Source organism: Kitasatospora sp. NPDC050543, assembly GCF_044457565.1.
In the GTDB taxonomy this organism is placed as follows: domain Bacteria; phylum Actinomycetota; class Actinomycetes; order Streptomycetales; family Streptomycetaceae; genus Kitasatospora.
The window spans coordinates 161,238-218,053 of sequence record NZ_JBITGZ010000010.1 but is presented as its reverse complement, the minus strand read 5'-3'; the positions used below and the strand labels follow the sequence as shown (position 1 = coordinate 218,053).

General features: G+C 72.6%; 48 protein-coding genes and 1 pseudogene (1 of these 49 only partly in view). 25 read left to right on the top strand and 24 right to left on the bottom strand.

Annotated features, from left to right (window positions below):
• Positions 1–1,782, bottom strand: partial view of an excinuclease ABC subunit UvrA gene (locus ACIBH3_RS15705; RefSeq protein WP_396312504.1) — the 5' portion only. 696 nt of this gene lie to the left of the window's left edge; only the first 1,782 of its 2,478 coding nucleotides appear in the window; the start codon lies at positions 1,780–1,782; its stop codon lies off the left edge, out of view.
• A gap of 82 nt (positions 1,783–1,864) precedes the next feature.
• On the opposite strand from ACIBH3_RS15705, the gene ACIBH3_RS15700 reads away from it, so the two are divergent.
• Genes ACIBH3_RS15700 through ACIBH3_RS15690 form a run of 3 tightly spaced genes read left to right on the top strand, consistent with a single transcriptional unit; the run spans position 1,865 to position 4,260 of the window.
• Positions 1,865–2,470, top strand: coding sequence for a PadR family transcriptional regulator (locus tag ACIBH3_RS15700; RefSeq protein WP_396312503.1), 606 nt, complete (start codon positions 1,865–1,867; stop codon positions 2,468–2,470).
• Positions 2,471–2,517: 47 nt separating this feature from the next.
• Positions 2,518–3,492, top strand: a complete 975-nt coding sequence (locus ACIBH3_RS15695; protein WP_396312502.1) for an ATP-binding cassette domain-containing protein — start codon at positions 2,518–2,520, stop codon at positions 3,490–3,492.
• Positions 3,493–3,504: 12 nt separating this feature from the next.
• Positions 3,505–4,260, top strand: a complete 756-nt coding sequence (locus ACIBH3_RS15690; RefSeq protein WP_396312501.1) for an ABC transporter permease — start codon at positions 3,505–3,507, stop codon at positions 4,258–4,260.
• Positions 4,261–4,395: 135 nt separating this feature from the next.
• Here the strand turns inward: ACIBH3_RS15690 and ACIBH3_RS15685 are convergent, their stop codons facing one another.
• Together ACIBH3_RS15685 and ACIBH3_RS15680 are read right to left on the bottom strand one after the other, a co-directional pair.
• Positions 4,396–5,745 carry a serine hydrolase domain-containing protein gene (locus ACIBH3_RS15685; RefSeq protein WP_396312500.1) on the bottom strand — a complete coding sequence of 450 codons (1,350 nt, stop codon included), beginning with the start codon at positions 5,743–5,745 and terminating at the stop codon, positions 4,396–4,398.
• 316 nt (positions 5,746–6,061) lie between these two features.
• A complete protein-coding gene (locus ACIBH3_RS15680) occupies positions 6,062–7,678 on the bottom strand; it encodes an ADP-ribosyltransferase domain-containing protein (protein ID WP_396312499.1) in 1,617 nt (538 codons plus the stop codon).
• A 303-nt stretch (positions 7,679–7,981) separates the two neighbouring features.
• On the opposite strand from ACIBH3_RS15680, the gene ACIBH3_RS15675 reads away from it, so the two are divergent.
• The 5 genes from ACIBH3_RS15675 (at position 7,982) to ACIBH3_RS15655 (ending at position 13,116) form a co-directional block, all read left to right on the top strand.
• Complete coding sequence (locus tag ACIBH3_RS15675; RefSeq protein WP_396312498.1) at positions 7,982–8,674, top strand: macro domain-containing protein; 693 nt, start codon at positions 7,982–7,984, stop codon at positions 8,672–8,674.
• 274 nt (positions 8,675–8,948) lie between these two features.
• The gene (locus ACIBH3_RS15670; RefSeq protein WP_396312497.1) at positions 8,949–9,977 is read left to right on the top strand and encodes a DUF3048 domain-containing protein; all 1,029 of its coding nucleotides are present in this window, start codon (positions 8,949–8,951) and stop codon (positions 9,975–9,977) included.
• Between the two features lie 151 nt (positions 9,978–10,128).
• On the top strand, positions 10,129–10,368 hold the full coding sequence (locus tag ACIBH3_RS15665) for a ferredoxin (RefSeq protein WP_396312496.1): 240 nt from the start codon (positions 10,129–10,131) through the stop codon (positions 10,366–10,368).
• The gene (locus ACIBH3_RS15660) at positions 10,346–11,752 is read left to right on the top strand and encodes an NAD(P)/FAD-dependent oxidoreductase (protein ID WP_396312495.1); all 1,407 of its coding nucleotides are present in this window, start codon (positions 10,346–10,348) and stop codon (positions 11,750–11,752) included. The genes ACIBH3_RS15665 and ACIBH3_RS15660 overlap by 23 nt, the downstream gene beginning before the upstream one ends.
• A 131-nt stretch (positions 11,753–11,883) precedes the next feature.
• Positions 11,884–13,116: a cytochrome P450 gene (locus ACIBH3_RS15655; RefSeq protein WP_396312494.1), complete on the top strand. Its 1,233-nt coding sequence runs from the start codon at positions 11,884–11,886 to the stop codon at positions 13,114–13,116.
• A 292-nt stretch (positions 13,117–13,408) separates the two neighbouring features.
• Here ACIBH3_RS15655 and ACIBH3_RS15650 read toward each other — a convergent pair whose 3' ends face one another.
• Genes ACIBH3_RS15650 through ACIBH3_RS15620 form a run of 7 tightly spaced genes read right to left on the bottom strand, consistent with a single transcriptional unit; the run spans position 13,409 to position 21,246 of the window.
• Positions 13,409–14,587: a M6 family metalloprotease domain-containing protein gene (locus ACIBH3_RS15650; protein WP_396312493.1), complete on the bottom strand. Its 1,179-nt coding sequence runs from the start codon at positions 14,585–14,587 to the stop codon at positions 13,409–13,411.
• Between the two features lie 22 nt (positions 14,588–14,609).
• Entirely contained in the window at positions 14,610–15,884 is a 1,275-nt protein-coding gene (locus tag ACIBH3_RS15645) for an alpha/beta fold hydrolase (RefSeq protein ID WP_396312537.1), read from the bottom strand.
• A gap of 2 nt (positions 15,885–15,886) precedes the next feature.
• Positions 15,887–16,885 carry an ABC transporter ATP-binding protein gene (locus ACIBH3_RS15640; RefSeq protein WP_396312492.1) on the bottom strand — a complete coding sequence of 333 codons (999 nt, stop codon included), beginning with the start codon at positions 16,883–16,885 and terminating at the stop codon, positions 15,887–15,889.
• Positions 16,882–17,697 carry an ABC transporter ATP-binding protein gene (locus ACIBH3_RS15635; protein WP_396312491.1) on the bottom strand — a complete coding sequence of 272 codons (816 nt, stop codon included), beginning with the start codon at positions 17,695–17,697 and terminating at the stop codon, positions 16,882–16,884. The genes ACIBH3_RS15640 and ACIBH3_RS15635 overlap by 4 nt, the downstream gene beginning before the upstream one ends.
• Positions 17,694–18,686, bottom strand: a complete 993-nt coding sequence (locus ACIBH3_RS15630) for an ABC transporter permease (protein ID WP_396312490.1) — start codon at positions 18,684–18,686, stop codon at positions 17,694–17,696. Before ACIBH3_RS15630 ends, ACIBH3_RS15635 begins: the two co-directional genes overlap by 4 nt.
• Positions 18,683–19,564, bottom strand: a complete 882-nt coding sequence (locus tag ACIBH3_RS15625; RefSeq protein WP_396312489.1) for an ABC transporter permease — start codon at positions 19,562–19,564, stop codon at positions 18,683–18,685. The genes ACIBH3_RS15630 and ACIBH3_RS15625 overlap by 4 nt, the downstream gene beginning before the upstream one ends.
• Positions 19,561–21,246: an ABC transporter substrate-binding protein gene (locus tag ACIBH3_RS15620; protein ID WP_396312488.1), complete on the bottom strand. Its 1,686-nt coding sequence runs from the start codon at positions 21,244–21,246 to the stop codon at positions 19,561–19,563. Before ACIBH3_RS15620 ends, ACIBH3_RS15625 begins: the two co-directional genes overlap by 4 nt.
• Positions 21,247–21,343: 97 nt before the next feature.
• Between ACIBH3_RS15620 and ACIBH3_RS15615 the strand changes: the two genes are divergently transcribed.
• Positions 21,344–22,315, top strand: coding sequence for a LysR substrate-binding domain-containing protein (locus tag ACIBH3_RS15615; protein WP_396312487.1), 972 nt, complete (start codon positions 21,344–21,346; stop codon positions 22,313–22,315).
• Here ACIBH3_RS15615 and ACIBH3_RS15610 read toward each other — a convergent pair.
• From ACIBH3_RS15610 to ACIBH3_RS15600, 3 genes and pseudogenes are all read right to left on the bottom strand, one after another.
• Positions 22,297–22,542 (bottom strand): annotated as a pseudogene (locus ACIBH3_RS15610) (DUF2252 family protein); the annotation flags it as partial. The gene ACIBH3_RS15615 and the pseudogene ACIBH3_RS15610 sit on opposite strands and share 19 nt — an antisense overlap.
• The gene (locus ACIBH3_RS15605) at positions 22,488–23,855 is read right to left on the bottom strand and encodes a diacylglycerol/lipid kinase family protein (RefSeq protein WP_396312486.1); all 1,368 of its coding nucleotides are present in this window, start codon (positions 23,853–23,855) and stop codon (positions 22,488–22,490) included. The gene ACIBH3_RS15605 and the pseudogene ACIBH3_RS15610, both read right to left, overlap by 55 nt.
• A gap of 31 nt (positions 23,856–23,886) precedes the next feature.
• Complete coding sequence (locus ACIBH3_RS15600; protein WP_396312485.1) at positions 23,887–24,387, bottom strand: hypothetical protein; 501 nt, start codon at positions 24,385–24,387, stop codon at positions 23,887–23,889.
• A 1,177-nt stretch (positions 24,388–25,564) separates the two neighbouring features.
• On the opposite strand from ACIBH3_RS15600, the gene ACIBH3_RS15595 reads away from it, so the two are divergent.
• The 3 genes from ACIBH3_RS15595 to ACIBH3_RS15585 all read left to right on the top strand — a co-directional run bounded on the left by ACIBH3_RS15595 (position 25,565) and on the right by ACIBH3_RS15585 (position 27,258).
• Positions 25,565–25,903: a carboxymuconolactone decarboxylase gene (locus tag ACIBH3_RS15595; RefSeq protein ID WP_396312536.1), complete on the top strand. Its 339-nt coding sequence runs from the start codon at positions 25,565–25,567 to the stop codon at positions 25,901–25,903.
• A gap of 169 nt (positions 25,904–26,072) precedes the next feature.
• Complete coding sequence (locus tag ACIBH3_RS15590) at positions 26,073–26,354, top strand: hypothetical protein (protein ID WP_396312484.1); 282 nt, start codon at positions 26,073–26,075, stop codon at positions 26,352–26,354.
• Positions 26,355–26,556: 202 nt separating this feature from the next.
• The gene (locus ACIBH3_RS15585; RefSeq protein ID WP_396312483.1) at positions 26,557–27,258 is read left to right on the top strand and encodes a hypothetical protein; all 702 of its coding nucleotides are present in this window, start codon (positions 26,557–26,559) and stop codon (positions 27,256–27,258) included.
• Here the strand turns inward: ACIBH3_RS15585 and ACIBH3_RS15580 are convergent.
• Together ACIBH3_RS15580 and ACIBH3_RS15575 are read right to left on the bottom strand one after the other, a co-directional pair.
• Positions 27,156–27,734, bottom strand: coding sequence for a potassium channel family protein (locus tag ACIBH3_RS15580; RefSeq protein ID WP_396312535.1), 579 nt, complete (start codon positions 27,732–27,734; stop codon positions 27,156–27,158). The genes ACIBH3_RS15585 and ACIBH3_RS15580 overlap by 103 nt on opposite strands.
• A gap of 755 nt (positions 27,735–28,489) precedes the next feature.
• Positions 28,490–29,290 (bottom strand): exodeoxyribonuclease III, encoded by an 801-nt coding sequence (locus ACIBH3_RS15575; protein ID WP_396312482.1) that lies wholly within the window; start codon positions 29,288–29,290, stop codon positions 28,490–28,492.
• A 222-nt stretch (positions 29,291–29,512) separates the two neighbouring features.
• Between ACIBH3_RS15575 and ACIBH3_RS15570 the strand changes: the two genes are divergently transcribed.
• Positions 29,513–30,286, top strand: coding sequence for a GntR family transcriptional regulator (locus tag ACIBH3_RS15570; protein WP_396312534.1), 774 nt, complete (start codon positions 29,513–29,515; stop codon positions 30,284–30,286).
• 66 nt (positions 30,287–30,352) lie between these two features.
• Here ACIBH3_RS15570 and ACIBH3_RS15565 read toward each other — a convergent pair whose 3' ends face one another.
• A complete protein-coding gene (locus ACIBH3_RS15565; protein WP_396312481.1) occupies positions 30,353–31,564 on the bottom strand; it encodes an ROK family protein in 1,212 nt (403 codons plus the stop codon).
• 376 nt (positions 31,565–31,940) lie between these two features.
• Between ACIBH3_RS15565 and ACIBH3_RS15560 the strand changes: the two genes are divergently transcribed.
• Positions 31,941–32,615, top strand: a complete 675-nt coding sequence (locus ACIBH3_RS15560) for a class I SAM-dependent methyltransferase (RefSeq protein ID WP_396312480.1) — start codon at positions 31,941–31,943, stop codon at positions 32,613–32,615.
• Positions 32,616–32,673: 58 nt separating this feature from the next.
• Here ACIBH3_RS15560 and bioD read toward each other — a convergent pair whose 3' ends face one another.
• The 3 genes from bioD to bioB all read right to left on the bottom strand — a co-directional run bounded on the left by bioD (position 32,674) and on the right by bioB (position 36,182).
• A complete protein-coding gene (gene bioD, locus ACIBH3_RS15555) occupies positions 32,674–33,504 on the bottom strand; it encodes a dethiobiotin synthase (protein ID WP_396312479.1) in 831 nt (276 codons plus the stop codon).
• A 35-nt stretch (positions 33,505–33,539) separates the two neighbouring features.
• Positions 33,540–34,841, bottom strand: a complete 1,302-nt coding sequence (locus ACIBH3_RS15550; RefSeq protein ID WP_396312478.1) for an adenosylmethionine--8-amino-7-oxononanoate transaminase — start codon at positions 34,839–34,841, stop codon at positions 33,540–33,542.
• A 69-nt stretch (positions 34,842–34,910) separates the two neighbouring features.
• Positions 34,911–36,182: a biotin synthase BioB gene (bioB, locus tag ACIBH3_RS15545; RefSeq protein WP_396312477.1), complete on the bottom strand. Its 1,272-nt coding sequence runs from the start codon at positions 36,180–36,182 to the stop codon at positions 34,911–34,913.
• 178 nt (positions 36,183–36,360) lie between these two features.
• Here bioB and ACIBH3_RS15540 point away from each other — a divergent pair, with 178 nt between their 5' ends.
• Positions 36,361–37,134 (top strand): hypothetical protein, encoded by a 774-nt coding sequence (locus ACIBH3_RS15540; RefSeq protein WP_396312476.1) that lies wholly within the window; start codon positions 36,361–36,363, stop codon positions 37,132–37,134.
• A 135-nt stretch (positions 37,135–37,269) separates the two neighbouring features.
• Here the strand turns inward: ACIBH3_RS15540 and ACIBH3_RS15535 are convergent, their stop codons facing one another.
• Positions 37,270–39,762 carry a DEAD/DEAH box helicase gene (locus ACIBH3_RS15535; RefSeq protein ID WP_396312533.1) on the bottom strand — a complete coding sequence of 831 codons (2,493 nt, stop codon included), beginning with the start codon at positions 39,760–39,762 and terminating at the stop codon, positions 37,270–37,272.
• Positions 39,763–40,055: 293 nt separating this feature from the next.
• On the opposite strand from ACIBH3_RS15535, the gene ACIBH3_RS15530 reads away from it, so the two are divergent.
• On the top strand, positions 40,056–41,249 hold the full coding sequence (locus ACIBH3_RS15530; RefSeq protein ID WP_396312475.1) for an 8-amino-7-oxononanoate synthase: 1,194 nt from the start codon (positions 40,056–40,058) through the stop codon (positions 41,247–41,249).
• A gap of 93 nt (positions 41,250–41,342) precedes the next feature.
• Here ACIBH3_RS15530 and ACIBH3_RS15525 read toward each other — a convergent pair whose 3' ends face one another.
• The 3 genes from ACIBH3_RS15525 to ligD all read right to left on the bottom strand — a co-directional run bounded on the left by ACIBH3_RS15525 (position 41,343) and on the right by ligD (position 44,095).
• Positions 41,343–42,275, bottom strand: coding sequence for an aminoglycoside phosphotransferase family protein (locus ACIBH3_RS15525; protein WP_396312474.1), 933 nt, complete (start codon positions 42,273–42,275; stop codon positions 41,343–41,345).
• On the bottom strand, positions 42,272–42,922 hold the full coding sequence (locus tag ACIBH3_RS15520; RefSeq protein WP_396312473.1) for a GNAT family N-acetyltransferase: 651 nt from the start codon (positions 42,920–42,922) through the stop codon (positions 42,272–42,274). The genes ACIBH3_RS15525 and ACIBH3_RS15520 overlap by 4 nt, the downstream gene beginning before the upstream one ends.
• A gap of 165 nt (positions 42,923–43,087) precedes the next feature.
• A complete protein-coding gene (gene ligD / locus ACIBH3_RS15515) occupies positions 43,088–44,095 on the bottom strand; it encodes a non-homologous end-joining DNA ligase (RefSeq protein ID WP_396312472.1) in 1,008 nt (335 codons plus the stop codon).
• 65 nt (positions 44,096–44,160) lie between these two features.
• Here ligD and ACIBH3_RS15510 point away from each other — a divergent pair, with 65 nt between their 5' ends.
• The 8 genes from ACIBH3_RS15510 (at position 44,161) to ACIBH3_RS15475 (ending at position 53,485) form a co-directional block, all read left to right on the top strand.
• Positions 44,161–45,225, top strand: a complete 1,065-nt coding sequence (locus ACIBH3_RS15510) for an ATP-dependent DNA ligase (RefSeq protein WP_396312471.1) — start codon at positions 44,161–44,163, stop codon at positions 45,223–45,225.
• A 206-nt stretch (positions 45,226–45,431) separates the two neighbouring features.
• Positions 45,432–46,550 (top strand): sugar ABC transporter substrate-binding protein, encoded by a 1,119-nt coding sequence (locus tag ACIBH3_RS15505; protein ID WP_396312470.1) that lies wholly within the window; start codon positions 45,432–45,434, stop codon positions 46,548–46,550.
• Between the two features lie 84 nt (positions 46,551–46,634).
• Positions 46,635–47,414 (top strand): ATP-binding cassette domain-containing protein, encoded by a 780-nt coding sequence (locus ACIBH3_RS15500; protein ID WP_396312469.1) that lies wholly within the window; start codon positions 46,635–46,637, stop codon positions 47,412–47,414.
• Positions 47,415–47,488: 74 nt separating this feature from the next.
• Complete coding sequence (locus tag ACIBH3_RS15495) at positions 47,489–48,757, top strand: sugar ABC transporter permease (RefSeq protein WP_396312532.1); 1,269 nt, start codon at positions 47,489–47,491, stop codon at positions 48,755–48,757.
• A 265-nt stretch (positions 48,758–49,022) separates the two neighbouring features.
• Positions 49,023–50,051 (top strand): L-threonine 3-dehydrogenase, encoded by a 1,029-nt coding sequence (gene tdh, locus ACIBH3_RS15490; protein WP_396312468.1) that lies wholly within the window; start codon positions 49,023–49,025, stop codon positions 50,049–50,051.
• A gap of 89 nt (positions 50,052–50,140) precedes the next feature.
• A complete protein-coding gene (locus tag ACIBH3_RS15485; RefSeq protein ID WP_396312467.1) occupies positions 50,141–51,334 on the top strand; it encodes a glycine C-acetyltransferase in 1,194 nt (397 codons plus the stop codon).
• A gap of 190 nt (positions 51,335–51,524) precedes the next feature.
• The gene (locus ACIBH3_RS15480; RefSeq protein ID WP_396312466.1) at positions 51,525–52,442 is read left to right on the top strand and encodes a LysR family transcriptional regulator; all 918 of its coding nucleotides are present in this window, start codon (positions 51,525–51,527) and stop codon (positions 52,440–52,442) included.
• A 113-nt stretch (positions 52,443–52,555) separates the two neighbouring features.
• A complete protein-coding gene (locus ACIBH3_RS15475; RefSeq protein WP_396312465.1) occupies positions 52,556–53,485 on the top strand; it encodes a Gfo/Idh/MocA family protein in 930 nt (309 codons plus the stop codon).
• 227 nt (positions 53,486–53,712) lie between these two features.
• Here the strand turns inward: ACIBH3_RS15475 and ACIBH3_RS15470 are convergent, their stop codons facing one another.
• Positions 53,713–54,981 carry a pyroglutamyl peptidase gene (locus tag ACIBH3_RS15470; protein ID WP_396312464.1) on the bottom strand — a complete coding sequence of 423 codons (1,269 nt, stop codon included), beginning with the start codon at positions 54,979–54,981 and terminating at the stop codon, positions 53,713–53,715.
• A gap of 276 nt (positions 54,982–55,257) precedes the next feature.
• On the opposite strand from ACIBH3_RS15470, the gene ACIBH3_RS15465 reads away from it, so the two are divergent.
• Positions 55,258–55,710 (top strand): iron chaperone, encoded by a 453-nt coding sequence (locus tag ACIBH3_RS15465; protein ID WP_396312531.1) that lies wholly within the window; start codon positions 55,258–55,260, stop codon positions 55,708–55,710.
• Positions 55,711–56,816 lie beyond the last annotated feature (1,106 nt).

The window sequence follows — 56,816 nt, the reverse complement described above, 5'->3', positions numbered from 1 at the left end:
CTTGCGGATGGTGTCGAAGGCCTTGGTGTACGTGGCGGGGTTGGAGCGGGGGGTGCGGCCGATCGGGTCCTGGTCGACGACGGTCACCCAGCCGAGCCGTCCGGCGCCCTCCACGCCGGCCATGGCGGCCGGGCGCTCGCCGCGCAGCACCGAGTTCAGGCCGGTGCCCAGCGCCTGGTGCAGCAGGCTGCTCTTGCCACTGCCGCTCACACCGGTGATGCAGGTCAGGGTGTTCAGCGGGATGTCCACGCGGTCGAGCCGGACGTTGTGCACGTCGACGCCGAGCAGGCTCAGGCGGGCGGCGGCGGCCGGGTCGAACCGCTTGGGGCGGTGCACCCGCGGGCCGCGCCCGGCGAGGTAGGCACCGGTGACCGAGTGCGAGTGGCCGCTCAGCTCGGCCGTCGGCACCGAGGCGACCAGGGTGCCGCCCCGGCGGCCGCCGCCGGGGCCGAGGTCCACCACCCAGTCGGCGAGCGCGATGAGCTCGGGATCGTGCTCGACCAGCAGCACCGTGTTGCCGGCGTCGCGCAGGTCGGTCAGGATCTCGCGCAGCGGGTGCTTGTCCGCGGGGTGCAGGCCGGCGCTCGGCTCGTCCAGGACGAAGATGATGCCGCTGAGGTCCATGTTCAGCTGCGCGGTGACCCGGGCCCGCTGGAGCTCGCCGCCGGACAGCGACGGGGCCGTCCGGGTCACCTGGAGGTGACCGAGGCCGAGTTCGACCATGAGCCGGACCCGGCGCGCGAAGTCCGGCAGCACGTTGACGGCGACCTCCCGCTGCATCGGGGTGAGGGTGGCGTCGATGCCGTCCACCCAGGTGCGCAGCTCCTCCACCGGCAGGTTGATCACCTCCGGGTAGGTGAGGCCGCCCAGTTCGAGGGTCCGGGCGGTCTCGCCGAAGCCGGTGCCGTGGCAGGCGGGGCACGCCACCCGGACCATGAAGCGGGCATAGGCCTCGCGCGCGGTGTCGGTGCCGGAGGCCTCGTGCAGCCGGGTGACCTCGCGGACGGCGCCGACCAGGGGGACGCTGCGCTCGATCACGGTCTCGGTGCCGGACTTCTTGTGCCGGCTGGTGATCTTGAAGGTGACCGGCTCGCCGTCCGTGCCGTGCAGCACGGCGTTCCGGAAGGACTCGGGGAGCTCGCGCCAGGGCCGGTCGAGGTCGGCGCCGTGCAGCGCGGCCAGGGTCGGGAGCGCGAGGTGCTCACCGGAGTTGGTGCGCCCGAACCACTCGCCCGCGCCGCCGAACAGCGGCAGCTCGGGCCGGGTGATGATCCGGTCCGGTTCGGCGCTTTCGGTGTGGCCCATCCCGGCGCACCGCTTGCAGCGGCCCTCCATGCTGTACCGGTCGAAGTACGCGCTGGTCAGGTTGCGCAGCTCGGGGTGCTCGACGGCGAGCGGGCCGAGGGCGGGCATCCGGGCGAAGAGCAGCCCGAGGTAGTCGTTCAGCCCGCTGATGCTGCCGAGGGTCGAGCGGGGGCTGCGGTTGAGCCGCCGCTGGTCGACCGCGAGGGTGACCCCGAGCCCGCTGATCCGGTCCACCTGGGGCCGGTCCTTGGGCGAGATGAACTGCCGGAAGAACGGCGAGATGCCGTTCAGGTACCGCAGTTGGGCCTCCGCGTGGACGGTGTCGATGGCCAGGGAGGTCTTGCCGCTGCCGCTCACGCCGGTGAAGGCGACGATCTTGTTCTTCGGAAAGGTGACGTTGACGTCCTTCAGGTTGTGCGTCCTGGCGCCGACGATCTCGATGACATCCCCGCCCGGGACGTGATCCGTGTGGCTCACCACTGCTCCTCCGATGCCGTCAGATGAACTTGACTCGCGATACTACTCTCACGATACTAAAGCCGTGAATCTAACTCGACTCATGGTTCTCGGGACGCTGCAGAGCAGCGGTCCGCTGCACGGCCACGAGATCCGCCGCATCGCAGAGGTGACGAGCGTCAGCAGCTGGGGCGGCGTCAGTGTCGGCGCCCTCTACCGTGAGCTCCGGACGATGGACGAGACCGGTCAGGTCGAGCCCGTCCGCACCGAGCAGGTGGGCAGGCGGCCGGCAAGAACCGTCTACCGCATCACCGCCCAGGGCGAGATGGAGCTTCGCGGCCTCCGGGAGGAGGCCGTCACCGAGATCCATCACGGCACCGACCCGTTCGGTGTCGCGCTGCTGTTCGCCCGGACCGACGATCCGCCGACCCTGCTCGGCCTGCTCAAACGCCGCCGCGAGGCGATCCGCGGGATGCGCGACGGCATCGCGGCGGAGGGCGAGGCCCTGTACGAATCCGGCGCGATCGGCCCGCTCGACGCGGCGATGTTCCGGCGCCGGGTGATCCAGCTGGACGCCGAACTCGCCTGGCAGGACGACCTCGACCGGGTCATCGAGCAGGCCGTCGCGGACGCCTCCGGCGGGCGCGACGGCGCCCCGGGCGCGGCCGACCCGGCCGGCGAGACCTGCGAGGCCGACGAGACCACCTGAACCGACGTGACCAGCGTGACCGACGATCCGACTGCGGAGGTCCACACATGAACATGATCGAAGTCCACGGGCTCGCCCGGACGTTCCAGGCGCCGCACGGGGAGGTGAACGCGGTGCGGGGCGTCGACTTCACGGTCGCCGCCGGCGAGATCGTCGGCTTCCTCGGCCCGAACGGCGCCGGGAAGACCACCACCCTGCGCATGCTGACCACGCTGCTGCGGCCCACCGCCGGCACCGCCACCGTGGCCGGCGCCGACCTGCTCGCCGACCCGGGGGGCGTGCGCCGCCGGATCGGCTACGTCGCCCAGGGCGGTGGCGCCAACCCGGCCGAACTGGTCGCCAACGAGCTGATGCTCCAGGCCCGGCTGTACGGCATGTCCAAGACCGAGGCACAGGACCAGATCGGTTCCCTCGCCGCCCGGTTAGGCCTGGAGAACCTGACGACGCGGCTCGTCGGCAGCCTCTCCGGCGGCCAGCGGCGCCGGCTCGACATCGCCCTCGGGCTGGTCCACCGCCCGCCGCTGATCTTCCTGGACGAGCCCAGCACCGGCCTCGACCCGACCAGCCGCAGCAACCTGTGGGAGCACATCCGCCGTCTGCGCGACGAGCTCGGCGCCACCGTCTTCCTCAGCACCCACTACCTGGACGAGGCCGACGCGCTCTGCGACCGGATCCTCATCATGGACAGCGGCACCGTCCTGGTCGAGGACAGCCCCGAGGAGCTCAAGCGGCGCGTCGCGGGCGACGCCGTCACCATCGAGGTCGAGCCCGGCGGCGTGCAGGAGGCCGTGTCCGTGGTCGAGGGGCTGGCCGGCACCCACGGGCTGACCGCCACCGGCGACACCCTCAGGTTCCGTACCGAGCACAGCAGCCGGACCATGATCGACCTGCTCCGCGCCCTGGAGGCACGCCAGGTCGAGCCGGTGTCCGTGCAGGTCGACCGTCCGACCCTGGACGACGTCTTCCTCACCCTCACCGGCCGCTCCGAGGAACCCGCCGCTGCCGCCGCCGGCGCCGTCTGAACCGAGGCCGACATGCAGACACTCCGCGACACCCTGCTCGTCTTCGACAACCAGGTCCGCTTCACCTTCCGCAACAAGATCACGATCATCCTCGGCCTGGTCCAACCCGTCCTCTACCTCCTGCTGTTCGGCCCGCTGCTGACCAAGGTCGGCGGCCTGAGCGGCGACGGCGACACCTGGCAGACCTTCGTCCCCGGCGTCCTGGTCTACCTGGCACTCTTCGGCGCCGGATTCTGCGGCTTCGGCATCATCTCGGACGTCCGCTCCGGCGTGATCGAGCGGCTGCGGGTCACCCCGGTGAGCCGCTTCGCCCTGCTGATGGGGCGGGTGGGGCGCGAGGTCGCGATCCTGCTCACCCAGTCGGTGATCATCGTCGCGGTCGGCGTGCTGCTCGGCCTGCGGGCCGGCATCCTCGGCGTCCTCGCCGCCGTCCTCCTCGTCGTACTGCTGGGCATCGCGCTGGCCTCGCTCTCGCTCGCCCTGGGCGTGGCCCTCAAGTCCGAAGACCAGTTCGCCCCGCTGCTCACCTCGGCCGCCCTGCCGATCATGCTGCTGGCCGGCATCCTGCTGCCGATGAGCCTCGCCCCGACCTGGCTGGACGTCCTCTCCCGGCTGAACCCGCTGCGGTACGTGGTGGAGGCCATCCGCGACCTGTTCGCCGGCCACTACGCCACCGCGGCCGTGCTGGAGGGCACGCTCGTCTCGGTCGTCCTGGCCGCCGTCTGCGTCGCCGTCGGCACCCGGACCTTCGCCCGCGAGAACGCCTGACATCCGCCCCACGGAGGAGCCCGAGGCCCCTGGCGCCACCGCGTGACGACCGGTCACCGACCGGGCGGCCCGCACCCCCGAACGGATCGTGACCGGTCAGGAGCTCCGGTCACGATCCTCGGCGAAGGCGACGGTCTACTTCACCGCGGGGATGAAGTAGACGTTGTTCGGCGTCACGATCTTGGTGATGGCCTGGCCGAAGAGGGTGCTCGGCTCGATGCCCTGGGTGAGGATGTCGGTGTTGAGGACCACCACGAGGGTCGCGTCCAGCTCGGGCAGGTAGATGGTGAGGCTCTCGTACCCGGGCAGTGAGCCGTTGTGGCCGATCCACCCCTGGACGTCGAACAGGCCGAGCCCGTAGCCCGCGCCGGGGAGACCGGCGGGCAGGAACTTGGTGCGCTGCGCCTGTGTCGCGGAGGAGAGCAGCGTGCCGGTCGCGACGTCCTTGGCCCAGTGCTTCAGATCCCACAGGGTGGAGACCATCGCGCCGGCGGCCCAGCCCCAGCTCGGGTTCCAGTCCGTGGCGTCCACCGTCGCGCCGTTGAGGGTCTGGTTGGTGTAGCCGTGCGCGTGCGGCGACGGGAACTCGGCGCCTGCGGGGAACACGGTGTGCTCAAGATCGCTCGGCTGTGTCACCCGGTCGTGGATGAAGTCGGCCAGCGGGCGGCCGCTCACCTTCTCGACGACCAGGCCGAGCAGGATGTAGTTGCTGTTGTTGTACAGGAACTGCGTCCCCGGCGCGGCGACGTTGGGGTGCTTGTACCCGTACGCGAGCAGCTCGTGGGGAGTGAAGGGCCTGGTGGGGTCCGACTCCAGCGCGGTGACGAAGCCCGGGTCCGAGGAGTACGGGAACAGGCCGCTGCGCATCTCGGCAAGGTCGCGAATGGTGATCTTGTCGCCGTCCGGGACGCCGCTCACGTACTTCGAGATGGGGTCGTCGAGCCCGACCAGTCCGTCGTCGACCAGCTCCAGCACCGCGGTGGCGGTGAAGGTCTTGGTCTCGCTGCCGATCCGCATGTAGAGGTCGTCGGTCATGGGGGCGCCGGTCTTCTTGTCGGCGACGCCGAACGAGCGGACGTACTGGCCCTTCCCCGGCAGCCACAGCCCGACGGAGACACCGGGAACACCCGTCTGGCTCATCGTCTGCCGGATGGCCGCGTCGAGCTTGGCCACGAGTTCGGGGCTGAGCTCCTCCGGCGCACAGTCCTCGTCGGTGCTGACGTCGGTGCTGACGTCGCCGGACCGGCGGTGATCCTCACGGTGATCCGTCCGGTGGCTCTCGCTGCGGGCGTGGCCATGGGCGTGTCCGCGCCAGTGACCGTCCCCGCGGTCGTGACGATGGTCGTGTCCGTGCGCCGTCACCAGGTCGGGTGCAGCCGCGTTCGCGGGTGCTGCCAGCGGGAGCAGCCCCGCGACGGCTATGGCCGCCACCGCCAGGCCACGGTAGGCCGTCGTCTTGCGTCGGCGGGGAAACGATCGGGTCATCTTGGTGTCCTCGTTCCGGGTGCGTCCAGCTCTTGATGAGATCGTCAACGGCAAACGCCCACCACGACGAGCCTGACGAGCTGTACGGGTGACAAGGCATCGGATCCCGGCGCATCGACGGCCCCCTGCCCGGGCACTCCCGGGCGCCCGGGCAGGGGGTGCAGGGGCTGATCGTCGGGGCTTGGTGCCGGTACCGGCGAAGGGGCCCGCCCCACGCCGATCCGCCCGCGAAGGCGGGGCAGGCCTGAGGGCGGGTGCAGGGCCGGCCCCGGAGCCGTCCCGGAGCGTCGTACGTCTCCGGGGACGGAACGGCTGGTCAGGACACCAGGGTCTGCTCCGGCAGTTCCGTCAGCCTCACGGTGCACAGGCCGCCGCGCTCGGTCCTGACGTCCGTCACCTTGAGCTGCGTGCCCGGCACGAGGATGAACTCCTCCTCGCCGGTGAACGCGGAGAAGCGGCGGATGCCCACCGCCCGGGCGGGGTGCACCTCGAAGAGCGTCCGCTTGCCGCGGCTGCCGAGGAATCCCCGGGCCACGCCGGGCTCGGACGTGCACGAGGAGACGCCCCACCAGGTCACGGTCCGGCCGAGCGGGTACTGGGCCCGCAGGTCCAGCGGCACCCCGCGCCACAGCGGCTCCGTGCGGGCGGGCAGCTGCGACACCGCCGAGAAGAGCAGCCGCAGATACGGGAGGTACGGGACGAGCCGGGACCGGTCCGGGGAACGGAGGGTGGCGTTGATCTCCCGGTAGAACGCGGATTCGCAGGTGTAGAGATAGAGGGCGGCGACCGCGTCGGCGGACAGCCCGTCGACCGCTTCGTCCGCCCGCCGCTTGCCGAATTCGTGCGACCTTTCGACGTGCCGCTCCAGGCCGGACAGCAGCTCGGCGACCGGGCCGACGGCGTCGCGGAAGCCCATCGGCGGGGTGTCGAACACGCCGGTGATCGCGGGGAGTTCCAGCCCCTCGTCCTTGACGCCGGCGAGCCGATCGAGGTAGAGCTGGTGCAGCTCCATGGTGGACGCGATGAACGCGCCCATGCGTTCGGCGACGTCGCCGCCCGTCCCGCCGGTTTCCGCCGCGAGCTCGTTCCACCCCTTGCTCGGCAGCCAGTCGATCTCATCGGCGTCGAGCGACGCGAGGGCCGCGTTCACCATGGCGAAGTGCTCTCCGTCGCAGAAGATGTCGCCCTGCGCTGCGGGATTGGCGTGGTCGATGTGCCGGACCTCGACCTCGGGGTACTTCTTCTGCAGTTGGAGGACGACCTTCTTCAGGTTGCGCGCGTGCGCACCCCACCAGGCGAAGACCACCCCGCGGTCCTCCTCGTCCGCGTTCTGCTTGGCCTTGAGGATCTCCTCGACGATCCGCTCGGTGACCGGACGCCAGAACGCGGTGTGCCGGTCGGTCCCCGTCGCCCCGTCGCTGCCGGCGGTGAGTGCCGCGTTCAGTAGCAGCACACCCTGTGTGAGCATCGCCTGGAACCATTCCGGCGGCTGGACGGTGTCCTGCTTCTTCAACAGCGCACGTATGTCTGCGATCGGGGTCTTCTTGGGAATGCCGTACTTCCACATGGCCGCTGCCTTGATGATGCAGCGGATGCTGACGACCCGGCCGAACTGGCTGTCCTTCCAGTCGTGGAAGGTGTTGTCGAACATGGCGATGCCGGTGGCGCTCTCCGGCCGCGGGTACGGGTTCTGACCGAAGATGACCACCTTCCACTTGTGCGGTGCGTGGGGCTTGAGCGCCTGGAAGGTGAGCTCACGGACGGGGACGACCTCCGGGGCACGGCCCGAGCCGATGAACGCGGCCGCACCCGGCTGCGCCTCGATGACCGGCTTGAGCAGCGGGAGCCACGGTTCGCCACCGCCCTTGAACAGTTCCGCGAGGGCCAGCGGGTCATTCGGGTCGGGTGTGGTGGGGGCGTTGGAATCGTTCATGGTGAAGGGCTCCGAACAGTCGAACCGTGAGTAACGGCGGGAGATGATCGGCGAGGTGGTCGATTCCTTGTGACAGCCCTGGAGCGGCGACGACGAACTCGGGACGCCAGGCAGGTGACCGGTGGACCCTCGTGTGCCGACCTCGATCGATCATGAGAGTACGTCAGCCCACTGACAGGCCCTCATGGTGCAGGGAGGCGCCGTAGCCGCCGGTCCGTGGCGGCTGCGGACAGCGACTGCTCTGTCAGAGGGCCGCGGTAGCTTCGTGACCAGTAGAGGGACCTGTCTCGAACGGAGTGAACCATGACTGTGAACCGCGTACAGCCGCCGCTCAGAGTGGTGTTGACCGACCTCAACGCGGCCGTGGTGGAGTCGTGGCGAGCGGCGTTCGCCGACACCCCCGAGATCGAGATCCACGAGGGCTCGATTCTGGACGAGAAGGTCGACGCCTGGGTCAGCCCCACCAACTCCCGGGGCCGGATGGACGGTGGGGTCGACGCGGTCATCAAGCGGCACCTCGGAGCCGGGATCCAGCTGCGTGTGCAGCGGGCGATCCGCGACCGGTTCGCGGGCGGGCTCCCGGTGGGCAGCGCGGTCTGCGTTCCGTCCGGGGCGGTCGACCCGAAGTTCCTGATCTCGACGCCCACGATGGAGTCGTCCTCGGAGAACGTCAGCGAGACCCTGAACGTAGCCCTGGCGTGCGCCGCCGCGTTCCAGGCGATCCACCGGAAGAACGACGAGGCGCCGGGCAGCATCACGTCGGTGGCGCTGGTCGGGATGGGCGCCCGGACCGGCCGGGTGCCGGCACGGGTGTGCGCCAACCTGATGTGGACGGGCTACACCCTGTTCAACGACCACTCCTTCGAGGATTACGACGACCTGCGCGGCACGATCGTCGCGCAGCTCGACGACATCGAGAAGGCGCCCGCCGAGCAGCGGGTCCGCATCGTGCCGCCCGCCCGCCGCCGAGCGAGGCGAGGCGCAACGTCGGTGTGACCAGCGCACCGGAACCGGCTAGGGCCGACTGATCGTCCTCAGTAGTGTCAACACGTTGCTTCCCAGTCCCGGGGTGGCCGAGCAGGCCCACGGCCTCATCAACCACGCCGTTGCGATCTGGTGCCGCGTTCCGCCTCCTTCCGGCCAGCCGCCGCCGATGCCGCGCCGCGCATCCCGCAGGTCCCGCGCCGGGTACCGGGTTGGGCCCGCCGCCGATCACGACCGGATCCGCACCTGGGAACGCGACCTCTTCCGCGCAGGGAAGGGAGCTTCAGTGAACATCCGCGGCACGGCCCGCGCACCGGCAGCCCGGTGGGCGGGCCTGCGTACCCACGTGAAGATCGGACTGCCGCTCGTGGCGGCCGGGGCCGCGATCGGGCTCGCCGCCGTCCAGGGATGCGGTAGCGCCGCACCCCAACGACCCACAGGGTCGGTGCCCGTGGCACCGGTGCCGAGCCGGCCCGCGCCACCGGCCGCGCAGCTGCCGAACCCGCTCGACAACATCGGAACGGCGGGCAACACCCTCGCCGTGAAGATCGACAATGTCGGCGCGCACGTCCAGGCGATCCACCAGGGACTCGCGCAGGCCGACATCGTGTACTGGATCCAGGTCGAGGGCGGCCAGTCCCGGTTCCTCGCGGTGTACGACGCCAACCACCTGCCCGCCTCGGTCGGCCCCGTGCGCTCCGCCCGGGAGACCGACATCCCGCTCCTCCAGCAGTACGGGCACCTCGACTTCGCCTACAGCGGTGCCATCAGCGGGCTCATTCCGCTCCTCGACAAGGCCGACCTGCAGAACGTCACCCCGTCGACCGACCCGGGGGCCTTCACCCACCGCGCCATGGACCCCACCTTCATCGACCCGCACCAGATCCTCGCCCGGTTCCCGTCCGTGCCCGCCCGCTCTCCCGGCTTCGTGTTCGGCGCCGCGCCGGGCGGCGGCAGCGCGCTCGGCACCATGACCTGGCACCTGCCCGCCGCGTCCATCGGCGTCCGCTTCAACGGCAGTACGTACGACATCGTCGTGGACGGCCGCCCGGCCTGGTCCGGTACAGCGACCGTCGTCGTCCAGCACGTCAGCATCGTCCCCGGCATGTTCACCGACCACAATGCCGGGCACCCCGACAATGAGGTGTTCACGCGGAGCACCGGCTCCGGACAGGCGCAGGTACTGCGCGACGGCAAGGTGTGGAGCGTCGGCTGGAGCCGACCCGACCCCGCCGCGGGCACATCGTTCACCCTGCCCGACGGCAGCACGATGACGTTCGCCACCGGGCCCGTGCTGATCGTGATGGTGCCGTGAGCGCTCCCGTCCGTGGTCGCGCTGCGGCCTGCCGCAAGGTCCGCGCGCCGCCTCGCCATGGCCCGTCACTCCTCCGGAGGCTCCGGCGCGCACGACCGTCGGCCCTCCCGGAGGCTGGCATGGAACGTGCCCCCTCGAAAGGCGGAGCCCGATGAGGCTGTTGGTCGACCTCAACCGCTGCCAGGGATACGCGCAGTGCGCATTCCTCGCCCCGGATGTCTTCACCATGCACGGTGACGAAGCCCTGCTCTACACCCCACACGCCGACCCGGACCAGCGGGAGAAGGTGGAACGCGCCGTTGCGGCGTGCCCCGTCCAGGCGATCGTCCTGGACGACCGGGACGACGCGGCTCCCGCAGGGGCTGGGGATGGAGGATCCGGTGCGCGGTGACGGCTACATCGACTGGCTCAGGCGCGAGGGACGCATCGTGGTCGTCGGCGCGTCCCTCGCCGGACTGCGCGGGGCCGAGGCCCTGCGGGAGACGGGCTTCACCGGCTCCCTCACCCTGATCGGCGACGAGCCCCACGAGCCGTACGACCGGCCGCCGCTGTCCAAACAGGTTCTGCTCGGCAACGCGGCCGCCGAGGAGACCGCACTGCCCCGCCGCCGGGATCTGGACGCCGACTGGCGGCTCGGCTGCGCGGCCACCGGCCTGGACATGGCTGCCCGGCGGGTGAAGCTCGCCGACGGCGACGAGGTCGAGTACGACCGGCTGCTGATCGCGACCGGGGTGCGGGCCCGTCCGTGGCCGCACGAGGCCGAAGCCGCGCTCGACGGCGTGTTCGTCCTGCGCACCCGCGATGACGCGGCACGCCTGAACCGCCGGCTGGAGGCGGGCCCCCGCCGGGTGCTCGTGATCGGCGCGGGTTTCACGGGCTCGGAGATCGCCTCCGCCTGCCGGGAGCGGAACATCCCCGTGACCGTCGCCGAACGCGGCACCGCCCCCCTGGTGGGCGCTCTCGGCGGGGTGATCGGCGAGGTGGCCGGGCAGATGCACCGCGACCACGGGGTCGACCTGCGCTGCGGCGTCATGGTGACGGCTCTGGAGGGCGACGCGGCGGGGCGGGTGCGGGCCGCCCGCCTGTCCGACGGCGCCGAGATCGAGGCGGACGTGGTGGTCGTCTCGCTCGGCGCCACCCGCAACACCGAGTGGCTGGCCGGCTCGGGCCTGGGCGCCGGCCCCCGCGGCATCGCCTGCGACGCCGGGTGCCGGGCGTTCGACATCCGCGGCATCGTCACCGACGACGTGTTCGTGGCCGGCGACGTGGCACGGTCCCCGCACCCGCTGTTCGGCTACCAGTTCCTGTCCCTGGAGCACTGGGGCAACGCCGTCACCCAGGCCGAGGTCGCCGCGCACAACATGATCAGTACCGGCCCGGACCGCATCCCCCATCTGTGGGTTCCCGCCTTCTGGTCCTCCCAGTTCGGAGTGAACATCAAATCCGTGGGCGTGCCGTCCATGGGCACGGAGATCCTCGTCGCCCAGGGGTCGCTCGCCGAACGCCGGTTCACCGCCGTCTACGGTTACCAGGGGCGGGTCATCGGCGCGGTCACCTTCGACCACGCCCGCTGGCTGGAGTTCTACCAGCGGCTGATCGAGTCGACCGCGCCGTTCCCGCCGGAGTTCCCCACCATGGACCGGCGCCCCGAGGGACGCAGCCCCGTTCCGGCCGACTTCCCCGACCCGTCGGTGCCCACGCACGGCCCGACGGTCACCGTCAGCGGGTACTCCCCGGCCGACCAGCGGCTCACGTTCACCGCCGCCCGGCGGTGACGCATCCGTCGGCCGTGACACATCCGCCGGGCCGGAGCCCGGACCATCGCCGGGGCCCGGTCCGTCCGCCGCCCGAACCCGGCCCGAGCCCCATGCCCCCGGGCCGGCGCCCACGCACCCAAGGACCCGTCATGACACACGCCTCGCTGATGCAGCAGATCACCGACTACGCCAACCGCGCCGACCCGTACCCCCTCTACGCGGAACTGCGCAGGAATCCGGTCCACCGGGACGAGACGGGCAGCTACGTGGTCAGCACGCACTACGACATCATCAGCCTCCTCCACGACCCGCGGATCAGCTCCGACATCCACAACCGGGCGGCACCCGCTGACGCCGGACTCTCGCAGGAGGAGGCCGACGGGGTCCTGCCGCCGACCTTTCTGAAGCTCGACCCGCCCGAGCACGATCGGCTCCGGGCGATGACCAACCGCCCCTTCGGCCCTCCGCACAGCCCCCGGCGCATCGACGGCATGCAGGGCGAGCTGCGGACCATTGTCACGGACCTCATCAACGGGCTGGACGGCGACACCATCGATCTGGTCGACCGGTTCTCCTACCCCTTCCCGGTCACCGTGATCTGCCGGCTCCTCGGAATCCCCCGCGACGACGAGGCCAAGTTCCACGGCTGGGCCGACACCGTCGTCAGCAGCCTCGACCCGCAGCACGGCCAGGACACCACCGAGCGGGACCGCGCCGCCCAGGAGGCCCGGGTGCAGCTCGGCATGTACCTGAACGGCTTGATCGAGGACCGCCGCAAGTCGCCCGGCGACGACCTGCTCTCCCAACTCATCGCCGGCCACGGTCCCGAGGGCGCCATGACCAGCATGGAGGTGCTCAGCACCGCCGCACTGCTGCTCGTCGCCGGCCACGAGACGACGGTCAACCTCATCAGCAACGGCATGCTCACCCTGCTGCGCCACCCGGACGTCCTCGACCGGCTCCGCGACGACCCGCGCCTGGCGGTGCCGATCGTCGAGGAGCTGCTGCGGTACGAGCCGCCCGTGCAGATGCTGCCCAACCGCACCCCGATCACCGCCATCGAGGTCCACGGCGTTGCCATTCCCAAGGGTGCCCCGCTGTGCCTGGTCGTGGCGGCCGGCAACCGCGACCCCCAGCGCTTCGAGGACCCGGACCGCTTCGATCCCGACCGCAAGGACATCCAGCACCTCGGGCTCGGCAGCGGAATCCACAGCTGCTTCGGCGCGCCGCTCGCCCGGCTGGAGGCCCAGATCGCCCTCGTTGAACTCGCCCGCCGACTGGAGCGGCCACGGCTCGTGGAGGACCCCCCGCCCTACCGCCAGAACGCCGTACTGCGCGGGCCCCGCCAGTTGGCCATCGCGATCGACGGCGTGCGGCCGTAATCCATCACGGAGTCCCGGACGGCGGCGAACTCAGTCTCCTGACAGCCACTCAGGTGCCGACGACGGCGAGCAGGCGGCCGCCGGGCGGAGCGCTCTGGTGGAGGTTCGCAAGGGGGATGTCGAGAGGGCTCGCACAGTGGTGTTCCTCCTGGGGCGAGGACGGTGAGGAAGGCCCGGCCGGGGGCGGAGAGCCCCCGGCCGGGCCCCGGCGCGCCGTGCGGACGCGGGTGGTGGGGCACCCGAACGGCCGCCCGCGCGGCGCGGGCTCAGGGGGTGTCCGAGGAGCGGGCGGTCAGCCGGTCCGGGTGACCGTCACGGTGTCGGAGAGCGGGCCCTGGTGGCCGACCTCGATCCGGACGCCGGTGGCGGGGTCGGTGAAGGACTCGCCGGCCCGGTAGGCCGCCAGGTCGAGCGGCCGGCAGCCCGAGGGCGGTGTGGCCTCAGGGTGGCCGTTGATCACCCGGACCGGGCCGTTGCCGGTCCGGACGGAGGTGTCGACGTGGTAGATCAGCACACCGGACGAGCACGCGGACGCGTCGCCGCCGACGGTGCGGCGGGACTCGGCGACGTACGCGGTGGTCTCGCCGGTGCGGACCACCGCGATCTTGGTGCCGCCGGGGCGTTCGATCGCCCGCAGGTGGACCGCACGGCTGCCGGTGGTGGGCAGGCAGGCGACCTGGCGGTCGTCGATCCACCCCAGCTTCCAGCGCTCCCAGCCGAGATGCTGCGGTGCCGGTCCCGAGATGAGGCCCATCACGTCCCAGCCGCCGACGAAGCGGTGGGCGTCGGTGCCGTCGAAGGCGTACAGGTCGGGCAGGCCGAAGGTGTGCGAGGTCTCGTGGGCGGCGACCTTGGGGCCCCAGCGGTACATGTCCTGGCCGAAGGTGACCGCCCATTTGATCCGCGTGCCGCCCGCCACGATGCCGGGGGCGGCCGGGTCGTACAGGTAGGTGGGCGAGAAGGTGATGGCGGAGGCCGATCTGGTCGGGACGATGTAGAGCAGGTCGTACCGGGAGAAGTCGACGCCCGGGCCGGCGGCCTCGACGGCCTGGCGCACGTACGCTTCGTGCTGTTCGAAGCTGATGCCGCGCTGGAAGCCGTAGGAGCCGGAATCCTGCGGCAGGTGGAGCCAGCGGTTGAGCGGGGTGATGGCGAGGCGGGTGCGGCCGTAGGATTCCTGCCTCATCCAGTCGGCGGCCGGGGCGAGTTGGTGGTAGTAGTCGCCGAGTTCGCCGGTGGCCGGGGCGTCGGGGAAGTCGACGAAGAGCATCAGCACGTGCTTGGTGCCGATCGGCCGCTGGAACTGCGTGCGGTCGGTGTCGTGGCCCTCGTCGGTCCAGCCGGTTCGGCCGGGCAGGGCGCAGGCGGCGGCGGAGGCGGTGGGGGAGGACGCGCTGGGGGAGGGGGACGCGGCGGCGACCAGCGGGAGGGCCAGCGCCAGGGCACCGGCGAGGAGGCGGGGGTTCAACACGGTTCTCCCATCGGGGGTTTGCTCAGGCCCGGCCGGAGGCCAGGTCCATCAGACGCGCGAGGACCCGCCCACCGGAGGCGGTCACACCGTCGTGCTCCCACTCGTTGGTGACCCAGGCGCGCAGGCCGCCGACCGCGCGGGCGGTGCGCAGGGACAGGCCGGCGTCCACGTACATGTCGTCGTGGTAGACGGCGGCGGCCACCGGGACCTGGTTGGCGGCGAGCCGGGCCGGGTCGTACAGCTCGGGCCAGTCGGTGCGTGCGGCGAGCAGGTCGGCGGCCTCGGCGAACGGGCGCAGGCCGGCGACCTCCCGGAACATCCAGGGGTAGATCATCTCGCCGGTGAGCATGAGCGGGTCGGCATCCTCGGCGAACGCGGGGTGGGCGGCTAACGCGCGTTCGGCGGCCCAGCCGGTGGCGGTGGCGCCGCGGCCGTAGATGGACTCCTGGAGGACGGCGAAGAGTGGGTTGTCGGTGAAGGAGGTCAGCTGCATGACCTGGTGGAGGAAGGTGGCGGTGGGGGCGCCGTCGGCGCCGAGGGCTTCGTCGAGCAGCCAGTGCAGGCGGGCGGAGCCGTCGCCCATGCCGAGCATGAGGCCGAGGGTGCGCAGGCGGCGTGCGGTGAGCCGGTCGCCGTCCGGGAGGTGGACCGGGTGGCGGTCGAGCAGGTCCGCGAGGTGTCGCAGCAGCGGGCGGTCGCCGGGGTGGTGGAGGTAGTGGGAGGTGAGCCGCTCGCGCACCCGGGGATAGGTGGCGGCGTACACGTCGTCGGCGGTGGCGTCGAGGCCCGGCAGTCCGCCCGTGATGTAGCAGGCGCGCAGGCCCGCGGGCGCGAAGGAGAGGTAGCTGAGGGTGACGAAGCCGCCGTAGCTCTGGCCGAGCGTCTCCCATGGTCGGTCACCGCACAGTTGGCGTCTGATCAGTTCGGCGTCGGCGACGATCGAGTCGGCCCGGTGCAGCGCCAGGTGATCCGCCAGGCGGCGGGCCGGGCCGAGGCCGGCCGCCGCGCGGGCGGTGACGGGGGTGGAGCGGCCGGTGCCGCGCTGGTCGAGCAGCAGTACCCGGTGGGTCTTCAGGGCGTGGTCGAGCCAGCCGCCGGTGTTCACCGGGCGCGGTGACTTCCCTCCCGGCCCGCCCTGGAGGTAGAGCAGCCAGGGCAGTTGGCGCCCGGCGCGAACCGGGTCGGCCAGCTCGCGGGCGAAGACCTCGATGGTTGCGCCGCCGGGGTCGGCGTGGTCGAGTGGGACGGTGAAGGCGTGGTCGGTCACCGCGAGCCCGGGCAGGCGGTGTCTGGTCAGGATCACTGTTGCGACTCCGGGTGGTGACAGGCGACTTCGTGGCCCGGCGCGATCTCCCGCAGGGTGGGTCGCTCGGCGGCGCAGCGGTCGTCGGCCTTCGGGCAGCGGGTGCGGAAGCGGCAGCCGCTGGGCGGGTTCAGTGGGCTGGGCAGGTCACCGCGGAGCACGATGCGCTCGCGGCCGCGCTCGGCGTCCGGGTCGGGCAGCGGTACGGCGGACAGCAGGGCGCGGGTGTAGGGGTGGGCCGGCGTGGCGAACAGGGTGTCGCGGTCGGCGGTCTCGACGACGGACCCGAGGTACATGACGGCGATCCGGGAGCTGATCTGCCGGACGGCGCCGAGGTCGTGGGCGATGAACAGGTAGGCGAGACCGTACTCGTCCTGGAGGTCCTTGAGCAGGTTGAGGATCTGGGCCTGCACCGAGACGTCGAGGGCGGAGACCGGCTCGTCGCACACCACCAGCTTCGGCCGCAGGGCCAACGCACGGGCGATGCCGATGCGTTGGGCTTGGCCACCGGAGAATTCGTGCGGGTGGCGGTCGGCGTGTTCGGCCTTCAGCCCGACCCGTTCCAGCAGCCGCTCCACCGGCTCGTCGGGTACCAGCTGCTGGTAGGCGAAGGGCGAGGCGAGGATCCGGCGGACGGTCTGGCGGGGGTTGAGCGAGGAGAGCGGGTCCTGGAAGACCATCTGGAGTTCGCGGCGGACCGGGCGCAGCCGGCTTTCGTCGAGGTCGGCGAGGTCCTGCCCGGCGAATCGGATGGTGCCGGAGGTCGGCCGCTCCAGCCGGGTGAGCAGGCGGGCCACGGTTGACTTGCCGCAGCCGGACTCGCCGACCAGGCCGAGGGTTTCGCCCGGGCCGACCCGCAGTGAGACGCCGTCGACGGCGGTGACGTGTCCGGCGAGGCGCCGGGTGAGGCCATGTCGGACAGGGAAGCGCTTGACGAGGCTGCGGGTTTCGAGCAAGGGGGTGTCCAGCGGGGGAGTCTCCAGCGGGTGGCTCATGAGCTCGTCTCCAGGGTGGGCAGCCGGTGCGGCAGCGGCCCGTCGACGCGCGGCACGCAGGCGAGCAGGCCCCGGGTGTAGGCCGCTTGCGGGCGGTGGAAGACGTCGTGGACGGTGCCGCGTTCGACCGCGCGGCCGTCGTGCATCACGACGACCTGGTCGGCGAGCCCGGCGACCACGCCCATGTCGTGAGTGATCAGCATGATCGCGGTACCGGCCTCCCGCCGCAGTTCGCGCAGCAGGTCGAGGATCTGGGCCTGGACGGTGACGTCGAGCGCGGTGGTCGGCTCGTCGGCGATCAGCAGGTCCGGCTCCAGGCACAGCGCCATCGCGATCATCACCCGCTGGCGCATCCCGCCGGAGAACTCGTGCGGGTAGGAGCGGGCGCGCCGTTCGGGCTCGGGGATGCCGACGCGCTCCAGCATCCGAACGGCGACCCGGTGGGCCGCCTTCCGCCCGGCCCGGTGGTGGGCCCGGTAGGCCTCGGCGATCTGGAAGGCCACCGGGTAGTACGGGTTGAGGCAGGACAGCGGGTCCTGGAAGACCATGGCGATCCGGTCGCCGCGCAGGCGGCGCAGGGAGCGCTGGTCCATACCCGTCAACTCGCGCCCGTCGAAGCGGATTTCGGCGTCGACCCGGGCATCGCGGGGCAGCAGCCCGAGCACGGCGAGGCTGGTGACGGACTTGCCGCTGCCGGACTCCCCGACCACGCCGAGTACCTGCCCGGCCGCGAGGTCGAGGTCGAGTCCGTCGACGGCACGGACACCGGAGGCGAAGTCGACTGTCAGGTCTCGTACGGTGAGGAGAGTCATCCGACGGCCCTCACTCTCGGGTCGAGCACGGCATAGACGAGGTCGACCATCAGGTTGGCGAGCACCACGAAGCCGGCGGCGAACAGCGTCACGCCGAGGATCACCGGCTGGTCGGCACCGGTGATGGCGTCGGCGGCGAGCTTGCCGACGCCGGGCAGGCCGAAGACCGACTCGGTGATGAGTGCACCGCCGAGCAGGGCGCCGAGGTCCATGCCGAAGATCGTCACGATCGGCATCAGCGCGGGCCGCAGCGCATGGCGCCGTACGACGGTGACCTCGGCCAGGCCCTTGGCCCGCGCCGTGCGGACGTAGTTCTGGCCGAGACTCTCCAGCATCTCGCTGCGGGTGACCCGGGCGTACACGCCGGCGTAGAGCATGGCCAGGGTGATCCAGGGCATCACCATCGACTGCGCCCAGCCGGCCGGGTCCTCGGTGAGTGGGACGGCCGTCGGGTAGGGCAGCAGGTTCAGCTCGACCACCAGCAGGTACTGGAGCACCAGCGCGGTGAAGTAGACCGGCAGCGAGACCCCGCCGAGGGCGGCCGTCATCGCGGCGCGGTCCCAGAGGCTGCCGCGCCGCAGCGCGGACACCACGCCCGCCGCCACGCCGACGGCAAGCCACAGCAGGGCCGCGCCGACGGCGATGGAGACGCTGACGGGCAGCCGGCCGGTCAGCATCCGCCAGACCGGCTGGTTCGTCTGGAAGCTGAAGCCCAGGCAGGGGAACGGGCACTGGACGGCCTGCGCGCCGTTGCCGTAGCTGCGGCCGGTGACGATGCCGCCGAGGTAGTCCCCGAACTGGGCGAGCGGGGAGCGGTCCAGGCCGAGGGTGGCACGGATGCCGGCGAGCCGTTCGGGGCTGCAGGCCTTGCCGCAGGCGCCCTGGGCCGGATCGGCGGGCATCAGGTAGAAGATCGCGAAGGTGATGGCGCAGATCACCAGCAGGACGAGTGCGGTGACGACCAGTCTTCGCAGCAGGTAGAGGATCATCGTGATGCGCTCCGGGGGTCGAGCGTGTCGCGCACGGCGTCGCCCAGCACGTTGAACGCGAGCACGGTGACGAACAGAAGGACGCCGGGGATGAGGAAGTAGGCCGGGTCGGCGGCGTACCAGGGCACGGCGGTGGCGATCATCTGCCCCCAGGAGGGCGTCGGCGATTGCACGCCCACGCCGAGGAAGGACAGTCCGGCCTCGGTGGCGACGCAGGCCGGGATCGACATCGTCGCCACCACCAGCACCGGTCCGGTCAGGTTGGGCAGCACCTCGCGCAGCAGCAGGGTCCGCCGGGACGCGCCGAGCACCCGGGCCGCCGCCACGAACTCGCCGCGGGCGAGCACCATCGCCTGCCCGCGCACGATCCGCCCCACGTACGGCCAGCCGAAGAACCCGAGCACCACGACCAGCAGCAGTCGGCGGTCGGCACCGGGCGCGGCCGAGATCAGCGCGATCATGAAGATCAGGCTGGGGAAGGACATCAGCAGGTCCATCAGCCGGCCGATGACGGTGTCGGTCCAACCGCCGAGGAAGCCGGCGAGCAGGCCGAGTGCGGTGCCGAGGACCAGGGACACGGTGGTGGCCAGGACGGCGATCAGCAGGGAGACCCGCGCGCCGTACACCACCCGGGCGAGCACGTCCCGGCCGTTGACGGGCTCCACGCCCAGCCAGTGCTCGGCGCTGATCCCGCCCGCGACCCCGCGTGGCAGTCCGCCGAGCGCCGGGTCCACCGCCTCGCCGTGGAAGGCTGTCGGGGAGCTGCCGGCCAGCCAGGTGATCAGGGGGGCGGCGAGTGCGGTGAGCACCAGCAGGGCAACCGCGGTCAGCGCCAGCGCCGCCGAGCGCTGGGCCAGCAGCTTTCGCAGGACGGTCACTTCCGCAGCCCCAGCGAGACGAGGTCGAGCCGGCCGACGAAGGCGGTGTGCCCGTACGCGCCGGCCACGTTCGGTCCGACCAGGACGGCGGCCCGGTCCCAGAGGAAGGGGACGACGGGGGCGTCCCGCATGATGCGCTTGGCGAGCTCGCCGTACGCACTCTGCGCGGCGGCCGGGTCGCCTGCGGCCGCGATCTCGTCCAGCCGGCCGTCGACGTCGGGGGAGTCGTACTGGGAGCGGTTGTTGTTGCCCTCGGGGGTGATCAGCCGGCCGTCGAACAGGATCGGCAGGTAGGTGGAGGCGCCCGGCCAGTCGGGCGTCCAGCCGTCGATCACCAGGTCGTGCTGCCGGGCGGGGCTGCCGACCGTGCTGTAGAAGGCCGAGGAGCTGATCTCGTTGATCCTCACGGTGATGCCGGCCCGGGCGAGCGAGGCCTGCACCGCCTCGGCCTGTGCCTTGCCGCCGGCGGTGGCCGGGGTGTCGAGGGTGAGCTCCAGGCCGGAGGCGTGACCGGCCTCGGCGAGCAGGGCCTTGGCCTTGTCCGGGTCGCCCTTGCCGTCCTTGCTCGGGTACGGGTCCTCGGGGGCCGCGCCGATCAGGGTGGGGGGTAGCAAGGTGGTGGCGAGGTCTCCCGCGATCGGGCCGCCGCGGGTGGTGCGCAGGGCGTCCTTGTCGAGCGCGTACGCGATGGCCTGCCGCACCCGGACGTCGTCCAGCGGCCGGTGCCTGGTGTTGATGCCGAGGAAGCGGGTGTTGATGGACTCGCCGGTGACCAGGCGCTTCTTCAGCTGCGGGTCGTTCATCACCCGTCCGACCGAGGCCGGACCGATCGGCTCCAGCGCGACGGCGTCGGCGTCCTCGCCCTGACCGGCGATCAGCCGCTGGTCGACCACCGCCGGGTCGAGGTTGAGGTCGATGACGACCTTGTCCGGCAGGCCCTTGCGGACGCTGTCGGTGGTCCGGTCCCACGCGGGGTTGCGGACCAGGGTGAGCCGCTTCTTGGGCTCGAAGGTGTCGATCCGGTACGGGCCGGAGGAGAAGGGGTGGTTGTCGTAGCCCACGCCGGTGTCCTTGTCCTGCGGCACCGGGGCGAACATCGGCAGCGATACGGCGGAACCGAAGTCGGCCACCGGACGGTTGAGCCGGAAGACGATGGTCCGCTCGTCCGGGGTCTCGATCGACGCGAGCCCGGTCGGGTCCTTGTACGGCCCCTTGTACGTTTCGCCGCCCGCCAGCCAGAGCCGGGCGTACGGCGGGCCCTCGGGCAGCTCGGCGGCGAAGGTGCGCTCGACACCGTACTTGACGTCCTTGCTGGTGACGGGCCGGCCGTCCTCGAACTTCACGCCGTCCTTGAGGGTGAAGGTCCAGGTCCGCGCGCCGTCGGCGGGGCGCCCGGTGTCGGTGGCCAGGTCCGGGACGATCTGCCCGCCGGCCTGCCCGGGGGCGGGGGCGAACGTGGTGAGCGTCCGGTAGACCAGCCGGCCCACGTCCTGGGTGGAGGTGACGTAGGCGCGGGCCGGGTCCAGGTGTTCCAGGTCGATGCTGGAAAGGACGTGCAGGGTCCCGCCCGGCGCCGGGGTGGCGTCCGTGGCCGCACCGCTGCCGTCCGGCCCACCGCAGGCGGCCGCCGACAGCAGTCCGAGGGCTGCGGCCAGGGCGCGTGCGGCTCTTCGTGTCCTCATGTGTCCCCCTTCTATGCGATATGACATTTCACATGTGGACAAGATTGGGCCGCCCGGACCCCTTTCGGGAGCTCTCAGCTGCCCATAACATCCGCTTATGGAGCTTGAGATCCGGCATCTGCGGATGATCTGTGCCATCGCCGAGGCCGGCAGCCTCACCCGCGCCGCCGCCTCGCTCCGGCTCACCCAGCCGGGTCTCAGCGCCCAACTGCGGCGGATCGAGAGCATGTTGGGCGGCCCGCTGTTCGACCGCCGACCCACCGGCGCCGTCCCGACCGCCTTCGGCGAGACCGTGCTCACCCGCGCCCGCGCCGTCCTCCCCACCGTCGACGAGCTGCTGAACGCCTCCACCCTGGCCGCCCGCGCCGGCAGCCCGACACCCCGCCTCCGGCTCGGGTCCGTCAACGCCCCGCTGCTCGGCGGGCTGATAACCGCGCTGCGCACCCACCGACCCGGGGCGCGGATCGCCTCCCGCGCCCAGGGCTCGTCCGTTCCCCTGATCGACGACCTCGCGCACGGGCGCCTCGACGCCGCCGTGGTCGGCGACTGCCCCGGCTACGAGCTGCCCGCGCGGCCTGGTGTGGTCCTGCGGCCGGTGGTCACCGAGCCCGTGTTCGTCGCCCTGCCGGCCGGCCACCGCCTCGCCGCCCGGCCGGAGGTCCACCTGGGCGAACTGGAGGGCGAGGACTGGGTCTCACCGCGCCCGGACGACGACCGGGTCCGCGAGTACTGGTCCACCACCTTCCACGCGACCGGCCACCGGATGCGCACCGTCCACGAGGCGGAGGGGCGGCTGCTGCTCGAACTGGTTCGCAGCGGGCACGCGGTGAGTCTGTGTCAGGCCACCTTCGAGGAGGTGCCGGGCATCGCCGTACGGCCCATCGCCGGCGACCCGCTCTGGTACCGGCACCTGATCGCCTGGCACCAGGCGGGTCAGCTGGCGGCCCTGGGGACGGCGCTCGTCGAGCACGCGCGCGCGGCCCACCGGGTCGCGGCCGAGCGCAGCTCGGCGTACCAGCGGTGGCTCCACGTCGCCGGGGACCGATGCGCGGCGGCGGTCACCGGCTGACCCTCGTTCTCGCGGGCGGCCACCGCGATGCTGGCGGCGAGCCGCTTGACGTCCCACTCGAACGGCCCGGGCAGCGTCTCGTCGAAGTCGTTGACGTCGAACAGCAGCGCCCGTTCGGGTGAGGCGAAGGCGCCGAGGTTCATCAGGTGCGCGTCGCCGCAGAGCTGGACGCTCAGGCCGGTGTTCGGGACGGCGGCGAGGTCGGCGCCGGCGCCGGCCGCGGCCGGCTGAAAGCCAGGGTGAGGATGTCACGCCAGTGCATGGGCGGGCTGGCGGCCGGGGCCCCCGGGCGATGCTTCGGTACCAGGACCCGCAGTGCGCCCGGGCGGATGGAGCAGGTGACGGGTGCGGGCATGGTGAGGGCCTCTCCGTCCACGGCGACCGGGATGCTCTCCGCGTCCGATCCGACGACGATCCGGCGGGAGGTGAGTACCTGGAGCCCGGTTGCCTTCGTGCCTCGGAGCGCGATGTCAGCGGCCTGGGCTGCGTTGTTCACGCGGATCCCGAGGAGGCCCAGCACGCCGAGGTCGAGCCGGACTCTGCGGCCGCCCGCGGTCATCGGTTCGGGGGCGGCGTAGGGGTTGTTGCTGACCAGCAGTGCCTGCTGGGACTCCAGCCGTATCTCGTCGAGTGCCGCGTCGAGGGGGTGGCCGGCGTATCCGAGCAGGAGGTCGGGCAGGGCGTTCAGTGCTGTGCCCGCTTTGGCGTCCCGGTATTCCGGTCGTTGCACGATGTCCGCGTAGACGCCGAACGAGGCCGTGTTGACGAAGGCCTGGCCGCCGACGACGCCCAGGTCGATCCGGAGTTCCTCCCCGTCGGTCAGGGCGTCCAGGCAGCGGGACGGGTCCTCGCGGTCCAGGCCGAGGTCCATGGCGAAGTGGTTCCTGGTGCCGGCGGAGATCACCAGGAACGGCAGGTCGTGTTCGGCGGCCACTTCGGCCACCCGGGCCTGGGTGCCGTCGCCGCCCGCCACCCCGAGCAGGTCCGCGCCGCCGGCGACCGCCTGACGGGCGAGCGCGGCGACGTCCGTCTTGACCGTCGTGTCCAGCAGTACCACCCGGGCGCCCAGTGCCTCGGCCTTCTCGACCAGGCCGAACCGGCCGACCTTGCCGCCGCCGGACTTCGGGTTCATGATCAGCACCGGATGCCGGGGGAGGGGGCACGTCACGGCCTGCATGCCCTGGGGTTGCCGAACCCCGCGCAGAGCCGACCGCGCGCAGACCGTGGCGGCTGCCCACAGCGCGATGGCGACCAGCGCCGCGGGCCAGACGTCCGCCCGGGCGTAGATCACCAGGATGGCCACCGGTGCGGCCACCATGAGCACTGCCCCGGCCACCCTCAGGGCCCCACGGTGGGCCAGCACCCACCACGTACCCACGGCCATGAGCGCCGCGCCGGCCAGCCCGACCACGAGGACGAGCAGACCGCCGGGGCCGCTCGCTGCCACCAACGCCACCACCGCGCCCAGTGCGCAGGCCAACGCCAGCCGGGCCAGCCGGCGGGCGCGCGCGGATGTGCCGGAAGGGTGCGACTGGGACATCGTCCTCACGTCCTCACGTCCTGGCCGAGTCTCATGCCGACCCCGGCTGCTGCTGCGGTGGATGTTCGGTCATGTCGTGTTCCCGAACAGTTCGGCGGCGGTGTCGATGGTCAGGCCGGAGCCGAAGTGGGGACCGCCGCCGGTGTTGTGGACGGTGGGCGAGGAGTTCGTCGGGGTCGTCGCCGAGGATGCGGCCGAGCATGGCTGTGGCGGCCCGCTCGCGGGCGTCGAGGACGGCTTCGCGAGTGGTGATCTTCCAGCCGGCCTCGACGGCCGGTACGACGGCCTTGGGGTTGAAGCATCCGAACGTGGCGGCCACCACCTCGCCCGCGACCCGGCCCATGCACGCGCCGCGGCTGGTGCAGTAGGCCTTCAGATCGGGCCGGGCGAAGCCGTCCTGGGTGACCGGGCTCCCCTCGAACCCCAGTGCCTGGTACTCCGCGTGGGCCTCGGGGGCGAAGTACACGCCGGCCGCAACCGGCTCGACGGCGTTGCGCAGCCGCCGGGCCCTTTCGTGGAAGTCGCTGGTCATCGCGTGTCCTGCCTACTGGGAGCTGGTGGATGACAGCGGCGTCAGCCGGCCGCTTCGATTGCCACGGAGCCTTCGAGACGGAGACGGGAGATGGGTGAGCGGCCGCCGGAGGCAGGCTCGGCGACAGCGGGGGGCGACTGGCGGAACCGGCCGTGATGGCCAGGGGGTGGGAGCCGACGCAGGTCACGAGCATCCTGCTGGTGGAGCCGGTGCCGCCCGTGCAGATGTGGGAGAGCACGCCGCGTGGTGAGCACGGACGATCGCGAATTGAGCCATGCCACCATGCTGCGCGCCGCACGGACCCGGCGCATCCGCCCCTCGGGCGTTGTCGTGGCCGTGCCTGTCTGCGGCCCTGGAGCGCTTGTTCACAGGAGGTCGTGACCGGTGCCGCCTCTTCGGTCGCTGCCGGCGCACGTGCGGCCTCGGCGCTTTCACCCTCGGCGGCGCTCCTTGAGCACACGCGCCGTAGGCCCGGACCAGCGTGCCGTCGCCATGATCGGCGACCGACAGGGCATCGGCACCGGCACCGCGGAGGAGGACGGAGCCGTCGCGGGTCAGGGCCCGCCGCAGGACGGTCCCTGAAGCGCGCCGCAACGCGGCATGCGCGGCCGGCGTGCCCACGCCGACGACGGCGTCTTCTTGACCAGCCTCCTGGACGCCCGTTGGGAGCCCCGTTCCTCACACCGTGGACGAGACCGTCCCACGCACCCGAAGGCCCGGATGGGTGGAGGCGGGGCGTCGCGGCGCAGACGCCGGCAGCGGCTGTACTGGGGCTGGACCTGCCGCCCGGCGGGTCGGCACGGACGGGTGGTGGCGGGATCGTGCAGGTCCCCGACAGCGGCGGCGACCGACTCTTCACGGCCCACCGTTCGCCGTGTCGCGGCCTGGTCGACGACGGTGCTGCTGGCGCTCGGCGTGGCGACGGTCGTCATCCTTGTCTCCGTGCAACTCCGAGCTGCCACAGTGCCGTTTATGATCGCGGGCCACCGCCGCCCTGTGAGAGGCCGAGGTCAGTCGGCCTGCACCCCGGGCCGGCCCGCAGCGGACCGCATGGCCCCAGTGCGGCGGGGCCGCAGGCCCTCTACGGTTGTGGGAGGACGTCCGAGGCTCGCGGATATCCGATCCTTCCGCGTTGACTCCCTTAGGCGTCGGCCTCGCCACCAGGAGACCACTTGACATCTCCACCACATCTGAAACCCCAGTCCTGGACACCCTCGCAGCCATGACCGTCGACTCGCTCGAGCGGTGCGGGCTGGCCCCGGACATGCTCATCCTCACCCGCATCGCGGCGCTCGCAGTCTCGGACGCACCCCCGATCTCCTACCTCGCGCACATCGACCCGGGCCTGCGGGCCGGCCTGACTGCCGACCAACTGCAGGACGTCCTGGTCGCCATCGCCCCGATCGTCGGCACGGCCCGCGTCATGACGGCCGCCGGCAACATCGCGGCGGCGCTCGGCGTCGCGATCGCCGTCGCCGTCGCCGACGCCGAGATCGAAGCCGAGGCACAGGGCTGACCGTCGGACGGGCAGTCCCATCGGCCGCGCCCGACAGCAGCTGCGGATCCACCCGTACACGCCCGGCAGTCACGGCAGCAGCATCGGGGCGTTTCTGCAGGGCAGGGCGCCGCTCGCACCGCTCACCGCCGCCGATCCGCCCGCGTTCGTCGAGGGCACCGGGTTGGCGATGAACACCCTGCCCCCGAACGACTTCTCCTTCTACGAGCTCCTCGACACCCTGGTCCAGGAGCAGCCCGCCGTCTCGGGCGACCTGGAGGCCGGCGGGGCGTTCCGCGCCATCGGCATCGCCAAGGGGAGTGCGTTCAAGCCCGATGCGCGGATGCGCGCCCTGCTGGAGGACGCCGTCGCCCTCGGCAACGCCGCCGCCCGCGCGGTCGGACTGCGCGCCCGCGAGCAGGAGGCCTGCAGATCGCCGGCTCCGACTGGCCCGTCATCGGCATCGTCCTGATCTCCGTCTCCACCGTCACGGGCATCGCCTGGTACGTCCGCCATCGGCGGGCCACCAGGAATGACCAGTCGAGCCCGGGCCCGCGGTATCGAGGAGCGAAGCCGGAGGAAGATCGCGATCTACTGAGGTGGACCCGCGGCATGACCGGGACAGAACCGAAAGCGACCCCCAGGAGGCGCTGATGTCACCGGAGGATCGGGCGATGGACGCATCCGGATCCGACGGCCAGCAGACGGGCTCGCCGCACGGGTGGAACGCCCGCCTGTACTGTCTGTGGATCCTGTACAACACGATCGCCTTCATCACCGTGCTGACCGTCGGCTTCGTCCTCGCCCTGGTGGGCAGCAACGTGCTCCACCTCTCCCTCGCCAGCGGCCACGTGATCGTGGCGCTCGTGATCGCGACCCTCGGGGCCGCCCTGTTCGGTGGCGTGCTGGGATCGCTGCAGTGGCTCGTCGTCCGCGAACGCGTCCCCGTCCCGCGCAAGGAGTGGGTCACCGCCAACGTCGGCCCGGCGCTGCTGGCCTGGCTGCTGGTGATCATGCCGGCCGTGATCGACGCCCAGAACACCCACAAGAACGCGTCCACCGCCTACCTGCTGGCCGCCAGCCAGTCACTCGCCCTGGGCCCGCTGCTCGGCCTGTCCCAGTCACTCGTGCTCCGCAAGGTCACCAGCCGCTGGAAGTGGTGGATCGGGGCGAACCTCGCCTCCTGGCTCATCGTCGACGCCGTCGTCTACCTGCTGGCAGAACTCCTCGGCGGCTCCGACGTCCTCACCGCGAAGGGCTCGATCGCCGAGGTCTACCTCACCCTGATCGCCACAACCCCGCTCACCGGCCGGGCCCTGCTGTGGGTACTGGCACCCTCGGCGCTGACCGTTCCCAGGGAGCCCGGCCCGCCCTGACAGGCCCAGTAGTCGTCGCCCCTGAGATGCCGAAGGCAGCGGGCCGGAACCTCGTCCATGGACTGCGGCGCGCGCCGCTGGCCGCGATGATGCGGCCCGGCGGGCTTCGTCACCGCGTGTCGGACGAGCCGCCGTTCCCACCACCGGGCGTCGTCGGCTGCTGCTGCCGCATGCCCTCCTGGACCGCGCCGACCAGGTACCGGGCCACCACACCGAGCAGCACGAGGTCGACCCGTCATCTGCCCCGTGGCCAGCAGCCGCGCCGGCTCGCTGCGCGGGCTGATGTCCCCGAAGCCCACCGCGCTGAACACGGTCATCGTGAAGTACAGCGCATCCGTCCGTGACAGTGATTCGCTGAAGCTCTCCGGAGTGCTGCGCTCCAGCAGGTAGTAGACAGCGGCGAACAGCAGCAGGAAGAGCGGCAGCGCCGTCGCCACCGCCTCGACGGCCCGCAGCTGGGGCCGCGGGGATCGCATGATCACACGGACCTGCCAGGACAGCAGCAGCGCCACCGCTGCGAGGCCCCCGACGAGCGCGATGACGGTGCCGGCGGTGAAGGCGGCATCCAGCGGCAGCAGGTAGTAGGCGGCGATGACCACCCCCGTCCCCACAACCGAACGAACCACGGCGAGCAGGGTTTCCCGTCGGCGTCCGCCCGGACCCCTCGCCATGGCTTCCCCTCTCCGCCTCACACACCGCACACCGCGACCACGTCGCCGGGCCATCTCCAGGCGGTCACTCTCCCGGGTGATCCGAGAGCCATCCGGCAGGCGCACCACGGGAGTCACCGGTCTGGCGGACCCCTGTAGTCCTCGGGAGCACCGCAGCGGCATGGTGAAGCGCCCTGCGGTTGGACAGCAGCTGGACGAGGCCAACCAGCTCGCCCTGCTGAAACAGCGGCTTGCCGCCGGTGACGACGACGCGCCGGGCCGATCGGCCCATCGCCCACGCAGCCAGGTCCTCGATACTGTGCCGGGTGGAGACCTCGCGCGGGTCGAACTTCGACCGGTCCCAGGTGAACGAGGTGTCGCACCCGGGGCAGTACAGATGCTCCGACTACGCGGAAGTCTCAAGCCTGCTGGTGGCAGGCCGGACCGAGATAACACGTCACGGCCGCAAGCAGCGGGTCGCAGTCATTCAACCAGGCTTGGCCCTCGAAGAGTCGGCGAGGGCCGTATGTCGCGGTCCCTGGAGTGGGGCCCCTGGTCGACGGGTGCGGCGAGGAGTCGCCTCAGGTTCGGTCGAAGGCTGTGGTCACGGGTGCGTGGTCGGACCAGCGTTCGGCGTGGGAGGCAGGGCGTTCGACGTAGGCCTCGACGGCCCTGTCGGCCAGGCCTTTTGTACAAACAATTAGGTCGATTCGCCAGCCGGAGTCGTTGTCGAAGGCGCGGCCGCGGTAGGACCACCAGGTGTAGGGGCCGGTCCGGTCGGGGTGCATCGCGCGGACCACGTCGACGTAGCCGACCTCGTCGAAGACCCGGCCGAGCCAGGCCCGCTCCTCGGGGAGGAAGCCGGCGGACTTCTGGTTGGCCTTCCAGTTCTTGAGGTCCTCGGGGCGGTGGGCGATGTTCCAGTCGCCGCAGACCACCACCTCGCGGCCTTCCTCGGCGGCCCGGGTGCGCAGCGTGGCGAGGTGGACGAGGAACTCGGCCATGAAGCGCTCCTTCTCCTCCTGGCGTGGGGTGCCGACTTCCCCGGAGGGGAGATAGAGGCTCGCGACGGTCAGACCGGGCAGATCGATTTCCGCATATCTGCCCGAATTGTCGAATTCGTTCGAGCCGAAACCGATCGTCGTCCGCTCCGGGGCCTGCCGTGAGAGCACGGCCACCCCGGCCCGCCCCTTGGCCTCGGCCGGTGCCCACACGGCGTGCCAGCCGGTCAGGTCCTTGAGCTCGGCGGGCAGCTGCGCGGGCTCGGAACGCACCTCCTGCAGGCAGATCACATCGGCCTCGGTGGCGGCGAGCCACTCCAGGAAGCCCTTCTTGGCCGCCGCCCGAATCCCGTTCACATTCACACTCGTCACCACGGTCACCTGCGCAGCGTACCGAGCCGCGGCCGCGCCGGACGAACGGCACCGGACGAACGGGGCCGGGCATGTCGCGCATTGGTCTTGACCATCTCCCGAATCAACCCCTAGGGTCGTTTACTGCAAGGACCTTTAATAAAGAAGGACGGATAAAGCCCGGTCTCCCACCTGCCGCAACACCGGGCAATGGGCTGGGTCCACGCTCCTTCCGGCTGGGTGGAGGACATGGTGGGGACGACCGGACAGCTCTCGGCGGTGCCGGAGCCGAAGTACTGGCACCTGCGGACGGTGCTGCTGCGCGCCATCGACACGGAGTTCTCCACCGGTCAGGTGCTCCCCAACGAGCGCGAGCTCTCCGCCCGCTTCGGCGTCGCCCGGGCCACCCTGCGTCAGGCGCTCGACCAGCTGGAGCTGGAGGGCCGCCTGGTCCGCCGGCGCGGCATCGGCACCCTGGTCGCGGCGCCCCGGGTCGGCGTTCCGGTCAGCCGCAACGAGGAGGGCTGGCCCGGCGCCCCCGGCGGCCAGGCCTGGCGCACCGTCGACTGCACCACCGCCCCGGCGTCCGCGCAGCTCGCCCAGGCCCTCGGCATCCTGGTCGGCGCCACCGTCCACACCGTGCGCCGTACCCGGCAGGTGCAGGGCCGCAGCATGGGCACCGAGTCCCTGCACGTCCCCGCCGCCTCGCTGCCGCACCTGCCGGGCTTCCGGGCCGAGGGGGACCGCGCCCGCTCGGTGCTGCGCCAGCTGGAGCGCCTGGAGGTGGACGGCGAGTCCCGCTCGGTGGAGCTCGGGGTGGCCGAGGCCGAGGAGGCCGCGCTGCTGGAGCGCCCACCCGGCAGCCCGGTGCTGGTGGTCACCACCCAGTACGCCGCCGCCGGCCGCCTCGTCGCCCTGGCCGTCTCCACCTACCGCGCCGACACCTGCAAGCTGACCTTCGGGGAGGCCGGATTGGTCGAGGTCGCCCCGGTCGCCGAGGGAGCGGCCGTACGCACGGCCTCCTGAGCCCGGCGGAGAACGCGCCGAAGGGCCCGCGCACCACCCGGTGCGCGGGCCCTTCGGCGCGTTCGCTCAGGCCCGGCTGCCGTGCGGGCCGGGCGCGCCCGGCGCGACCGCCGCCGCGCCGGGCGGGTCGACGGCGAACAGCAGCTCCTCGACGTGGTCGAGGGCGACGCGCAGCGCACCCGTCGCGACCGCCTCGGAGCCCAGCGCGGAGAGCGTGACCTCCGGTGCCCGGAGGCAGAACTGCGCCAGCCGCTCGCGCAGCGGCTCCAGGACGCCCTCCAGCCCGACCGCCCAGCCGCCCACGACGACCAGCTGCGGGTCGATCGCCAGCACCAGCGCGGCCACGTTGTGCACCAGCCGGCCCAGGAAGCGGTCCAGCGCGACCTGCGCCACCGCGTCGCCCTCGCGCGCCAGCCGCAGCACCCGCGCCACCGCCACCTCGTCCAGGGGGTCCAGCGGCTTGCCCGTGGTCGAGAGCAGGCGCTCGGGCGTGGCCTCCTGGCCCAGCAGGTGCAGCGCGCCGATCTCGCCGGCCGCGCCGCCGAAGCCGCGGTGCAGCCGGCCGTCGATGAGCGACCCCGCGCCCGGGCTCAGCCCGGCCATCACGAACACCACGTCGCCCATCCCCACCGCGGCGCCCTGCCAGTGCTCGGCGATGGCGGCCAGGTTGGCGTCGTTCTCGATCAGTACGGGGCAGCGGAACGAGCGCCGCAGCCGGGCCCCGAGGTCCAGGCCCGTCCAGCCGGGGATGGCGGTGCCGAGCCGTACGGTGCCCTCGCGGTCGACGATCCCGGGGGTGCCGACGCCGACCGCCCACAGGTTGTCCCGGGAGACGCCCGCCTTGCGCAGCACCTCGGCCACCACACCGCGGGCGGCGCCGAGCCGTTCCTCGGCCTCCAGCGTCTCGTCCACCGGCTTGAAGTGACTGCCGACCACCTGGCCCGTCAGATCGGCCAGGATCACCCGGATGTCGTGCACCCCGACCTCGATGCCCAGGATGTGCCCGGCCTCCGCGCGGAAGCGGAACCAGCGGGCCGGCCGCCCGCGCCGCCCGGTGCGGCCGGCCTGCCCCGCGGCCTGGCCCTGCTCGACCTCGGCGACCAGTCCGGACTCCACCAGACCCTCGATCACACCCTCCACCGTCGGCCGGGACAGCCCGGTGTCACCGACCAGCTGAGTGAGGGTCACCGACTGACCGGCCCGCAGTGCGCGGAGCGTGACGGCGGCGTTGATCCGCCGCAGCAGCGAGGAGTCTCCTCCGGTGAGCCGATCCGCCAAGACGCTGCCCTTCCGCGATCGCGCGACAGCCCTGGCGCGCGGTGCCGAGTGCGCGGTGACCTGCGAATGCCCCGCGAGAGTGTGCCCGTCCGGGCGTGGGCGCGCGGGAGCGCACGGGCCGGAGGGCGTCAGCCGGATGCTACCGGCGCGCCTTCCGGCGGGCGAGCATTTCCGCAGCTCATGACGGCTTCGGTATCGAAACGGTACGCAAGCGCCGTGCCGCGTCGACACCCGGGCGGGCCGGCGTTGGGGTGACGGTACGGCAGGGCGTCGAACTCCCCGCCGCGCGTGGGGCCCGGGCTTGTGGCACGGATCGGGGCCGCCCGGATGCACTAGGGTCACGAACACCGGCCGACCACCAGCAGAGGAGGGCGCCATGTCCGGCGTCGCCACCACCGTCGAGGCCAACGAGGCCTTCGTACGGGCGCAGACCCGCCTCGCGGCCGATCCCTTCGTACCGGAGGTACGGCTGCACCTGGCGGCCGAGGCGATCGCGCTCTGGGAGCAGACCGAGTCGGCGACGGGGGAGGTCGGGCTGCCGCCGCCGTTCTGGGGGTTCGCCTGGGCCGGGGGCCTGGCGGTCGCCCGGTACGTACTGGATCACCCGGAGGTGGTCGCGGGCCGCGCGGTGCTGGACCTGGCTGCCGGATCCGGGCTGGTCGGGGTGGCGGCGGCGCTGCGCGGCGCGGCCTCCGTGCGGGCGGCGGAGATCGACGCGTACGCGGTGACCGCGATCGACATGAACGCCGAGGCCAACGGCGTCCGGGTGGACGCCGAGTGCGCCGACCTGCTGGACGGTGACGGCGCTCCGGCCGAGGTGGTCCTCGCCGGGGACGTGTTCTACGAGCGGGCGATGGCCGCGCGCTTCCTGCCGTTCCTGGAGCGGGCCCAGGCGCGGGGCGCGGCCGTGCTGGTCGGTGACCCCGGCCGGGCGTACCTGCCCCGGGAGCGGTTCACGGCCGTCGCGGCGTACGAGGTGCCGGTGGTGGCCGACCTGGAGGACCGCCCGGTCAAGACCACCACGGTCTGGCGGCTCGCGGCCGGCCGCTAGCAGCCGGGGCCGCAGTGGTCGGCAGGGCCACCGGCACTGACGCTTCGTCAGGGTGCCGTCAGGGGTGGGGCACCTGGTGCGCGGCGGTGAAGGCGGCCGCGTCCCAGTGCCCGCCCAGGGCCGGGGCGAGCGCGGCGAGCGCGAGCGCGGGGAAGGCGGTGGAGCGTGCGGCGCCCTCGGGGAGCGCGCCGAGCAGCGGCGCCTGGGCGACCGACGGCAGATCCGCCAGGTTGCAGCGGGCCGCCAGGTCGGCATCCGTGGGCCAGCTGCCCACCACCACACCGAGCTGGGCCAGGCCCCGGGCGCGTAGGGCCTCCGCGGTCAGGGCCGTGATGTTGAGCGTGCCGAGACCGGCGGCCGCGACCACCAGGATCTCCGGCCGCAGGCCGAGGTCGGCCGCCGCCAGCGCCATGTCGGCCAGCGTGTGGCCGTGTTCGTCGTAGCGCACCAGCAGGCCGCCGGCCCCCTCGACCAGGACCAGGTCGTGCCGGCCGGCCAGTTCGGCGGTGGCCGCCGCGACCTGCTCGGGTGCCGGAGTGGCCATCCCGGCCCGTCGCGCGGCGGTGTCGGGCGCCAGCGGCTCGGGGTAGCGGACCAGTTCACGGGTGGTCAGCGGACCGGCGAGCCGGACCACCTCGTCGACGTCGCCCGGCTCGTCCGGTGCGACGCCGGTCTGGCCGGGCTTCAGCACCGCGACCCGCAGGCCGCCCTGGAGGGCGGCGGACGCGACGGCGGCGGTGGTGACCGTCTTGCCGACCTCCGTGCCCACGCCGGTCACGAAGATCACCCGCCCGGCGGAGGGCCGCGGGCCTTCCGCGCCCGCGCCCGTGTCGGAGCCGCCCGCGCCCGTGCTGCCCGTGCCGGCCGAACCGGCGGTCCCCTGCGTCATCGCGTCACCGTCTCCCGAGCCCGTACTCCCGTGCGTCATCCCGCCACCGCCGCCGCCGTGACGGCCGTGCCGATCCGGGCCAGGTCCTCGTCGCCCGTCACATAGGGCGGCATGGTGTAGATCAGATCCCGGAACGGCCGCAGCCAGACGCCCTCCCGGGCCGCCGCCTCGGTGGCCGCCCGCATGTCCACCGGGTGATCGAGCTGGACGACGCCGATGGCGCCGAGCACCCGGACGTCCGCGACGCCGGGTGCGCCGGCCGCACCCGCGAGCCCGGCCCGCAGCCCGGCCTCCAGGCGCTTCACCTCGACCTGCCAGTCCTGCCCGAGCAGCAGCTCGATCGAGGCGTTGGCGACGGCCGCCGCCAGCGGGTTGCCCATGAAGGTCGGGCCGTGCGCCAGCACCGGCACCTCACCCCGGCTGATGCCGTCGGCGACCTCGCTCGTGCAGAGTGTGGCGGCCATCGTCAGGTAGCCGCCGGTCAGTGCCTTGCCCAGGCAGAGCACGTCCGGGGAGATGCCGGCGTGGTCGGCGGCGAAGAGTTCGCCGGTCCGGCCGAAGCCGGTGGCGATCTCGTCGAAGACCAGCAGCACGCCGTGCTCGTCGCAGAGCCGGCGCAGCAGCCGCAGGTACTCGGGGGAGTGGAAGCGCATGCCGCCGGCGCCCTGCACCACCGGCTCCACGATGACGGCGGCCAGCTCGGCCGCGTGCCGCTCGATCAGCTCGGCGAGCGAGGCCGCGTAGGCCTTGTCCACGGGTGCGTCGAACCCGGCCGGCGGCTCGCCCGCGAAGAGCTGGTGCGGCAGGACGCCGCCCCACAGGCGGTGCATCCCGCCCTCGGGGTCGCACACCGACATCGGGTGGAAGGTGTCGCCGTGGTAGCCGCCGCGCCAGGTGAGCAGGCGCCGCTTCTGCGGCCGGCCCACCGACTGCCAGTACTGCAGGCACATCTTCATCGCGACCTCGACGGCCACCGAGCCCGAGTCGCCGAGGAAGACGTGCTGGAGCGGCTCCGGCGTGATCTCCACCAGCCTGGCCGCCAGCCGGACGGCGGGCTCATGGGTGAGCCCGCCGAACATCACATGGCTCATCCGGCCCAGCTGCCCGCGCACGGCCTCGTCCAGCACCGGGTGCCCGTAGCCGTGGATCGCCGCCCACCAGGACGACATCCCGTCGATCAGCTCACTGTGGCCGCCGGCCGGCTGGGCCAGCCGGAGCCGGACGCCGGAGGCGGACTCGACCACGTACGGGGTCGAGGTGCCGGGCATCGGTCCGTACGGGTGCCAGACGTGCGCCCGGTCGAGCGCGAGCAGGGACTGCGAGGAGAGCCGTGACATGGTGTTTCAGATCCTAGGGTCCGTCGGCGTGGGGCCACCGGTGGAGGGCGATCGGTGCCCGGCCGCCCGTCAGGCGTTCGGGGCGAGCTCGGTGCCGGCGCCGCGGCGCCGGACCCGGACCAGGTCGCTGCGGACCTCGTCGGACGCGGCCTCGTCGGCCGGCTGCCCGGACACCGGCACCTCGGGCGCCGGCGCCTCGGCCGAGGGCTGCGCGTGGGTGGTCCCGCAGGCTCCGTGGCTGGTCCCGCAGGCACCCGCCGCCTCCTCGTGTCCGCCGCCGCACGGCCCGCAGCCACCGCCACCGGAGCCGCAGCCACCGCCGGCCGCGGTGACCTCGGAGCGGTGCTGAGGCAGGGTCACCTCTCCGGCGCCCTCGATCTCGAACCCGGCGTCCTTGATCATGTCGAGGTCGGCCTGGCCGGCCTGGCCCTCGCTGGTCAGGTAGTCACCGAGGAAGATCGAGTTGGCGATGTGCAGGCCCAGCGGCTGCATCGAGCGCAGGTGCACCTCGCGCCCGCCCGCGATCCGGACCTCGACGTCCGGGCAGACGAAGCGGACCATCGCCAGGATCCGCAGGCAGCGCTGCGGGGTGAGGTTCCACTCCTTGGCCAGCGGGGTGCCCTCGAACGGGATCAGGAAGTTGACCGGCACCGAGTCCGGGTCCAGCTCGCGCAGCGCGTAGACCACGTCGACCAGGTCCTCGTCGCTCTCGCCCATCCCGGCGATCAGGCCGGAGCAGGCGGACAGCCCGGCGCCGTGCGCCTTGGCGACGGTGTCCACCCGGTCCGCGTAGGTGTGGGTGGTGGTGATGTCGCCGTACGTGCCCTCGGAGGTGTTCAGGTTGTGGTTGTACGCGTCGGCGCCCGCCGCGCGCAGCCGCTCGGCCTGGTTGTCCGAGAGCAGGCCCAGGCACGCGCAGACCTCGACGGCCGGGTCCTGGCCCTTGATCGCCGCGATGGTGTCGGCGACCCGGTCGATGTCCCGGTCCGTCGGCCCGCGGCCGCTGGCCACCAGGCAGACCCGCTTGGCGCCGCCGGAGACACCCGCGGCGGCCGCCTCGGCGGCCTGATCCGGCTTCAGCCAGGTGTACTTGAGGATCTCGGCCTTGGAGCCGAGGCGCTGCGAGCAGTACGAGCAGTCCTCGGGGCAGAGCCCGCTCTTGAGGTTCACCAGGTAGTTGAGCTTGACCCGGCGGCCGAACCACTGCCGGCGCACCCGACCGGCGGCCGCGACCACGTCGAGCAGCTCGTCATCGGTGGTGGCGAGGACGGCCAGGGCCTCCTCCCGGGTGGGGAGTTCCCGGCGCAGGCCCTTGGCGGTGAGGGTGTCGAGCAGATCCATGAGGCTGATCCTGCCTGTTCGCCGACCGCCCGCGCCAGAGCAAACCCGCCAGAAGATCCCGCCTGCGATGTGCGAGTTGTCACAGTACCGCCGCGCACGGTAGTGGCGCAGGTCACGCGGGGCGCGGGCGGCCCACCCGCTGATCGGCCGCCGCGCCGTTCCGCTTAGAATCTGCGCCATGACCACGCAGGGGGAGCGCAACCCGCCACCGGTAGGCCGGCCGTCCCGCGGACCGGCCGAGGCGCATCATGCGCAGCGCGGCGGACCGCGCCGGGCGCTGGTGTGGTGCGCCGTCATCGCCGTGGTGGCGGGCGGCGGCTGGATCGTCACCCGGCCCCACCCGGGCGACTGGATACCCGGGCTCGGCCCGTCCAGCAAGGACGCCGCCAAGACCCCGCCGGTGGTGGGCAACCCGCAGCCGTCGACGGTCGCGGACCCGGACGGCCTGACCGCCGAGCGCTACTTCCCCGCGCAGCGCGGCATCGAGCTCGGGGCCTACAAGGCCAAGCGGTCCGGTGCCCGCCAGGGCCAGGACTGCGCCGAGACGCTCCAGGACCGCACCGTCGAGAACCCGCTGGCGGAGAGCGGCTGCCGGGGGTACATCACGGTCAGCTTCAGCGAGCTCGACCGGCCGGTGCAGAGCAGCGTGACCGTCCTCCAGTTCACGGACGAGTTCTCCGCCGAGAAGGCGGCCCGGACGCTCCAGGACAAGCCCGCCCTGCTGGCCTTCATCCTCCCGGACGCCTCCCCGGCGCCGGCCCCCACAGCGGGTGCCAAGACCCCCGCGACCTCGGTGAAGGTGGCGGCCGTCCGGCGCTACGTGACGTTCACCAGCTCCCGCTTCGCCGACGCGCACGGCGCCACCGGCGTCCCGGGGGCGGTCGAGCAGCAGCTCGACGAGGCGACCCGGGCGCTGTCCTTCACCGTCGGCCAGCCGTTCATCTGGACCTGAGCGGGCGCGGGCGGCGGTCCAGCCGGAGCGCTCCCGGCGACCAGCTTCCCCGCATTGGGAGTTGACGATCAATCAGGCCGGAGGGTGGGCGGTCGGCAGGGCCCGCGAGCGGGGGCCCCGCCGACCGGCCCGCCCTCAGCCGTCCAGCCGGTCCACCCCGGTGATCCGCAGGACCGCGCGGCCCTCCTCGTTGGAGCCGTACAGGTCGACCTCCGCGCTGATGCCCCAGTCCAGGTCCCCGGCCGGATCCTCGAAGATCTGGCGCACCCGCCAGGAGTCCTCGTCCTCCTCGATCAGCAGCATCTTGGGGCCGCGCGCGTCCGGACCGGTTCCGAGGTCGTCGTGCTCCTCCCAGTACTCGTCCATCGCGTCGGCCCAGCGATCCGCGTCCCAGCCGTACTCGCCGTCCAGCTCGCCCAGTGCGGTGTAGTTCTCCAGCGCGGCGAGCTCGACCCGGCGGAACATCTCGTTGCGCACCAGCACCCGGAAGGCGCGGGCGTTGGCCGTGACGGGCGCCGGCTTGTCGTCCAGGCGCACCTCGGGGGCCTGCGGGTCGGTCGGGTTGGCCAGCTGCTCCCACTCGTCCAGCAGGCTGGAGTCGACCTGGCGGACCAGCTCGCCCAGCCAGGCGATGACGTCCTTGAGGTCGTCCGTCTTGATGTCCTCGGGGACGGTCTGCTCCAGCGCCTTGTACGCCCCGGCCAGGTAGCGCAGCACGATGCCCTCGGTGCGGGCCAGCTCGTAGTGGCCGACGTAGTCGGTGAAGGTCATCGCCCGCTCGTACAGGTCGCGGACCACCGACTTGGGTGCCAGCGCGTGGTCGCCGATCCACGGGTGCGCGCGCCGGTAGACCTCGTACGCGTGGCCCAGCAGCTCGTCCAGCGGCTTCGGGTACGTGATCTCCTGGAGCCGTTCCATCCGCTCCTCGTACTCGATGCCGTCCCGCTTCATCTCGCCGATGGCGTCGCCGCGGGCCTTGTTCTGCTGCGAGGCGAGGATCTGGCGCGGGTCGTCGAGGGTCGCCTCGACCACGGAGACCACGTCCATCGCGTACGAGGGCGAGGTCTGGTCGAGCAGCTCGAAGGCGGCCAGTGCGAAGGTGGAGAGCGGCTGGTTGAGCGCGAAGTTCTCCTGGAGGTCGACGGTCAGGCGCACGATGCGGCCCTCGGCGTCGGGCTCGGGCAGCCGCTCGACCACGCCGCCGGCCAGCAGCGAGCGGTAGATCGCGATGGCGGAGCGGATGTGGCGGCGCTGCGCGGAGCGGTCCTCGTGGTTGTCGGTGAGCAGCCCCCGCATCGCCTCGAAGGCGTTGCCGGGGCGGCCGATCACCGAGAGCAGCATCGCGTGGCTGACCTTGAAGCGGGAGACCAGCGGCTCGGGGTCGGCGGCGATGAGCTTCTCGAAGCCCTCCTCCGTCCAGCCGACGAAGCCCTCCGGCGCCTTCTTGCGGACCACCTTGCGGCGCTTCTTGGGGTCGTCCCCGGCCTTGGCGACGGCCTTCTCGTTCTCGATCACGTGCTCGGGCGCCTGCGCGACCACCTGCCCGACGATGTCGAAGCCCGCCCGCCCGGCCCGGCCGGCGATCTGGTGGAACTCACGGGCCCGCAGGGTGCGCACCCGGATCCCGTCGTACTTGGACAGCGCCGTGAACAGCACCGTGCGGATCGGCACGTTGACGCCCACGCCGAGCGTGTCCGTACCGCAGATGACCTTCAACAGGCCCGCCTGGGCGAGGCGTTCGACCAGCCGGCGGTACTTGGGCAGCATGCCCGCATGGTGGACGCCGATGCCGTGGCGGACGAAGCGGGAGAGGTTGCGGCCGAACTTGGTGGTGAAGCGGAAGCCGCCGATCAGGTCCGCGATGGCGTCCTTCTCGGCCTTGGAGCACATGTTGATGCTCATCAGCGACTGCGCGCGCTCCACCGCCTCCTTCTGGGTGAAGTGCACGACGTAGACCGGCGCCTGGCCGGTCTTCAGCAGCTCCTCCAGGGTGTCGTGCATGGTGGTGCGGCGGTACTCGTAGAACAGTGGCACCGGGCGGGTCGCCGAGCGGACCACGGTGGTCGGGCGGCCGGTGCGCCGGGTGAGGTCCTCCTCGAAGCGGCGGACGTCGCCGAGGGTCGCGGACATCAGCAGGAACTGCACGTGCGGCAGCTCCAGGATCGGGATCTGCCAGGCCCAGCCGCGGTCCGGCTCGGCGTAGAAGTGGAACTCGTCCATCACGACCTGGCCGATGTCGGCCCGGTCGCCGTCGCGCAGCGCGATGTTCGCGAGCACCTCGGCCGTGCAGCAGATGATCGGCGCGGTCGGGTTGACGCTGGCGTCGCCGGTCATCATGCCGACCTGCTCGGTGCCGAACATCTTGCACAGGTCGAAGAACTTCTCCGAGACCAGGGCCTTGATCGGCGCGGTGTAGAAGGTCCGCTTGCCCTCCGCCAGCGCCGCGAAGTGCGCCCCGGCCGCCACCAGGCTCTTGCCCGAGCCGGTCGGGGTCGCCAGGATCACGTTGTTCCCCGAGACCAGCTCGATCAGCGCCTCCTCCTGGGCGGGGTACAGCGTGATGCCGCGCTCCTCCGCCCATGCGGCGAACGTCTCGTACAGCGCGTCGGGAGTGGCAGGGCTCGGCATCAGGTCAAGGAGGGTCACCCGGCTATCTTGCCTGCTCGCGAGCACCCCGGGCAAAGGGCTTAGCTCCGGGCCGGGGCCTGCGCCCGGGCCGGGCTCCCGCTCAGGCCCCCGCCCGGGCCCCCGCCCCTGGTCGGGCCCGGCGCCCGCCCCGCGATCGGTAGCCGCCTGCCCCTGCCGCCCGTACCCGGGTTGGCGCCGCCCGGCCCCGGCCTGCCCCGGGAGCCCGGGGCGGCCCGGGGCGTGTGCTCAGGCGCACGTTGCCCGGCCCGCGCCCGGCATGCCAGAGTGCGGCCATGGTCCACAGCACCGTGCCCGCGCAGCGGGCCCTCACCCCGGCCGCCGTCTTCGACTGGCTCGACGAGGCCGCCGCGCTGCGGGCCGAGGCCGGCCTGACCCGTACGCTGCGCAGCCGCCCGGCCGACGACCCGGTGCTGGACCTGGCGAGCAACGACTACCTCGGCCTGGTCCACCACCCCGCCGTGACCCGCGCCGCCGCCGACGCCGCGCTGCGCTGGGGCGGCGGCTCCACCGGCTCCCGGCTGGTCACCGGCACCACCGCACTGCACACCGAGCTGGAGGCGGAACTCGCCGAGTTCTGCGGTGTGGAAGCCGCCCTGGTGTTCTCCTCCGGGTACACGGCGAACCTCGCCGCGCTCACCGCCCTCACCGACCCCGACACCCTGATCGTCTCGGACGCCTACAACCACGCCTCCCTGATCGACGGCTGCCGGCTCTCGCGCAGCGACGTCCACCGCGCCCCGCACAGCGACCCTGCCGCCGTCCGTACGGCCCTCGCCGAGCGCAGCCACCGCCGGGCGCTGGTGGTCAGCGACTCCGTCTTCTCCGTGGACGGCAACGCCGCCCCGCTGGCCGGGCTCAGCGCCGCGGCCCGCGCCCATGGCGCCGCCCTGCTGGTGGACGACGCCCACGGGCTCGGCATACTCGGCCCCGGCGGCGCGGGCGCGCTGGCGGCCGCCGGACTGGCCGGGGCGCCGGACACCGTGGCCACCGTCACGCTCTCCAAGTCGCTCGGCTCGCAGGGCGGCGCCGTCCTCGGCCCCCGCCGGGTGATCCGGCACCTCACCGAGACCGCCCGGACCTTCATCTTCGACACCGGCCTGGCCCCCGCCGCCGCGGGCGCCGCGCTCGGCGCGCTGCGCCTGCTGCGCGCCGAGCCGCACCGCGCCGAGCGCGCCCGCGAGGTGGCCCGCACGCTCTCCGCCCAGCTGACCGCGGCCGGCCTGCGCGCGAGCCGTCCGGACGCCGCGGTCGTCTCGGTCCGAGCGCCCGACCCGGAGGCCGCCGTCACCTGGGCCGCCGACTGCCGGGCCGCCGGGCTCGCCGTCGGCTGCTTCCGCCCGCCGTCCGTGCCGGACGGCATCTCCCGGCTGCGGCTGACCGCCCGCGGCGACCTGACGGACGCTCAGATCGCCGACGCGGTGGCCATCATCCACCGCACCGCCCCCACCGGGGCAACCACCGCCTGACCACGGCCTGGCCGTCGCCCGGCCACCGCCGGCCCGGTCGACCCGCCGCTCGGACCCCGGCCGCCCGCCGCACCGGGCCACCCGGCGCTGCCCTCAGCCGGCGGCGGCCAGCTCCAGCAGGAACACCGTCTGCGGGTCGCGGCGCCCGGCCGCGGCCCGGGGTGCGGCGACCAGGGGCGCCAGCGCCCGGCACCAGGCCAGAACGCGCTCCGCCGACGCCCCGGGAACCAGCGCCACCAGCTCGGTGATCCGCCGCTCCAGCCCGGGCAGGTCCTCGGCGCCCTCCAGCACCCAGTCCACCAGGTCGAAGTCGGGGTCGCCGAGCGAGGGACGGGGGTCGATCGCGACCAGGCCGTCCCGGCCGTCCAGCACATTGCCCGCGTGCAGATCGCCGTGCACCAGCCCGGGCGGCCCGGCGGCGGCCAGGTCCAGCGCCGCCGCGCGGGCCGGCCCCAGAGCGGCGCCCGGGGCCCGGCGCCGGGTCAGGTCGAACAGGAACCCCACCCGCTCCCGCAGCGACGGCAGGTTCGCCGGTGATGCCGGTGATACCAGTGACGGCTGTGCGGGCTGTGCGGGCGGCGAGGGCACGGCGCTCCCGCCCGGCACGCCGGCCCCGCGCAGCGCGGTGAGCAGCTGGGCGACCTCGGCCGGCCGCCAGGCCCGCCCCCGCAGGGGCGTACCCGGCGCGACATCGGCGAGCAGCAGCGCGCCGGTCGCCGCGTCGTACTCCAGCATCCCCACCACCGCCGGTGTCCGAGCCCAGGCCGCCAGCGCCGCCGCCTCCTGCGCCGCGACCTGCGGGTCGGGCGTCAGCTTCAGCCAGAGCGGTCGGCCGTCGGCGAGCCGGGTGCAGCGGAACACCCGCGAGGTGCCGCCGCCGCCCGACTCGCGCACCACCAGCCCCCAGCGCCACGTCAGTTGGGCGACCAGCGTCGGCAGCGCATCGCACCAGGGCCCGGCGCCCGGCCCGAACCGTGCCGTCAGCCGGGCCCGGGCCTCCGGTGGCACCGCGGTGGGGACGCTCACGGGCGCCCGGCCACCAGCAGCGCCTCCGCGCCGACCGGGCGGTACCCGGCGGCCTGGAAGGCCCGCACGCTCGGCGCGTTGCCCGGGGCCTGCTGCGCCCAGATGTGCTCGCCCTCGGGCAGCAGATGACGGGCGCTCACCGCCAGCGCCCGGCCCACGCCCCGGCCGCGCGCCGCCGCGTCGACCTCGATGGCGGCCTCCCAGCGCCCGGCGACCCCGCGTCCCAGCGCCAGCACCCCGCCCGGCGTCGTCCAGGCCCGGACGCCGTCCCGGTAGCGCAGGGCGCGGGCGATCCGGGGGTGCTCCGGGTCCTCCACCCGCTCCAGCGGGAGCGGCGGCCCGCCGGGCAGCCGGTCCGCGACCGTCACCAGGTCGATGTTGTTGACCACCCGCCCGGTCCGTTCGGCGAACGCGGTCAGGAAGGGCGGGCAGAGCGGCGCGGCCAGCGGGTCGCCCGGCACCCCGGCCAGGATCTCGCGCACCCAGGCGGGGTCCTCGTCGGTGAAGACCACGGCGTGCGCGCTGAACGACATCACGCCGACCTCACGCGCCGAGGGCTGCGGCACCACCGTCACCGTGCCGTCGGACGGCGGGAAGATCCCGCCCGCCGCGTCGTCCAGGATCTCCCGCAGTCCGCGCCGTCCCATGCCCGATTCCTCCCCGAAGGATGCCGCCCCCGAAGGGCGGGTCCCGGACAGCCTACGAGGCCCCTCCGCCGGACGATCATGCGCCGCCCCCGTACGACGCCGCCGCCGGCGAGAACGCCCCCGGGCACCCGATGATCACGCACCCGGGCGGCCGCCGGGCCCGGTTCAGTGCTTGCGGGCCCGGCTGGGCTGCACCCGGGTCGGCTCGCCGGCCGCCTTGGGGTGGTCCGGCGGGTACGGCATCTCGCCCAGCCCCTCGTCGCGCTGCTGGCGCTCCGCCAGCTCCAGCAGGGGTTCCAGCGAGAAGGCCCGCCCGTCCATCCCGGCGTTCAGGTCGCCCAGCTCGGCGAAGCGGGCGGGCACCGTCCCCAGGTCGAAGTCCTCGGGCGTGGCCGCGTCCAGCTCCTCCCAGCGCAGCGGCGTGGACACCGTGGCGCGCGGCCGGGCCCGCACCGAGTACGCCGAAGCGATGGTGCGGTCGCGGGCCATCTGGTTGTAGTCGACGAAGATCTTCTCGCCGCGCTCCTCCTTCCACCACGCGGTGGTGACCTTGCCCGGCATCCGCTGCTCCAGCGCCCGGCCGAGCGCGATCACGGCGTGCCGGGCGTCGGTGAACGTCCAGCGCGGCTCCACCGGTACGTAGACGTGCAGGCCCCGACCGCCGGAGGTCTTGGGCCAGCCCTGCAGCCCGTACTCCTCCAGCAGCTGGCGCAGCTCGTGCGCGGCCCGTACGGCGTCGTGGAAGTCGGTGCCGGGCTGTGGGTCGAGGTCGATGCGCAGCTCGTCCGGGTGCTCGGTGTCCGTGCGGCGCACCGGCCAGGGGTGGAAGGTCAGGCAGCCGAGGTTGGCGGCCCAGAGCACCGCCGCCGGTTCGGTCGGGCAGATCTCGTCCGCGGACCTGCCGCTGGGGAAGGCGATCCGCGCGGTGGGCAGCCATTCCGGCAGGCCCTTGGGTGCGCGCTTCTGGTAGAAGAACTCGCCGTTCACCCCGTCGGGGAAGCGTTGCAGGGTGGTCGGGCGATCCCGCAGCCCGCGCAGCACCCCGTCGGCGACCGCGAGGTAGTACTGCGCGACGTCCATCTTGGTGAACCCGCGCTCGGGGAAGTACACCTTGTCCGGGTTCGACAGCCGTACGCTGCGCCCGGCGACATCCAGTTCCACGGCTGTGGCCATGCACCCACGCTAGGGCGGTCGGCCCCGGCGCGCGCCCCGGCGCGGCGGGCGGCACCATCGGAGGCATGGACCTGCCCGTGATGCCGCCGCTGGCGCCGATGCTGGCCAGGGCCGTCGCCGAGATCCCGCCGGGCATGCAGTACGAGGCCAAGTGGGACGGCTTCCGCGCGATCGTCTTCCGCGACGGCGACGAGGTGGAGATCGGCAGCCGCACCGGCAAGCCGCTCACCCGGTACTTCCCCGAACTGGTGGCGGCCTTCCTGGCCGAGCTGCCGCCCCGCTGCGTGCTGGACGGCGAGATCGTGATCGCCCGCGGGGGGCGGCTGCGCTTCGAGGAGCTGCTGGAGCGGATCCACCCGGCCGCGTCCCGGGTCCGCACCCTCGCCGAGCGCACCCCCGCCTCCTTCGTCGCCTTCGACCTGCTGGCCCTGGGGTCGGCGTCCCTGCTGGAGGAGCCGCTGGAGGCGCGCCGGACCGCCCTGCTGGGGGCCCTGGGCGGCGCCCGCGCCCCCGTCCACATCGCGCCGGCCAGCACCGACCGCGAGCAGGCGCGCGGCTGGTTCTCGCAGTACGAGGGCGCCGGGCTGGACGGCGTGGTCGCCAAACCGCTCGACCAGCCGTACCGGCCGGGGGAGCGGACCATGTTCAAGGTGAAACACGAGCGCACCGCCGACTGCGTGGTGGCGGGCTACCGCGAGCACAAGAGCGGTCCGGTGGTCGGCTCGCTGCTGCTCGGCCTGTACGACGAGCAGGGCGCGCTCCAGCACGTGGGCGTCTGCGCGGCCTTCCCGATGGCCCGCCGGCGCGAGCTCGCCGAGGAACTGGCACCGCTGCGGATGGACGATCCGGCGGGCCATCCCTGGGCGGCCTGGGCGCAGGAGGAGGCGCACGCCACCGCCCGGCTGCCCGGCGCCACGAGCCGCTGGACCGGCGGCAAGGACCTCTCCTGGCTGGCGCTGCGCCCCGAGCGGGTCTGCGAGGTGGCGTACGACCACATGGAGGGCACCCGCTTCCGGCACACCGTCCAGTTCCGCCGCTGGCGGCCGGACCGCACGCCGGCCGGCTGTGGCTACGGGCAGCTGGAGGAGCCGGTCTCCTACGACCTCTCCGAACTGCTCGGCGCGGGCTGACCCGCCGGGCCGACTCGGGCTGACCTCCCGGGCCTACCTGTGCGGCCGACCCCTCGGGCCGACCTGTCCGGCGGACCGCTCGACCGCCTCGCTGACGGACCCGCCGGGCGCACCACACGTTCAGCTCAGCAGCGATCGCGGTGTCCCCGGAGGTCTTCCAGACTCGGTCACGGGGGTGAACGCGAGTCTGAGAGGCAGGCATTCCTGTGAAGCTCGGTGTCCGTCGCATCCTCATTGCGACCACAGCAGTCTCCGTCGTCGTCGGCATGGCGTCGTGCGGCAGCGCCAAACAGTCGACCGGTTCCACCTCCTCCGGTTCCAACGCCAGCGGCACGGCGGCCGGCGCGGTGAAGATCGGTCTGCTGCTGCCGGAGACCAAGACCACCCGGTACGAGCAGTTCGACCGGCCACTGATCGAGGCGAAGATCAAGGAACTGGCGCCGAACGCGCAGATCGACTACTACAACGCCAACCAGGACGCGACGCAGCAGCAGACCCAGGTCGACACCGCGCTCACCAAGGGCGACAAGGTGCTGATCCTGGACGCGGTCGACGCCAAGTCCATCCAGTCCTCGGTGCAGAAGGCCCATGACGCGGGCGTGAAGGTGATCGCCTACGACCGGCTGGCGCAGGGGCCGGTGGACGCCTACGTGTCCTTCGACAACCACAAGGTCGGCGAGCTCCAGGGGCAGGCCCTGGTGGCCGCGGTGGGTGACAAGGCCAGCGCGGGCCAGATCATCATGATCAACGGCTCGCCCACCGACCCGAACGCGGCGGAGTTCAAGGCCGGTGCGCACAGCGCGATCGACGGCAAGCTGACGATCGGCAAGGAGTACGACACGCCCAACTGGGACCCGAACAACGCCAACCAGGAGGCCGCCGCGGGCATCACCGCGATCGGCGCCCCGAACGTGGTCGGCGTCTACTCCGCCAACGACGGCATGGCCGCCGGCATCGCGACCGCGCTGAAGGCCGCCAACATCAGCGGCACCCCGCTGACCGGCCAGGACGCCCAGCTGGACGCCATCCAGCGGATCCTGGTCAACACCCAGACGATGACGATCTACAAGCCCTACAAGCCGGAGGCCGAGTCGGCCGCCGAGTCGGCCATCGCCTACGCCACGGGCAAGAGCCCGTCCCCCTCGGCGACGCCGACCACCGCCAAGAGCGGCAGCGGCCAGTCGGTGCCCGCCAACCTGATCACCCCGATCGTGGTGAACAAGGACAACATCAAGACCACCGTGATCGCCGACGGGCTGTACACCCCGCAGCAGATCTGCACCCCCGACTACGCCGCCGCCTGCCAGCAGGCCGGGATCTCGTAGCCGCACGCGCCGTGCGCCGCCGCCCGCTCGGGTGGCGGCGCGGGCTCCGGTCGGGACAGCATCGGAGAGAGGGAGTTGGTTTCCGTGGAAGGCGCAACCGTACTGGCGCTTCGCGGGGTCTCCAAGCGGTTCGGCGCCGTCCAGGCGCTCACCGACATCGAGCTGGAGGTCCGCACGGGCGAGGTGGTGGCGTTGGTCGGTGACAACGGCGCCGGGAAGTCCACGCTGGTCAAGGCGATCGCCGGGGTGCACCAGCCGGACGACGGCACCATCGAGTGGGAGGGCCGGCCGGTCACCATCCACCGGCCGCAGGACGCCCAGCAGCTGGGCATCGCGACCGTCTACCAGGACCTCGCGCTCTGCGACAACCTCGACGTCGTCGCCAACCTCTTCCTCGGGCGCGAACTGCGCCACTTCACCGTGCTGGACGAGGTCGGGATGGAGAAGCGCTCGCGCACCCTGCTGCAGACCCTCTCCATCCGCATCCCCAGCGTCCGGATCCCGATCGCCTCGCTCTCCGGCGGCCAGCGCCAGACCGTGGCCATCGCCCGTTCTCTGATCGGCTCGCCGAAGGTGGTCATGCTCGACGAGCCGACCGCCGCCCTCGGCGTCGAGCAGACCGCGCAGGTCCTGGACCTGGTCGAGCGACTGCGCGACCAAGGCCTGGGAGTGATCCTGATCAGCCACAACATGGCCGACGTCATGGCCGTCGCCGACCGGATCGCGGTCCTGCGCCTGGGCCGCAACAACGGCGTCTTCGAGCGTCGCAGCACCACCCAGGAAGAGATCATCTCCGCCATCACCGGCGCCACGGACAATGCCGTGACCCGCCGTCAGGCCCGTGGTACGGAGGGCAACCAGTGAGCAGCCCCAGCAACACGCCCGGCCAGGGGGAGGAGCCGGGCAAATTCCGGCACAAGCCGCTCCCCGAGGACAGCATGCCCAAGGGCGGCGTCAACGCCCCCGTCGAGGTCGCGCACGACGCCACCCCCGCCGTCGACCCGCGACTGATCGTCCAGCAGGGCGGCATCACCGGCTACCTAGGCGAGTTCAAGCGCCGCCTGGGCAGCGGCGAACTCGGCTCGCTGCCCGTCATCCTGGCCCTGATCATCATCTGGGCCGTCTTCGGCAGCCTCGACAGCAGCTTCCTCTCCGCCCAGAACCTCTCCAACCTCTCGCAGCAGATCGTCGGCACCGGCATGATCGCGATCGGTGTCGTCTTCGTACTGCTGCTCGGCGAGATCGACCTGTCGGTCGGCTCGGTCAGTGGCCTGTGCGCGGCCATCTTCGCGGTGATGAACGTGACCCATGGCGTCAACGAGTGGGTCGCCCTGATCGCCGCGCTCGCCAGCGGCGCGATCGTCGGTCTGATCCAGGGCCTGTTCTTCGCCAAGGTCGGTGTGCCGGCCTTCGTCGTCACCCTCGCCGGCAACCTCGCCTGGAACGGCCTGATGCTCCAGGTGCTCGGCGCCAGCGGCACCGTCAACCTCTCCGGCAAGGACATCGTCTCCCGGCTGTACACCACCATCTACGGCCAGACCATCGTGGCCTACGCGGTCGCGGCGGCCGGCGTGCTGATCTACCTGGCCGGAGCCCTGTTCGACGCCAACCGGCGCCGCAAGGCCGACGTCCCCTACCGGCCGCCGGCCGACATCGCACTGCGCACGATCGCGCTTGCCGTGGTGGGCTTCGTCGTCGCGTACACCCTCAACCAGTACAAGGGCCTGCCGCTGGCGCTGCTGATCTTCCTGATCTTCATCGTGGTGCTCGACTTCGTGCTGCGCCGCACCGCGTACGGCCGGCAGATCTTCGCGCTGGGCGGCAACATCGAGGGTGCCCGCCGGGCGGGTCTGAACGTCTCCTGGATCCGGATCTCGGTGTTCATGATCTGCTCCACCATGGCCGCGGTCGGCGGCCTCTTCCTGGCGGCGCAGATCCAGTCCGCCAGCCAGACCTCCGGCGGCGGCAACCTGCTGATGAACTGCATCGCGGCCGCGGTCATCGGCGGCACCAGCCTCTTCGGCGGCCGCGGCTCGGCCTGGTCGGCGCTGCTCGGCGCGCTGGTGATCGGCTCGATCCAGTCCGGTATGAACATCCTGGGCGTCAGCAACGCCATCCAGTTCATGATCACCGGTGCGGTGCTGCTCGCGGCCGTCGTGATCGACTCCCTCTCCCGCCGCACCCAGAAGGCCGCCGGCCGCGCCTGAGCCCCGCCGAGCCCCCGGCGCGGCCGCGGCCTCCCCCGTACGGGTGGTGCCCGGCACGCCGCCGGGGCCGGGCGGCCCCGGCTCGGGCAGGATCGTGAAGCCCAGCTGTGGCGGCCCTTAAGAATTCCTCGATGGACCGCACCCCTCCCCACCAGGCAGATTGCAGGTGCCCGGTACGGTGCGGCGCGCGAGCGGCGGCCCCGCCGGGCGCCGCCCGGCCTGCCCACACCAGGTCGGTTCCCCTCGTGCGTCAGGAGCCGCCGCAGTGAAGGCACTCGTCAAGCAGAAGGCCGAGCCGGGACTCTGGCTGATGGACGTCCCGAAGCCGGCCATCGGCCCCGGCGAGGTGCTGATCAAGGTGCTGCGCACCGGGATCTGCGGCACCGACCTGCACATCCGCAACTGGGACGGCTGGGCGCAGCAGACGATCAGCACCCCGTTGACCCTCGGTCACGAGTTCGTCGGCGAGGTCGCCGAGATCGGTTCCGCCGTCGCGGACATCAGCATCGGCGACCTGGTCAGCGGTGAGGGCCACCTGGTCTGCGGCAAGTGCCGCAACTGCCTGGCCGGCCGCCGCCACCTGTGCCGCAACACCGTAGGCCTGGGCGTCGGGCGCGACGGTGCGTTCGCCGAGTACGTGGCGCTGCCCGCCGCCAACGTCTGGGTGCACCGGGTGCCGGTCGACCTGGACGTGGCCGCGATCTTCGACCCGTTCGGCAACGCGGTGCACACCGCGCTCTCCTTCCCGCTGGTCGGCGAGGACGTGCTGATCACCGGCGCCGGCCCGATCGGCATCATGGCCGCCGCAGTGGCCAAGCACGCCGGTGCCCGGAACGTGATGATCACCGACGTCAGCCCGTACCGGCTGGAGCTGGCCCGCGAGGTGGGCGTCACGCTGGCGCTGAACGTCGCCGAGCACACCATCGAGGAGGGCCAGCAGAAGCTCGGCCTGCGCGAGGGCTTCGACGTGGGCCTGGAGATGTCCGGGCGCCCCGAGGCGATGCAGTCGATGATCGCCAACCTCACCCACGGCGGCAAGATCGCCATGCTGGGCCTGCCCGCCGAGGACTTCCCGGTGGACTGGGCGCGGATCGTCACCTCGATGATCACCATCAAGGGCATCTACGGCCGCGAGATGTTCGAGACCTGGTACGCGATGTCGGTGCTGCTGGAGGGCGGGCTCGACCTCAGCCCCGTGATCACCGGCCGCTACGCCGCCACCGACTTCGAGGCCGCCTTCGACGAGGCCGCCTCCGGACGCTGCGGCAAGATCATCCTCGACTGGACGGCCTGACCCGTCCGGAGCCCGGAGCCCCTGGGCCCGCCCGGGCCGCCTGCCACGCCCGATCCGCCCGACCTGTCTGCCCTCTGCTAGGAGACCCTGTGTTCGACTCCGTGCGCGACGACCTCGCCGCCACCCTCGAAGAGATCCGCGAGGCCGGCCTCTTCAAGCCCGAGCGCGTGATCGGCACCCCGCAGAGTGCCGCCGTCACCGTCACGGCGGGCGGGCACCCCGGAGAGGTGCTCAACTTCTGCGCCAACAACTACCTCGGCCTCGCCGACCACCCCGACGTCCTCGCCGCCGCCAAGGACGCGCTGGACCGCTGGGGCTACGGCATGGCCTCGGTGCGCTTCATCTGCGGCACCCAGGACGTCCACAAGCAGCTGGAGGACCGCCTCTCGGCCTTCCTCGGCCAGGAGGACACCATCCTGTACTCCTCCTGCTTCGACGCCAACGGCGGCGTCTTCGAGACCCTGCTCGACGAGCGCGACGCCGTCATCTCCGATGCCCTCAACCACGCGAGCATCATCGACGGCATCCGGCTGTGCAAGGCCCGCCGCCACCGCTACGCCAACCGCGATCTGGCCGACCTGGAGCAGCAGCTCAAGGAGACCCAGGACGCCCGGCGCCGCCTGATCGTCACCGACGGCGTGTTCTCGATGGACGGGTACGTCGCCCCGCTGCGCGAGATCTGCGACCTGGCCGACCGCTACAACGCGATGGTCATGGTCGACGACTCGCACGCCGTCGGCTTCGTCGGCCCCGGCGGGCGCGGCACCCCGGAGCTGCACGGGGTGATGGACCGGGTCGACATCATCACCGGAACGCTGGGCAAGGCGCTGGGCGGCGCGTCCGGCGGCTACGTGGCGGCGCGCGCGGAGATCGTCGCGCTGCTGCGCCAGCGCTCGCGCCCGTACCTGTTCTCCAACTCGCTGGCGCCGGTGATCGCGGCCGCCTCGCTCAAGGTCCTCGACCTGGTCGAGCAGTCCAACGAGCTGCGGGAGCGGCTCGCCGCCAACACGGCGCTGTTCCGTTCGAAGATGACCGAGGCCGGGTTCGAGATCCTGCCGGGCGACCACCCGATCGCGCCGGTCATGATCGGGGACGCCGCCAAGGCCGGCCGCCTCGCCGAGCTGCTGCTGGAGCGTGGTGTGTACGTGATCGGCTTCTCCTTCCCGGTCGTCCCGCACGGCCAGGCCCGCATCCGCGTCCAGCTCTCGGCCGCGCACTCCACCGAGGACGTCGAGCGCGCCGTGGCGGCCTTCATCGACGCCCGCGCCGCCCTGGGGGAGTAACCCCCCGGGCGCACCCGACCACCCCGCGGGCCGCCCGCCCGGAACCGGGCGACCCGCGGGGTTTCCAGCATCCGGCGCGGAGAGTGAGTGGGAAGTCGGCCGGTCCGGATTCCGGTGCGCGGGGTCTGCCGTACGCGGGCCCGGTCGACGGGCGGGCGGGAGTGGCAGCCGGCACTGGCAGAATTGGCATGTGATCGACGCAAGACGGCTGCGGACCCTGCGGGCTGTGGCGGACCACCGCACGGTGACCGCGGCGGCGGCCGCCCTCTACCTGACGCCCTCCGCGGTCTCCCAGCAGCTGGCCGCCCTGGAGCAGGAGACCGGCCACAACCTGCTCGCCCGCGAGGGCCGCGGGGTGCGCCTGACCGCCGCCGGGGAGATCCTGCTCGGCCACGCCGACGCCGTGCTCGCCCAGCTGGAGCGCGCCGAGGCCGACCTCGCCGCGTACAGCGCGGGCGTCTGCGGCGAGGTGACCGTCGCGTCCTTCGCCACCGGCATCGCGCTCGTCCTGGCCCCGGCGATCACCGCGCTCGCCGTCGGCGCCCCCGGCGTACGGCTGAAGGTGCTGGACGCCGAGGGGGACGCCAGCCTGCCGATGCTGCTGGACGGGCAGGCCGACCTCGCCGTCGCCGTCGAGTACCGCGGCGCCCCCCGCGCGGACGACCAGCGGCTGACCCGCGTCCCGCTGTACGCCGAGCCCTTCGAGGCCGTCCTGCCCCTGGGCCACCCGCTGGCCGCGGGGCAGGGGCCGATCGCCGTGGCGGATCTCGCCGACGAGCCGTGGATCGGCCCCTACCCGGGCAACCCGTGCCACGACGTCGTCCTGCTCGCCTGCGAGTACGCCGGGTTCCAGCCCCGGCTGGTGCACTCCTCGGACGACTTCCGGGCCGTCGTCGCCCTCGCCTCGGCCGGGGCGGGGGTGGCACTGGTACCGCGCTCGGCGCTGCTCGGGGTCGATCTCTCCCGGGTCGCCGTGCGGCCGGTGGACAGTGCGCTCGCCACCCGCAAGGTGTTCGCGGCCGTCCGCAGCGGGGCCGAGGGGCACCCGCTGATCAGGCCGGTGCTGAAGGCGCTGGCGGAGGCGGCGGCGGGGGCCTCGGCGGCGTAACCGCAGGTGGCGCGGACGGAGGCGGCGGGGCGGGCGAGGTCTTGACATATGCTGCCGAAGGCCCGGCGTCCGCGCAGCAGCGGACGGCCACCCACCCTCGCAGGAGCCCTGGGATGAGCGACAGTCAGATGCTGGAAGAGCCGGCCGCCACGGCCGTGGCCGTGATCGGCCTCGGTGACATCGCGCAGAAGGCGTACCTCCCGGTGCTCACCGCGCAGCCGGGCCTGGACCTGCGGCTGATGACCCGTGACCGGGCCAAGCTCGACCGCATCGGCGACACCTACCGCATCCCCCACCGCTACACCGATCTCGGCGCGCTGATCGACAGCGGCGTGCGGGCCGCCTTCGTGCACGCCGCCACGGACCAGCACGTGCCGATCGTCGAGCGGCTGCTCACCGCCGGGATCGACGTCTACGTGGACAAGCCCCTGGACCAGCACCTGGAGGGCGCCCGCCACCTGGTCGAGCTCGCCGAGCGGACCGGCCGCTCGCTGCTGGTCGGCTTCAACCGCCGGCACGCGCCCGGGTACCAGCAGGCCAAGGAGCGGCCGAGGGACCTGATCGTGCTGCAGAAGAACCGCGAGGGCCTGCCGGAGGCCGTCCGCTCGGTCGTCTTCGACGACTTCATCCACGTCGTCGACACCCTGCGCTTCCTCGTCCCCGGCGAGATCGAGCACGTCGACGTCCGCTCGCGCATCCGCCACGGGCTGCTGGAGCATCTGGTGCTGACCCTCGCCGGGGACGGCTTCACCGCGCTCGGCATCATGAACCGGGTCTCCGGCTCCACGGAGGAGGTGCTGGAGGTGTCCGGCGGCGACTCCAAGCGTGCGGTGGTCAACCTCGCCGAGGTGATCGACCACCGGGGCCAGCCCACGATCCGCCGCCGGGGAGACTGGGTCTCCGTCGCCCGCCAGCGCGGCATCGAGCAGATCGTGGTCGCCTTCCTGGACGCCGTCCGGGCGGGCCGGACCCTCTCCGCGCGGGACGCCCTGCGCACCCACGAACTGTGCGAGCAGATCGTGGAACGCGTTGAGTCCGTCTGAGCCCGGGCCGGGCCGTCGGGCCGAGGGGGGAGGCGGGCGCCGATCTCCCGCCGGTGGCGCGTCGGGTGGCAGAGGTCGGCCGTGGGCCCTCCCCCCGCGCCGAGTTGCGGTTCGTTCCCCCGGAGCAAGCCGGCTGTCTGCGGACTGACGCCGCACGTGCCACCTGCCGGCGCGTGGCGCCCCGGCAGGTCGCGGCCCGGGCCCGTTGACGGCGGTGCCGGACGGCCTCAGTCCGCCGAGAGCAGGGTGAGGATCTCGGCGGTGATCGCGGCCTCGTTGCGCTCGAACTCGGGGCCGCTGAGGCGGGTCCGGTCGGCGGGCAGGCCGGTGAGCACCGGGGTGTGGAGGTGGCCGCCGGGCATGGCGGGGGCGAGTTCCAGGCGGAGCCGGTTGCTGCGGTAGGCCACCTCGTTCGATAGGTACCCACCGCCCCCGCCGGCCACCGCGCGCGAGCCCGGGGTCGGCCCGTCCGCGCGGTCCACCGGGTCGCTCTGCCCGGCCGGGATCTCGGTGACCTCGGTGTTCAGCAGGACGGGGTACGGCGTCCGGGTGGCGGCGGTCATGGCGGCGACGGGCAGCGTGGTCGGGATGAACTCCGCGCCGGGGCCCATCCCGGGCGCGACCACGGGGTGGCCGTACGTCCCGCCGGAGAGTGCGCCCTCGTTGTCGGGGTACGGGTCGGCCGAGCGGGCGCGGCCGGCCCAGGCCTCCAGGGTGAAGATCCCGGGGTAGCCCTGGCTGATGGTGGTGATCCGGTCGGCGGCCTGCGGACCCGCCGTCATCCGGGGCCCGAAGGCCCGCTCGACGATGCCGCGGTCGAAGTCGGCGTACCGCACGGGCAGGACGACGGCGCGGATCTCGGCTGTCGCGCCGTCGGCCAGGGTGACGCGCCGCCCGTTGAGGGTGAGCGCCGCCGAACCGGAGGGGTTGGCGGTGCGGAGGTCGCCGTCCAGGCCGAACGGGTCGAAGCCGCTGATGAACACCCGGCGCAGGCCCGGCGTGGTGCTGAAGCGGTTGGCGGTCAGGCCGCGGGAGGCGTCCTCGAAGCGGGCCCGCAGGGCGTCCGGGTCGATGGTGAACGGCGGCTGCCAGCAGGCGAGTTGGGTGTCCATGGTGAGCCGGGCCCAGTACAGTGGGCGGTCGTCGCCCGGGGCCAGGCCGTCGCCGGGGGGTAGGCCGTCGCTGGGGCGCCGCTGCTGGGCCCGGTTGACGGCCGACTGCCACAGCGCCGAGCCCCAGGCGTCCAGCAGCGCCTCGGCCTCGCGGGCCGTGCGGGCGGTGCAGAGTGCGGCGGGGAAGCGCTGGGTGAAGCTCAGCAGGCCGCCGCGCTCGATGAGTTGACCCGTCCGGGGATCGGCGAGGCGGGACTGCTCCACGCCCGGGGCGGGCGGTGCGGTCAGGCAGCCGCTCTCCGCGTGGGCGGGGGAGGCGCCGAGCAGGGCGCTCAGGCCGAGCATGGCGATGAAGGCCGGTAAGGCCCGGGTCGTGGATTTCATGGCATGTGACATTACACATCTGCGGGTATGCCGGGGAGAGGGCCTCCGGGCTGCCGGGGATTCGCGGCGCCCGGCCTTGCCGACGTCATCCTGTCGAACCGGTGTCCCATGGCCCATGGCCGTGGCTGATGTCCGATGCCCGGGGTTCGCGCGCCGGGGCTGCGGTGGCTCATGATCGTTGCGTGGAGCGGTCGTTGACGGGCCCGGGTGTCGGTGGGCCGCGATATGGTCCCTCTCAAGATCCTGCACATCGAGATCCTCAAGGGGAGATCTGCCATGGGCAACACCGACAGCAGTGGGCACGAGGGATTCACGGCTGAGGAGCGGGCCGCGATGAAGGATCACGCCCAGGAGCTGAGGACGGCCGCGCGCCGCGCCTCGCGCGCCGACAAGGCGGCGGAGGCCGAGCGGGACGTGCTCGCGAAGATCGCCGAGATGCAGGACTCGGACCGGATCATGGCCGAGCGCGTCCATGCCGTCATCACGGCCAACGCCCCGGTGCTCGCGCCGAAGCTCTGGTACGGGATGCCCGCGTACGCGCTGGACGGCAAGGTCGTCTGCTTCTTCCAGAGCGCGGAGAAGTTCAAGGCGCGCTACGCGACGCTCGGGTTCAGCGACCAGGCGAAGCTGGACGAGGGCACGATGTGGGCGGCCGGGTTCGCCCTGACCGAGGTGACGGCCGAGGTGGAGGCGCGCATCGCGGCGCTCGTGAAGCAGGCGGTGAGCTGACGCACGCCTGGCCGGCCAGCCGAGCCTGCGGCCGCCGTCCCTGCTCGGCGGACCGGCCGCCCGGTGCTCGCTCCGGCCGGGGGCGGGGGAGCGGTGACGCCGGCCGGGGCCCGTACGGGCAGGGCCGCGTCGAGGTTGTGGCCGCATCTCACACCCGATCTTGCCCCTAGGGAGGCGGTGCGTGCTGTGGCGCTCCCCTGCGCGCGACGGACCTCAGGTTGCCATGGAGCCCCACCCACTCGCCGAGCGGAGGCCGGCGGCATCACCGGCGAGGTGACCGTACGCACCGAGCTCCGCCCGGACGGGCTGGCGCGGGTATTGGTGCGGTGTGCGGGAGCGGACGAGTGCTACGCGATCACCGTCGGCCCGGCCTCTCCGCCGGCCGGCGGCCTCGACGACTTGGACACTGGAGTCTTGGGGGCGGTCCTGGTTGGCGGGGCCGCTGAAGTGCCCCCGTAGTTGAAGGCGCCAGTCGCCACTGCGGGAGCCTTCCATGGCAGCCGGGGCGCATGTGAACGGTGCTCTCGGGTCGGCACGAGGGGGTGCCTCAATGTTCTCCGTCAAGCGTGTGGGCAGCTTTGGCCCAGGGGGCGATTCTCTGTGTGGAACATGTGCGACAGCCGTGAGAGGTGACTCGGCGCTTAGCGTTTCCCCGGATGCCGCGATGAGGTCGAAGAGGTGTTGTGCGGCTGCGGGTGTGTACAACAACGACAACAGGGCCCCCTGGAGCTCGGTGATGGGTCGCACTCCCCAGCTGCCGAGAGGCCCTGCCTTCATGGCGTACGACCGGAAGATCACCCGACCGGGAACCCTGTTCGGACCGACCCGTTCCAAGATCGTTGAGATACGGCTTCTGGTGCCGAACCGGCACATCGCAAGCATGTGGGCGCGGCCTCATGAAGGCCGCGCCCCCTGCGGCGACGCCTTCGCGCTTGCCCTACTGGACGTTGCGTAGGGCAAGCGCCAGGTCCCACAAGCCCCTGGACCGGATCGTTTCCCCAACGCTTCATGGGAATCGAGCCGAGCCGGCGGCGGCCGGTCAGGCCTTGCGGATGGAGTAGGCGACGCCGCTGCCGTAGCAGCTGTTGGTGCTGTACGACCTTGTG

Coding starts and splice junctions, on each gene's coding strand:
- ACIBH3_RS15700 (WP_396312503.1), top strand. CDS start 1,865: ATGGTTCTCGGGACGCTGCAGAGCAGCGGTCCGCTGCACGGCCACGAG.
- ACIBH3_RS15695 (WP_396312502.1), top strand. CDS start 2,518: ATGAACATGATCGAAGTCCACGGGCTCGCCCGGACGTTCCAGGCGCCG.
- ACIBH3_RS15690 (WP_396312501.1), top strand. CDS start 3,505: ATGCAGACACTCCGCGACACCCTGCTCGTCTTCGACAACCAGGTCCGC.
- ACIBH3_RS15685 (WP_396312500.1), bottom strand. CDS start 5,745: ATGACCCGATCGTTTCCCCGCCGACGCAAGACGACGGCCTACCGTGGC.
- ACIBH3_RS15680 (WP_396312499.1), bottom strand. CDS start 7,678: ATGAACGATTCCAACGCCCCCACCACACCCGACCCGAATGACCCGCTG.
- ACIBH3_RS15675 (WP_396312498.1), top strand. CDS start 7,982: ATGACTGTGAACCGCGTACAGCCGCCGCTCAGAGTGGTGTTGACCGAC.
- ACIBH3_RS15665 (WP_396312496.1), top strand. CDS start 10,129: ATGAGGCTGTTGGTCGACCTCAACCGCTGCCAGGGATACGCGCAGTGC.
- ACIBH3_RS15660 (WP_396312495.1), top strand. CDS start 10,346: ATGGAGGATCCGGTGCGCGGTGACGGCTACATCGACTGGCTCAGGCGC.
- ACIBH3_RS15655 (WP_396312494.1), top strand. CDS start 11,884: ATGACACACGCCTCGCTGATGCAGCAGATCACCGACTACGCCAACCGC.
- ACIBH3_RS15640 (WP_396312492.1), bottom strand. CDS start 16,885: ATGAGCCACCCGCTGGAGACTCCCCCGCTGGACACCCCCTTGCTCGAA.
- ACIBH3_RS15635 (WP_396312491.1), bottom strand. CDS start 17,697: ATGACTCTCCTCACCGTACGAGACCTGACAGTCGACTTCGCCTCCGGT.
- ACIBH3_RS15630 (WP_396312490.1), bottom strand. CDS start 18,686: ATGATCCTCTACCTGCTGCGAAGACTGGTCGTCACCGCACTCGTCCTG.
- ACIBH3_RS15620 (WP_396312488.1), bottom strand. CDS start 21,246: ATGAGGACACGAAGAGCCGCACGCGCCCTGGCCGCAGCCCTCGGACTG.
- ACIBH3_RS15615 (WP_396312487.1), top strand. CDS start 21,344: ATGGAGCTTGAGATCCGGCATCTGCGGATGATCTGTGCCATCGCCGAG.
- ACIBH3_RS15605 (WP_396312486.1), bottom strand. CDS start 23,855: ATGTCCCAGTCGCACCCTTCCGGCACATCCGCGCGCGCCCGCCGGCTG.
- ACIBH3_RS15600 (WP_396312485.1), bottom strand. CDS start 24,387: ATGACCAGCGACTTCCACGAAAGGGCCCGGCGGCTGCGCAACGCCGTC.
- ACIBH3_RS15590 (WP_396312484.1), top strand. CDS start 26,073: ATGAACACCCTGCCCCCGAACGACTTCTCCTTCTACGAGCTCCTCGAC.
- ACIBH3_RS15585 (WP_396312483.1), top strand. CDS start 26,557: ATGGACGCATCCGGATCCGACGGCCAGCAGACGGGCTCGCCGCACGGG.
- ACIBH3_RS15580 (WP_396312535.1), bottom strand. CDS start 27,734: ATGCGATCCCCGCGGCCCCAGCTGCGGGCCGTCGAGGCGGTGGCGACG.
- ACIBH3_RS15560 (WP_396312480.1), top strand. CDS start 31,941: ATGTCCGGCGTCGCCACCACCGTCGAGGCCAACGAGGCCTTCGTACGG.
- bioD (WP_396312479.1), bottom strand. CDS start 33,504: ATGACGCAGGGGACCGCCGGTTCGGCCGGCACGGGCAGCACGGGCGCG.
- ACIBH3_RS15550 (WP_396312478.1), bottom strand. CDS start 34,841: ATGTCACGGCTCTCCTCGCAGTCCCTGCTCGCGCTCGACCGGGCGCAC.
- bioB (WP_396312477.1), bottom strand. CDS start 36,182: ATGGATCTGCTCGACACCCTCACCGCCAAGGGCCTGCGCCGGGAACTC.
- ACIBH3_RS15540 (WP_396312476.1), top strand. CDS start 36,361: ATGACCACGCAGGGGGAGCGCAACCCGCCACCGGTAGGCCGGCCGTCC.
- ACIBH3_RS15535 (WP_396312533.1), bottom strand. CDS start 39,762: ATGCCGAGCCCTGCCACTCCCGACGCGCTGTACGAGACGTTCGCCGCA.
- ACIBH3_RS15530 (WP_396312475.1), top strand. CDS start 40,056: ATGGTCCACAGCACCGTGCCCGCGCAGCGGGCCCTCACCCCGGCCGCC.
- ACIBH3_RS15520 (WP_396312473.1), bottom strand. CDS start 42,922: ATGGGACGGCGCGGACTGCGGGAGATCCTGGACGACGCGGCGGGCGGG.
- ligD (WP_396312472.1), bottom strand. CDS start 44,095: ATGGCCACAGCCGTGGAACTGGATGTCGCCGGGCGCAGCGTACGGCTG.
- ACIBH3_RS15510 (WP_396312471.1), top strand. CDS start 44,161: ATGGACCTGCCCGTGATGCCGCCGCTGGCGCCGATGCTGGCCAGGGCC.
- ACIBH3_RS15495 (WP_396312532.1), top strand. CDS start 47,489: ATGCCCAAGGGCGGCGTCAACGCCCCCGTCGAGGTCGCGCACGACGCC.
- ACIBH3_RS15475 (WP_396312465.1), top strand. CDS start 52,556: ATGAGCGACAGTCAGATGCTGGAAGAGCCGGCCGCCACGGCCGTGGCC.
- ACIBH3_RS15470 (WP_396312464.1), bottom strand. CDS start 54,981: ATGAAATCCACGACCCGGGCCTTACCGGCCTTCATCGCCATGCTCGGC.
- ACIBH3_RS15465 (WP_396312531.1), top strand. CDS start 55,258: ATGGGCAACACCGACAGCAGTGGGCACGAGGGATTCACGGCTGAGGAG.